The sequence below is a fragment of the Citrobacter sp. JUb117 genome (genome assembly GCF_024809055.1).
GTDB classification, from domain to species: Bacteria; Pseudomonadota; Gammaproteobacteria; order Enterobacterales; family Enterobacteriaceae; genus Citrobacter; species Citrobacter gillenii.
Genome location: NZ_JANUFB010000011.1, coordinates 57,672 through 115,342 on the forward strand (window position 1 = coordinate 57,672; position 57,671 = coordinate 115,342).

Sequence of the window (57,671 nt, forward strand, 5' to 3'; positions counted from 1 at the left end):
GCCGCAAAATCGCCTGCTCAACCTGTTCAGCCACTAAATGCGCCTGAACGAGCGGCAGATTATCTTCCATTTCCAAATGAATCTGAATAAAGCGGGTCGGCCCTGACTGCCGCGTGCGAAGATCGTGAGCGCCGCTGACTCCTGGCCATGACGTCACTATATCAATAATTTCCTGACGTTCTTCATCGGGCAAGGCGCGATCCAGCAAGGATTGCACCGCCTCGTAGCCCATACGCAATGCGCTATATAGAATATAGATGCCAATCCCGAGCGCAAACAAGGCATCCGCACGATGCCAACCGTACCAGGCCAGACCAAGCGCGACGAGAATAGCGCCGTTCATCATAACATCAGACTGATAATGAAGCATATCTGCCCGAACGGCCTGACTTTGCGTACGCTTAACGACCCAACGCTGAAACGTGACCAGTATGATAGTACAAATTAACGCAATGACGGTGACGATTACCCCAACGCCCGGATCTTTCATCGGCGTCGGTTGAACAAGATGCTGAATACCAGTCAAGAATAAAAATAGCGCCGAGCCAGAAATAAACATACTTTGCGCCAGCGCCGCCAGCGATTCTGCTTTCCCGTGCCCGAACGTGTGTTCATCATCGGCTGGCTGTAAGGAATAGCGCACCACCAGCAAATTGGTTAACGACGCGGCAATATCGACCAAAGAGTCCACCAGTGCAGCCAGAATACTCACCGACCCGGTGTACCACCACGCAAAAATTTTGATCAAAAGTAACAGCGAAGCCATCACGGTCGCCGCGATAGCCGCCCGGCTCACCAGCCGCCCATAAGTTTGATTCATAAGCACTCCCATCAGGATATGCCGCTAGTATAACGGATGAACTAAAACAGTCAGACAATAAGAAAGTGTCAAATTTCGGGCAAAAAAAACCATACGCAATGTGTGGAAAAGCGGGGATGGAATGTTGCAGCAAACATAGCACATTAAAATAAAAAATTACGCCCCCTCTTATAGCCGGACCAGTATGGCAATACGTCATCTGAATACGTTTTATTCTGAATTTTTAGGACCTCTCAACAACTTTTCCATTACTCCTTTACTTTAGGTGTAAGATAAATACTCAATCAACATATCTTGAGGGATTAAGATAGTGTATTACCCTAATTCTATTGACTGGAAACCGATCCAAGAAGGGGGACTGCGTAGGTTAAGGCTTGGCGAGATAAATCTTGCAAACTCGCTCTTTGACTTCAGCATTCTTTACCATCAAGTTTGGATTCATCTGGAAAGTTACCTTCCTTTTGATACTCAAAACCCAGGTCAGGCGATGACGCCTGACGGCGAAATGTGGTTTAGAACCATAAAATACGAAGATGATTTCTCGATGCCAACAAAACAGCCAACACCAAATGCCCAGCATCTTTTTTTGCATGAAATGATGCATGTTTGGCAGCACCAATATGGAATGTGGGTACGAACACGCGGGGCGTTCTCATGGGCTGCTGATTATACATACAGTCTAAATGAAAAAAATCTACTTGATTACGGACTGGAGCAGCAAGCATCCTTAGTCAGCGATTACTGGTTGTTAAAGCACTATGGGTTTGATGGGCATAGCGATCTCTATGTTTACCGCGATTATGACCCAGAAGAACCGGCGCTGGAATTAATGCAGAAATATGAAAAGGTACTCGGGAGCTTTCCGATATGAAGAAATCGCTCTTTTTTCTCCCTTTACTTTTATTTCTGGCCGGGTGCCCGGGGAAAGGCAGAGAGGGTGCAGAGTCCGGTGAACGACGGGCGATCTACGTAGATGGCAATCGTGTTTGCTTTACCATAGATAAAAACGATGTGTTAAACCGCTATATTCTGTCAACTAATGGTAGAGAAGGTAAAAAATTATTAGTCGGCGATTTTAAACATCTCACCTACCCAAGTACCTGCTTCACGGTTAATTTAGAAAAAGGGGTGGTGTATGGTGCAAGCTATACCTTAAATGGAAAAAATCACTACTACACATTTATCATTACCCATGATGGTACTGTGTTGGATTTAGGAAAAAGCTGAGCACTATTGTCAGATCACACGGCTCTACATAAAGGCTGTGAGTTACATTGAGGTCAGCCACACATAACAAAAGCTTTTATAAGCGCTAAATACCTTCTGCAAGTCGCTGTTTATCTTTGGCAGTTCACTGGAATTTTGGGCAAAAAAAACCCCCACATCATGTGGGGGAAGACAGGGATGGTGTCTATGGCAAGGAAAACAGGGTTACTACTGGGAACGTGAGTTGCTACTACTCAATAAATTCAACGATGAGCTTTTTTGCCATTGCGCGACATCGCGCAGCTGCTCCATTCGTTGTTCATGTTTCTCATTTAAAACCGCTTGCTGCTCGGGCGTTAACAGGCGATACATCTGGTTGCGGACCTTGGCGATTTCAACCTGGCGGGCAACCTGCTGTTGTGCCATCTTTTCTGCCTGAGCGCGCACAGCGCTTTCATCAAAATTGTCTGCGGTGACAAGACGATGCATTGTCTCCATTTCGCTAACATTAACAGGAGGCTGCTCATGTCTGGCCTGCTGCATTAAATCTCGCATCTGTTGACGTTGATGTTCGGTTAAACTGATACCGTCAAACATGTGGCTCTGCGCATTACGTTGCGAAGAGCTTTCACCCAGGTGCCAGTGATCGCCTGTGACGACTTCAGCTGCATGGCTAAACGTACTGAGTGCCAGCGTTGAGGCCATGACGGCAGCGGTAACTTTGCCCATCACTTGCTCCCAAAATCTTTTCTGTCGCGATTCAACGAGAGACAGTTTACGATTCGGGCTGCAAACATGCGTCAGGGGGTGTAAAACAACGTAAAGTCATAGATTAGCGCCGCCTGATGTCGTAATTTCTGCCTCGGAGGTACGTAAAAAATGAATAAAATACTGCTAGTTGATGATGACCGAGAGCTGACATCCCTGTTAAAGGAGCTGCTCGAAATGGAAGGTTTCGATGTGCTGGTTGCCCATGATGGGGAGCAGGCACTGGAGCTTCTGGATGACAGCATCGATTTACTTTTGCTCGACGTCATGATGCCGAAGAAAAACGGCATTGATACACTGAAAGCACTTCGCCAGACACACCAGACCCCCGTAATCATGCTGACCGCCCGCGGCAGCGAACTGGATCGCGTACTCGGCCTTGAGCTGGGCGCGGACGATTATTTACCCAAACCGTTTAACGACCGCGAACTGGTCGCGCGTATCCGCGCCATTCTGCGCCGCTCCCACTGGAGCGAACAGCAGCAGAACAGCGATAACGGCTCGCCGACGCTGGAGGTGGATGCGTTAAGCCTCAATCCAGGTCGCCAGGAAGCCAGCTTTGACGGGCAAACCCTGGAGTTAACCGGTACCGAATTCACCCTGCTGTATTTGCTGGCGCAGCATCTCGGCCAGGTGGTTTCTCGTGAGCATTTAAGCCAGGAAGTGCTGGGCAAACGCCTGACACCGTTCGATCGTGCTATCGACATGCATATCTCGAACCTGCGTCGTAAGCTGCCGGAGCGTAAAGACGGGCACCCGTGGTTTAAAACCCTGCGCGGTCGCGGCTATCTGATGGTCTCCGCTTCATGATAGGAAGTTTAACCGCACGCATCTTTGCCATCTTCTGGTTAACGCTGGCACTGGTGCTGATGCTGGTGCTGATGTTACCCAAGCTCGACTCACGCCAGATGACCGAGCTACTGGATAGCGAACAGCGCCAGGGGTTGATGATTGAGCAGCACGTTGAAGCTGAACTGGCGAACGATCCGCCCAACGATTTGATGTGGTGGCGTCGCTTGTTTCGTGCGATAGACAAGTGGGCGCCGCCGGGACAGCGGTTATTACTTGTTACGACGGAAGGACGCGTGATCGGCGCAGAACGCAACGAAATGCAGATCATTCGTAACTTTATTGGTCAGGCCGATAACGCCGATCATCCGCAAAAGAAAAAATACGGTCGTGTTGAAATGGTTGGGCCTTTCTCCGTCAGAGATGGCGAAGATAACTACCAGCTGTACCTCATTCGGCCTGCCAGCAGTTCACAATCTGACTTCATCAACCTGCTGTTTGACCGACCGCTGTTACTGCTGATCGTAACCATGTTAGTCAGCTCTCCGTTGCTGCTTTGGCTGGCCTGGAGTCTGGCAAAACCGGCACGTAAGCTGAAAAATGCGGCGGATGAAGTGGCACAGGGTAACCTGCGTCAGCATCCTGAACTGGAAGCCGGTCCGCAAGAATTCCTGGCGGCAGGTGCCAGCTTTAACCAGATGGTGACGGCGCTGGAACGCATGATGACCTCACAGCAACGCCTGCTGTCGGACATCTCTCACGAGTTGAGAACGCCGTTAACGCGTCTGCAACTGGGGACCGCGCTGCTGCGCCGTCGTAGCGGCGAGAGCAAAGAGCTGGAGCGTATTGAAATGGAAGCGCATCGACTGGACAGCATGATCAACGATCTGCTGGTCATGTCGCGCAATCAGCAGAAAAACGCGCTGGTCAGTGAAACCGTGAAGGCGAATCACCTGTGGGGTGACGTGCTGGATAACGCCGCCTTTGAAGCCGAGCAGATGGGCAAATCGTTCACAGTTAACTTCCCGCCAGGGCCGTGGCCGCTGTACGGTAACCCGAATACGCTGGAAAGTGCGCTGGAGAACATTGTTCGCAACGCCCTGCGCTACTCACACACCAGGATTGAAGTGGGCTTCGCGGTGGATAAAGATGGGATTACCATCACCGTGGACGATGATGGTCCGGGCGTGAGCCCCGAAGACAGAGAACAGATTTTCCGTCCGTTCTATCGTACCGATGAAGCGCGCGATCGCGAATCTGGCGGTACTGGTCTGGGTCTGGCAATTGTTGAAACCGCTATTCAGCAGCATCGTGGCTGGGTCAAGGCCGAAGACAGCCCATTGGGTGGTCTGCGCCTGGTGCTCTGGCTGCCGCTGTATAAACGTGCGTAATTGTGCATGTTGCGCCGGATGACGATGCTAACGCATCTTATCCGGCCTACAGGTTCAATAATCGCCTTATTTTCCCCACAATCTCCGCGAATTATCTTCGATCTTGCCGCTTAAGCGGCGTTTCTGCATGGTTCTGGTCCAGCTCTTTGACAGCCCCGCCGCCGACAGCAAACGGTGATACTGGTCGTCATCAAACGGCATATGCCAGGCAATGGCGATGGCCTCTTGCACGCTAACGTCACTCACACGAGACGCCAGTACCAGCGGCGCATCCGCCGATACCATGCCGGGTGCGATAACGCTGCACAACCAGCCGGTCTTGCCCGCATCCTGCATCTGGCTTGCCATGTCGCTAATAGCAAAATGAAAATTCAGCTTAAAACACGGCGAGCGTGGCTGTGTGACCTGAATCAGCGCCTCACCCCACTGGAAGATATCACCAATAAAAACATTCTCTTCCGTCATGCCCTGCGTTGACAGGTTCTCGCCAAAAGCGGGCGCAACGAACAACTCTGCCTGTTCAGGAAAAGCCTGTCGCCAGTGTAGGTAGTGTTCACGCGGATAGTGGCACAGCGCGCGGTCCGGCCCACCGTGAATTTTCGTTTCTGCCTGTTCATCCCCTGCCAACCCTAATTCGGTCAGCATCAGCTCGCCATCGACCTGAACTTTCGCAATCGCACTGGGGCGGCTTCCCGTGTAATCCCGAATCTTGCCTGCAAATACATCAACCGGATATCGCATCTGTTCCCTCTCCCGATAACTTTTCCCCATTACACCCTATTTATTCTACCCTATTCGCTCAAAATGAGAGCACGGTTGGTGTGAAACGTAGGGACACATGCTATCAATGTAAGTTGGTTTTGAAACAACATTTCAATTAAGGAGTCGACAACGTGACGGGTCAATCGCAATTTGCTGGCGTCTGGTGTCCTTCCATTACGCCAATGGACAATGACGGCAAGATCGATTTCAACGGTCTGAGCCAGCATCTCAAACGCCTTACCGAGGCACAGATCGACGTTATTTTGCTGATGGGAAGCATTGGGGAATTTGCCTCCTTTACGCTCGACGAAAGGCTGCAGTTGATCCGTGAAGCCCGAGCTATGAGCTCGCTGAAGATGGTCGCCAACGTCTCATCCACCTGCCAGAATGATGTGCTACTGATGGCGCAGGAAGCGTATCACGCGGGATACGATGCCGTCATGATCCTGCCACCTTACTATTACGGACAAACGGCAACGCAGCTGCTGAGCTACTTCCGCCAGTTAGGGCAACAACTCAGCGGTCAATGGTTTGCCTATAACTTCCCGGCCCGTACCGGTTGTGATTTAACACCTGAGCTGGTTGCTACCCTGGCCGGGGAATTCCCGAACTTCGCCGGTATCAAAGACACCGTGGACTGCCAGTCCCATACCCGCAGTATGATTCAGACCACCCGCGCTGTACGCAAAGATTTTGCCGTACTCTCCGGTTACGACGAATATTACATCCCCAACCTGCTGGCAGGCGGCGCAGGGATTATTTCTGGCCTAAATAACGTGATGCCTGAGCTGTTTGTCCACGCACGCGAGGCGTTTAAACAGGGCGACCTGGCAGCGTTGCGTGATATTCAGGATAAGATTGGCACGTACATGTCCATCTACGCTATTGGCGAGGATTTTGTCACCACCATTAAAACCGTGGTGTCGCGTAAGTTTGGCTATTGCACCAGCGTTTCGCGTAATGCAGGTGGGGAGTTAAACGAGGACCAATGCCGAATAATTGATGAGGTGTTTGGGCGTTAATATTACCCGGCCCGCATCATGATGTGGGCCGGGTAAGTGCATCAGGCAATACAGCGTTACCGCTCTACGCCATCAGGTTGTATGGGGCTTATTTTTTCGCCGCGAAACGCGCGGCAGCTTCGTCCCAGTTAACCACGTCCCAGAATGCTTTGATGTAGTCCGGGCGACGGTTCTGGAATTTCAGGTAGTAAGCGTGTTCCCAAACGTCCAGGCCCACGATCGGGAAGCCGGAAGCGCCAGAGATAGCCTCACCCATCAGCGGGGAATCCTGGTTGGCAGTAGAAACCACAGCCAGTTTGTCACCTTTCAGTACCAGCCATGCCCAGCCAGAACCGAAACGGGTTGCCGCTGCTTTTTCAAATTCAGCTTTGAAGTTATCAACAGAGCCAAAGTCGCGTTCGATAGCCGCTTTCAGGTCACCCTGCAGCGTAGTACCGGTTTTCAGACCTTTCCAGAACAGGCTGTGGTTAGCGTGGCCGCCTGCGTTGTTACGCAGTACGGTTTTCTTATCCGCTGGCAGCTGATCCAGTTTAGTGATCAGCTCTTCAACAGGCAGGCTAGCGAATTCAGGCAGGCTTTCCAGCGCAGCGTTCGCGTTGTTTACATAGGCCTGGTGGTGCTTGGTATGGTGGATTTCCATCGTCTGCTTATCAAAGTGCGGTTCAAGGGCATCATAAGCGTACGGCAGGGATGGCAGTGTATAACTCATAATCATCTCCAGTATTGTCGGGCGGCCAGTGTTAACGCCGCGTAAGCAGTTGAGTCATTATAGTTAATTAAATGATATTGAAAATGATTATCAATGCCGTACTTTTTACAGGGCTATTGCAAGATGAAAATGTGAGCGCCACCGGGAAAATCAGGCGAATTTTGCCAACCTGCGTAGGAAACAGGCAGCGACATAAAGGACATGGGAGACAAAGCACGAGATAGTCTGCGGATTATCTCACAAGGAAATATTGCTATGTCTGTCAACATCGCCCTTTTCGGAATCGGCCTCGACACATACTGGCCCCAGTTTGCTGGCCTGGAGTCACGCTTGCAGGGTTACCTGCAAACGATTGATGAGCGTCTGACGGCGCAACAGGCCACCGTCATTAATGGCGGCCTGATTGATAACGTCGATAAAGCCGATGATCTTATCAGGCGATTACAACAGCAGCCGGTCGATGCAGTCTGTCTTTACATTAGCACCTACGCACTCAGCGCAACGGTTCTGCCCCTTGTACAGAGTATCAATAAGCCAGTTATTATTATGGCCCTACAGCCGGAGCCTGGTCTGCCCTATTCGGCAATCCGCCAAATTCCCGATCGGGGCGGACGTACTGGAGAGTGGCTGGCGCACTGCCAGGCCTGCAGCGCGCCCGAACTGGCAAACGTATTTAATCGTGCGAATATCCGCTTTCAGTTGATTGTTGGTGCGTTACAGGGCGATGAGTACGTCTGGCAACAAATGGCACAGTGGTTACAGGCCCTTAATGCCCGCCAGATGCTGGCAAACTGTCAGGTCGGCGTACTCGGACACTATTATGACGGCATGGTGGACGTTTACAGCAATATGACGAACCTGTCCGCCAAATTAGGCGTACGCTTTAAGCCACTGGAAATGTGTGAGCTGGCGGAATACCGCGAGCAGGTCAGCGAGACAGATCTCAGCGTCAAACAACAGGAAATGTACCGTGTGCTTCAGCTGGATCCGACATGCGAACCGGCAGAGCTTGATCGCGCACTTACCACCGCCTGCGCCATGGATAAACTGATTGCCCAGAACACACTCGGTGCACTGGCCTACTACTACGAAGGTAGAAACGGCAATGCTTACGAGAACATCATCACCTCAATCATTCTTGGCAACACACTACTCACCCACCGTGGTATTCCCGTGGCAGGTGAATATGAAATCAAAAATGTACTGGCGATGAAAATTCAGCAGCTTCTGGGGGCGGGTGGTTCATTCTCTGAGCCATATGGAATTGAATTTATTGATGATGTTGTATTGTGGGGACATGATGGCCCGGCGCACCCGCTGATGGCCGATGGTCCGGTGCGTCTGGTTCCGCTGCCGGTTTATCATGGTAAACCGGGTAAAGGTGTGTCTATCCAGATGACCGTGAAACCGGGCCCGGTAACCTTTCTTTCGGTCATTGAAGATGCCGAAAACGGGGTGCGTTTGCAGTATGCCGAAGGGGAAGCAGTGGCAGGTGAAGTCCTGGATATCGGCAATACCAACAGCCGCTATCGCTTCCCGTTATCGGCTCGCGATTTCACCACACAATGGTGCATGGGCGGTCCAGCCCATCATTGCAGCATTGGCCTTGGTCATCATGGTGAGGTACTGGAAAAACTCGCCTGGCTACTGGGTATTCAGACGGTAAAAATCTGCTAACCCTTAATATTATCGCCCTTCTCAAAAAAGAGGGGCGGATCAGCATTTGTGATCAACATCCTTTTCATCCCCTGAATTTTGCCAGCATTGCCCATCCTACGGCAGCATGCTGAAGGTTAATTCATTGCTCACTCTTTAGACTTTTGAATATCAAAACGGGTGATTTTCATCCAGCCAGAACGACAATTTAAAAGGAACCAGAATGGGTAACGCAATTACGATGGGGATATTATGGCATCTTATCGGTGCCGCTAGTGCCGCTTGTTTTTATGCCCCTTTTAAAAAGGTACAACACTGGTCCTGGGAGACTATGTGGTCCATAGGCGGTTTTGTTTCATGGTTGATCCTGCCCTGGCTCGTCAGCGCAATCCTGCTGCCAGACTTCTGGGCCTATTACAGTTCATTCAGCGCATCCACACTACTGCCGGTATTTTTATTCGGCGCAATGTGGGGGATCGGTAATATCAACTATGGTCTGACCATGCGCTATCTCGGCATGTCGATGGGGATCGGCATCGCTATCGGCATTACGCTGATTGTTGGCACCTTAATGACACCAATCATTGCCGGTAAATTTGACGTGCTCATCGGCACGCCGGGTGGGCGTATGACCCTGCTTGGTGTGCTGGTCGCGCTGATCGGCGTGGCGATAGTCACTCGAGCAGGACAGTTAAAAGAACGCAAGATGGGTATCAAAGCCGAAGAGTTCAACCTGAAAAAAGGTCTAATACTGGCGGTGATGTGCGGCTTTTTCTCCGCAGGGATGTCCTTTGCCATGGATGCGGCTAAACCGATGCACGAAGCCGCCGCTGCGCTCGGTATCGATCCTTTGTATGTCGCTCTGCCAAGCTACGTAGTCATTATGGGCGGCGGTGCGGTGATCAACCTGGGATTCTGCTTCATTCGTCTGGCAAAAATGAAGAACCTGTCGGTAAAAGCCGACTTCTCGTTAGCAAAACCACTTATTATCAGCAACATCCTGTTCTCGGCCCTTGCCGGTCTGATGTGGTATCTCCAGTTCTTCTTTTACGCCTGGGGCCATGCCAAAATTCCAGCGCAGTATGACTACATGAGCTGGATGCTGCACATGAGTTTCTACGTCCTGTGCGGCGGTATCGTCGGCCTGATCATGAAAGAGTGGAGCAATGCGGGAAAACGCCCTGTCAGCGTGCTGAGCCTCGGCTGCGTGGTGATTATCCTTGCCGCAAACATTGTCGGTCTGGGAATGGCCAGCTAGTCCTGCGGATTACTGAGATGACGCCACTGGCTCGGCGTCATCCCGGTTTCTCGCGTAAACACCACCGAAAAGTAGTTACTGTCCTCAAAGCCACAACGCATAGAAATCTCACCAATCATCAACTTGCTATGTTGCAGCAAATACTGAGCGTGGCAGACCCGCACCTGTCGAAGATACTGGTTGATGGTCATTCCAGTCTGGCTGCGAAACTGCTGACGCAGCACGCGCTCGCTGCACTGCTCCCGTTGACAGAATTTATCCAGTTCAAAGGTATGCTCATGGCTGCCGGCCAGCGCAGTGATCAGCTTATCCAGCAGTGTCTCACTGGTGGTGGCCGGGAGCCTATCCGTGGCATAACGATGGCGCTTGAGAAGCGTCACCAACTGTCCGAACAACAGCTCCGCCATATCATTACATAACGGATCGCGCTGCTGGCTTTCGTGTTCCAGTTGGCTAATCACCTGTCGAGCCTGAGCCATACCGGCACTGCCCAGCCGCCAGTGGGGCTGGCACGGCGTGCCGTTGTTAAAACCAGGGATCACATCTTCCCATCCCAGATTCAGCGTCAACCGCTCAGGGCAGTAGATAATATTCTGCAGGACGAGGTCGTTAACAGAGGTGTACGAGTGTTTGTCTGCGGCGCGAATGTAAAACAGATCGCCACGGGTTATTCGATACGGCCGATCGTTGAGAACATGCAGACCATTGCCACGCCAGACCATCACCAGCTCACAAAACTCATGAGTATGTTCGGCAAACACATCCTGCGGATAGCGATCGGCGACGGCGACGGCCTGCTGTTCGCTCGCAAAAAAGTCTGATTTCAGAAGGACTAGCTGATTCGCCACCACATCACCTCAACCTTAACGCTTGCCGGATGCGCTGCGCTTATTCGGCCTACAGGGCATCCATGTAGGCCGGACAAGGCGCAGCCGCCATCCGGCATTAAAGGGTATGATTATCAGCAAACGGACGGTAAAAAACGTTGATAGCTTTCGCGTTACTGGAGGCTGCTTCCGGCCATGACGTCGCGGCCCTGGCGAATATCGCGCGGTGACCAGTTAAACTCCCGGCGAAATAGCGTCGAAAAGTGGTTACTGTCGCCAAAACCGCAGCGATAAGCGATGTCCGTAACGCTGTCATCGCTATGGCGCAATAAGTGCCGTGCTTTGATTAGCCGCAGGCGATTGAGATAGCGCTGCGGCGTCAGCCCGGTTTGCTGTTTGAGCTGACGGTGCAAAGTGCGTAAAGAGAGCGAAAACTGCTCAGCCACCGCATCCCAGCAGACTTCGTCGGCAAAATTATCTTCCAGCCACGCCATCAGCCGGTTTAGTCGCGCATCGTTATCCGCTGCCGCTTCCATCAGACTACTTTTGCGTAGCAGCACCAGCAGTTGCATAAACAGGATCTCGCGATTGGCCGCCGTCGGCGTATCCATCTCCTCACCAAGATGCTCTATTTGCCCCACCAAGTGACGGACCTGCTGCAGTACGCCCTGATTCACGCGCCAGTGGGACGGATACTGACCGTTCTGCTCCTGAGGTAACAACTGGTTTAACCCGGCCAGAAACTGAAACGCATCAGGGGAACGATACAGTACATTTGTCAGGCACAGGTTGTCAGTATGTTCATATAAGTGTCTGTCATGATCGCGGACAAAACAGACCGTCCCGCCGCTAATGGTGTAGGGCTGTCCATTGAAAACATGAATACCTGTTCCATGCTCAACTATCACAATCTCATGAAAATCATGATGATGCTCGGGAAAAGCAGTCTGGGGCAGTCGCGGTTCGATCGCCACAGGCGCTTTACCTGTCGGAAAAAAATCCACGCAATGCAGTACGGTCATGATGACTTCCTTCCAGATCAAATGAACATGGCTGCATAGTAATTAAGGGTTATGACCCTCACCTTAAATTTTTGACGCCAAAGTGCGTAAACACGGTTAATTCTTCAAGAAACGACAGGAAAGATCGGGAAATGCGGAAGGGGTCACATCAGACAAAATCCCGCCCATTACACGAAACTGTGAACAGCATCACGTTCACCTTTGCCATGCTGCCAGCGGCTTATTGTGACTGTCACTAACAAGAAGGTACGCCGTTCCAGGGGTTCTTAGACTGAGTGCAATAAAACTCAGAAGGACCTCGCTATGACTCTTCGCCATTGTGTCGCTGTCGATCTCGGCGCATCCAGCGGACGCGTAATGCTGGCACGTTACGACAGTGACCACCGCACCCTGACGCTGCGTGAAATCCACCGTTTCGCGAACTGTCTGCAAAAAACAGACGGTTTTGACACCTGGGATATCGACAGCCTGGAAAACGACATTCGCCTGGGGCTGAAGAAGGTCTGCGATCAAGGCATCCTGATTGACAGCGTCGGGATTGATACCTGGGGCGTGGATTACGTCCTGATCGGTAAAGACGGTCAGCGCGTCGGTCTGCCGGTCTCTTACCGCGACAGCCGCACTACCGGCGTGATGTCGCAAGCTTTAGCGCAACTGGGTAACAGCGAGATCTATCGTCGGAGCGGCATTCAGTTTCTGCCCTTTAACACCCTGTATCAGCTCCGCGCGCTGGTCGAACAGCAGCCAGAGCTGGTCCCGCAGGTGGCGCATGCCCTGATGATCCCCGACTACTTCGGCTACCGCCTGACCGGCGAAATGAACTGGGAATATACCAACGCCACCACTACGCAGTTGGTCAATATCAACACCGACGACTGGGATGACACCCTGCTGGCATGGACCGGCGCAGACAAAGCCTGGTTTGGTCGCCCAACGCATCCGGGGAACGTGATTGGTCACTGGATCTGCCCGCAGAAAAATCAGATCCCGGTGGTTGCCGTCGCCAGCCACGACACCGCCAGCGCGGTCATCGCTTCACCGCTGGCCGATAACAACAGCGCTTATCTCTCTTCCGGTACCTGGTCCCTGATGGGGTTTGAGAGCAAAACACCGTATGCCAACGAGGCCGCGCTGGCGGCAAATATCACCAACGAAGGCGGCGCGGAAGGACGTTACCGCGTGCTGAAAAATATTATGGGGCTGTGGCTGCTGCAACGCGTATTAAAAGAGCGGCAGATTACCGACCTGCCCGCGCTGATCGCGAAAACCGAAGCGCTACCGGCCTGCCAATTCCTGGTCAACCCGAATGACGATCGCTTTATCAACCCAGTTGATATGAGCGCAGAAATCCAGGCCGCATGCCGCGAATCCGGTCAACCCGTTCCGGTTCAGGATGCTGAGTTGGCGCGCTGTATTTTCGACAGTCTGGCGCTGCTGTATGCCGACGTCCTGCAGGAACTGGCACACCTTCGTGGTCACGCCTTCAACCAACTGCACATTGTTGGCGGCGGCTGCCAGAACGCCCTGCTCAACCAACTGTGCGCGGATGCATGCGGTATCCGCGTCATGTCCGGGCCTGTTGAGGCCTCTACGCTCGGCAATATTGGCGTTCAGCTGATGACGCTGGACGAACTTAACAACGTCGATGATTTCCGCCAGGTGGTGACCGCTAACTACGACCTGACAACCTTCATCCCAAATACTGACAGTGAAATTGCCCGCTACCAGGCGCAGTTTCAATCAACACGACAGACAAAGGAGCTTTGCGCATGACCACTCAACTTGAACAAGCCTGGGAACTGGCAAAACTGCGTTTCGCCGCGGTAGGTATCGATGTCGAGGAGGCATTACGCCAGCTCGATCGTCTGCCGGTCTCCATGCACTGCTGGCAGGGCGATGATGTCGCCGGATTCGAAAACCCGGAAGGTTCGCTCACCGGCGGTATTCAGGCCACCGGTAACTATCCAGGTAAAGCGCGTAACGCCGTTGAACTGCGCGCCGATCTGGAGCAGGCACTGAGCCTGATCCCGGGTCCTAAGCGTCTGAACCTGCACGCTATCTACCTGGAATCCGATACCCCGGTATCCCGTGACCAAATCAAACCTGAACACTTTAAAAACTGGGTGGAATGGGCGAAAGCGAACCAGTTAGGGCTGGATTTCAACCCGTCCTGCTTCTCGCATCCGTTGAGTGCCGACGGTTTCACACTGGCACACGCTGACGACAGCATCCGCCAGTTCTGGATTGACCACTGCAAAGCCAGCCGTCGCGTCTCCGCGTACTTTGGCGAACAGCTGGGTACGCCGTCGGTGATGAACATCTGGATCCCGGATGGCATGAAAGACATCACCATTGACCGCCTGGCACCACGCCAGCGCCTGCTGGAAGCCCTGGACGACGTCATCAGCGAGAAATTCGACCCGGCGCATCATATTGATGCCGTCGAGAGCAAACTGTTTGGTATCGGCGCAGAAAGCTACACCGTTGGCTCCAACGAGTTTTACATGGGCTACGCCACCAGCCGCCAGACCGCACTGTGCCTGGATGCAGGTCACTTCCATCCGACTGAAGTGATTTCCGACAAGATCTCTGCCGCCATGCTGTACGTGCCGCGCCTGCTGCTGCACGTCAGCCGTCCGGTGCGCTGGGACAGCGACCACGTGGTATTGCTGGATGATGAAACTCAGGCGATTGCCAGCGAGATCGTACGCCATAACCTGTTCGACCGCGTACACATTGGCCTCGACTTCTTCGACGCCTCCATCAACCGCATTGCCGCATGGGTGATCGGCACTCGCAATATGAAGAAAGCCCTGCTGCGTGCGCTGTTAGAACCCACTGAGCAACTGCGCCAACTCGAAGCTAGCGGCGACTACACCGCCCGCCTGGCCCTGCTGGAAGAACAGAAATCGCTGCCATGGCAGGCCGTCTGGGAGATGTATTGCCAGCGTCACGACACCCCAGCCGGCAGCCAGTGGCTGGACAATGTCCGCACGTATGAAAAAGACGTACTGAGCAAGCGTAGCTAAAGGCGCTGACTGCCTTGTAGGCCGGATAAGGTGCGTTAGCGCCGCCATCCGGCAACGTACAAAACACTACGCCGGATGGCGCTGCGCTTATCCGGCCTACGTAAGACCCGACACCCGTTCGGGCAATAAACAGGAACACCGACCATGCAAAACATTACTACCTCCTGGTTCGTCCAGGGGATGATCAAAGCCACTTCTGATGCCTGGCTGAAAGGTTGGGATGAGCGTAACGGCGGCAACCTGACGCTGCGCCTGGATGAGGCTGATATCGCCCCCTTTACCGCTGATTTCCACGAAGAACCGCGCTACATCGCGCTGAGCCAGCCGATGCCGCTGCTGGCTAACACGCCGTTTATCGTTACCGGTTCCGGCAAATTCTTCCGCAACGTCCAGCTCGATCCGGCAGCCAATTTAGGTGTGGTAAAAATCGACAGCGACGGCGCTGGCTACCACATTCTTTGGGGGCTGACCCACGAAGCCGTACCGACCTCCGAACTGCCCGCACACTTCCTTTCCCACTGCGAGCGCATTAAAGCCACCGATGGCAAAGACCGCGTGATCATGCACTGCCATGCCACCAATCTGATTGCTCTGACCTATGTGCTGGAAAACAGCACTGCACTGATCACCCGCAAACTGTGGGAAGGCAGCACCGAATGTCTGGTGGTGTTCCCAGACGGCGTCGGCATTCTGCCGTGGATGGTGCCGGGTACCGACGAAATCGGTGAAGCGACGGCAGTTTCAATGCAGCAGCATTCTCTGGTGTTGTGGCCGTTCCACGGCGTATTTGGCAGTGGCCCGACGCTCGACGAAGCGTTCGGTTTGATAGATACCGCAGAGAAATCGGCCGAAGTTTTAGTCAAAATCTATTCGATGGGCGGTATGAAGCAAACCATCACGCGTGAAGAGCTCATTGCTCTCGGCAAACGTTTTGGCGTGACCCCACTGGCCAGCGCATTAGAGCTGTACTGATACCTCCCTCATTCAACGCCGGATGCGGCTTTGCCTTATCCGGCCTACATGACGGTCCCTATTTAACCGTAGGCCCGATAAGCGAAGCGCCATCGGGCACCAGGGATTTATTATTCAGGAGAATACTTATGAGCTTTATGTTGGCACTGCCAAAAATCAGTCTGCACGGCGCTGGTGCGATTGGTGATATGGTCAACCTCGTGGCGAACAAGCAATGGGGTAAGGCGCTGATCGTAACCGACGGTCAACTGGTCAAACTGGGCCTGCTGGACAGCCTGTTTACCGCCCTTGATGCGCATAAAATGTCGTATCATCTGTTCGACGACGTATTCCCGAACCCAACGGAAGAACTGGTCCAGCAAGGTTTTGCCGCATACCAGGACGCTGAATGTGATTACATCATCGCTTTCGGCGGCGGCAGCCCGATCGATACCGCTAAAGCGGTGAAAATCCTGACCGCCAACCCTGGCCCGTCTACCGCCTATTCCGGCGTGGGCAAAGTTAAAAATGCCGGCGTACCGCTGGTTGCCATTAACACCACCGCGGGTACGGCCGCAGAAATGACCAGCAATGCGGTGATCATTGATTCCGCACGCAAGGTGAAAGAAGTCATCATCGATCCGAACATTATTCCGGATATCGCCGTCGATGACGCCAGCGTGATGCTGGAAATTCCTGCCTCAGTCACCGCCGCTACCGGTATGGACGCCCTGACCCACGCGGTGGAAGCCTATGTTTCTGTTGGCGCGCACCCGTTAACCGACGCCAATGCCCTGGAAGCTATTCGCCTGATCAACCAGTGGCTGCCTAAAGCCGTCGACGAGGGTCACAACCTCGAAGCCCGTGAGCAAATGGCATTTGGTCAGTATCTGGCGGGGATGGCGTTCAACAGTGCAGGTCTGGGTCTGGTGCATGCGCTGGCACACCAGCCGGGCGCGACGCACAATCTGCCGCACGGCGTCTGCAACGCTATCCTGCTGCCGATTATCGAAAACTTTAACCGTCCAAACGCCGTGGCACGCTTTGCCCGCATAGCACAGGCCATGGGGGTTGATACCCGTGGGATGAGCGATGAAGTAGCAAGCATGGAAGCCATCAACGCGATCCGTGCCCTGAGCAAGCGCGTGGGCATTCCGGCAGGCTTCAGCCAGCTAGGCGTGACCAAAGAGGACATTGAGGGGTGGCTGGACAAAGCACTCGCCGATCCGTGCGCACCATGCAATCCGCGCACCGCCAGCCGCGAAGACGTCCGCGCGCTGTATCTGGAGGCGTTATGATCCGCAAAGCCTTTGTGATGCAGGTGAATGCCGACGCGCACGTTGAGTATCAGCGTCGGCATAATCCCATCTGGCCGGAGCTGGAAGCCGTACTGAAAGCCCACGGCGCGCATCACTACGCGATTTATCTCGACCAGGAGCGCAGCCTGCTGTTTGCCACCGTTGAGATTGAATCCGAAGAGCGCTGGAATGCCGTCGCCAGCACCGACGTGTGTCAGCGTTGGTGGAAGCATATGCGTGACGTGATGCCCACCAACCCGGACAACAGCCCGGTGAGCGCGGAATTAAAAGAAGTGTTTTATCTGCAGTAGTATTGTTGGCCGGATAAGGCGCTAACGCGCCGCATCCGGCACAACGCAACATAACAGTTAGTTTTGCTCAGAAACCAGAATCGCTTGGGTATCCGGCTCCAGCGCTTTAAAGATATGTGCCTGGTCCGCGGGATAACAAATGTAATCCCCTTCGCCTAACTCTTCCGGCGCGTCGGTCAGTCCCACCAGCGCCTTCCCCTGCGTCACAATAATATGCTCAACAGACCCCGGCGGATGCGGGTGTGAGATGCGGTCAGCACCCGGTTGCGTCAACAACAGATAGATATCTCGCCGTGCGCCCGGTGGACAGGCCGCCAGTAAAATAGCCTGATAATGGGCCTGCTCCGCCACCACTTTGGTCCCTTCACCCCGGCGTATCACTTGGGTTTTTTGCTCCTGCGGCTCCAGCAATCGCGCAAAGGGAATATCCAGCGCCACACACAGCGACCACAGCGTTTCCAGGCTAGGATTGCCATTGCCCGCCTCCAACTGCGAGAGCGTCGATTTTGCAATACCCGCGCGGCGGGCGATTTCTGCCAGCGACAGACCGGTACGCTGACGTTCACGCACCAGGCTTTTCGCAATCATACTGATGGGTTGGGTCATACATGACTCCATGTTCTTTATATCGAACGAATCGTTCGACTTGTAAAGCAATCTTGTTGCGTTCATTATAATGGAAATTCGTTCGATATGGCTAAAGCAGGATGAAACATTATTTTTCCAGTCTCAAAGGCGACACGATAAAAGCAATATTTTTAGTCTGTCTGGCTGTCGGCGTAGTCGGCATGTCATACGGCTCGCTGGCGATGGCTTACGGCTTCCCGCTGTGGGTGCCGTTTGTGCTATCGATTACAGTGCTGGCGGGTGCGTCTGAGTTTATGTTTATCGGGATTGTTGCCAGCGGTGGTAATCCGCTTGCCGCTGCTGCTGCCGGTTTACTGGTCAACGCACGCCACGTGCCGTTTGGCGTGACGGTACGCGATCTGGTGGGAACGCGGGCCGCCAGTTTCCTCGGCTGCCATATCATGAACGATGAAAGCGTGGTGTTTGGCCTGTCGCAAAAAACGCCGGAGCAGCGCAAAGCCGCCTACTGGCTGTGCGGCCTGGGCGTTGCCATTGTCTGGCCGCTGGGCACGCTGCTTGGGGCGATGGTTGGCAAGCTACTGCCCGCCACAGAAACCATCGGCCTGGATGCCGTTTTCCCTGCCATTCTGCTGGCCTTAGTGGTCCCGGCATTTAAAAACCGTACCACGCTGGTTCGCGCCTGCAGCGGTGCTGCGCTGTCGCTCGCCGCCGTCCCGTTTGCGCCGGTGGGCCTGCCGGTACTGCTTTCACTGTTTGGCTTACTGACGAGGAAAAAATAATGGGCAACATGACGCTGTTTATCGTCGGTATCGCCGTACTCTCTCTGGGAACCTATTTAATGCGTTTAGGCGGAGCAAAGTTGGGGAGCCGTCTGGCATTTTCCACGCGCTCGCAGGCGCTGCTTTCCGATGCCGCGACGGTATTACTGTTCTCCGTCGCCCTGGCGACCACCTTTTACGAAGGTGAGCACTTTGCTGGTATGGCGCGCGTTCTCGGCGTGGGGTTTGCAGTGTTCCTCGCCTGGCGCAAAGTGCCGTTGATTATGGTGATTATCGCCGCTGCTGTGATGACGGCGTTGTTAAGGATGGCGGGAATAAACTAAAAAAGCGCCTCAAGGGCGCTCTTTCGACAGTACTGAGGTATTTTATTTCAGCAGTTCAGCGGTCATATGCACACGGTTACCGCTGTAGGCCTGAGTGATTTTATAATCGCTTGCGCCAGCACGTTCCGCCTGAGCGGCAATTTTTGCTTCAGTGCTTTCCAGAGTTGACCCGGTAGCGGTAACAGACTGAGCAGCGAAAGAACCGAAAGAGGTAGCAAGAGCGATAACTGCGACAAAAGTTTTGATGCTTTTCATGATGTAAACCCTTTAATTTAGTTGTTTGAGTAAGGCACCGTGCCTTGATGTGATAAATAATAGCCCTCACACCGCACAACTAAAAGCGGAAGGATTTGCCTGTCTTATTCAAATTATTTGAGAGATAACATGTCAGCCGAATACGATCAAAAATTGCTGTCAGGCTCGCGAAAAAAACCACTCTCTGCGGGCAGTTGGTTACTGCGTCAGGGTGAAAGGCAAAGCAAAATTTATTATTTACATCATGGCGTTGCCCGTGCGGTGTATCACTCACCCAACGGTTCAGAACGGGTGAAAGAGTTTTACTTCCCGGGTGAATATTGTTTTCTGTACCTGAACTGGCTAACCCACACCTCGGCAGATTACAGCCTGCAAATGATCACCCCGGGCGAAATCAGTGAAATCTCGCTGGCATTGCTGGATGCGCCGGAATATCAGGACATCAAGACACAGCTCCTGGTCCAGCAGTTGATCTACAAAGAGAAAAAAGAACAAATGCTGCTGCTTAATACGCCAGAACAACGCTACCAGTATGTTCAGACACACTTTCCCAGTTGGGAATTGCAGCTCACTCAGCGGGACCTCGCCCACTACATTGGCATTACGCCCGTTAGCCTGTCCCGCATTCGCCAGCGCCTTAACAAAGGTTAACGCATTCGCTTTTCGCATAGATTATTGTCCCGCCACTCTTCACAAGATGGCGCGCATAATGAACGCATTTTTTCTCTCTCAGCTGCTGGCCTGCATCAGCTTTGTGCTGGATATTTCAGCCTTTCATTTCCGGCGTCGGGCGATGACGTTAGTGCTGTTGACCAGCTCAACCAGCCTGCTGGCCATTCATTTTTATCTTTTGCATCAACCCGCCGCCGCAGGATTAATGCTCATCGCCGCCTGTCGTTATGCGATAGCCATCGTGACGCAACGCCGCTGGGCCATGTGGGGATTTATGATGGGGTCACTGCTGTGTAGTGCTTATCTCTGGCAGGGAATGTGGGGCCTGCTGCCGCTCGCAGGAAGCCTGCTGATGACCTATGCGTCGTTTCAGACACAGGGTGGAAAATTACGTGGATACACATTGTGTGGCAGCCTGTGCTGGCTACTGAACAATGCCATCGTCGGCTCGCCCGTTGCTGTCATGATGGAGCTGGCATTCTCAGGCAGCATTGTGGCAGCCTGGTGGCGTTACTCCGCCACCAGACGTTCCGGATGCGTATAAATCGTCGCCCTGCCCGGTTTACAAAAACCCACCAGCGTCAGGTTACAGCGTTCGGCTACTTCTACGGCCAGCGTCGTCGCGGCAGAGACAGCAAACAGAATCTCCACGCCGCACATCGCCGACTTTTGCACCATCTCATAGCTGGCGCGACTGGAGACTAAAACGGCTCCCTGCCGCCATGTTTCACCTTCAATTGCACGCCGCCCGAGCAGTTTATCCAGCGCCACGTGGCGGCCCACATCTTCATGCCCTCCCGCCAGATTCCCCGACGGCTGGACCCAGGCCGCTGCGTGCGTACAGCCCGTCAGTTGCCCCACGGGCTGGAAGTCGTGCAGATGCTTTAACGCGCGATCGAGGTCCGCCAGGTTAAACGTCTGGGTAAACGCCAAAGGCTGAACCGGCTTGCCAATGTCATTGAGCTGTTCCACGCCGCAAACGCCACAACCGGTACGACCGGCCAAAGCTCGACGGCGCTCTTTCAATCCCATAAAACGACGGCTGGACAGCTCAACCTGAACTTCTAATCCGTTACAAGAAGGCACCACTTCCATGCCGTAGATATCCTGCGGGGACTCAATAATGCCTTCAGAAAGTGAAAAGCCCATCGCAAAATGCTCAAGATCTTTCGGTGACGCCATCATCACCACGTGCGAAATCCCGTTGTACACCAACGCAACGGGCACTTCTTCAGCGACGACATCCGGCTGAGGATGTTGCAAATCCTCGCGTTTCCAGAGGGTCAACTGGCGCGATCCCGTCAAAGTTGTCACATTTTCGATGTTTTCTTGAATAATCTTATTCACTTTCTTTTAACCATATTGGAACACACATACCAACATTGTGGTATTCTTTACAAATCCCTCCTGGACGGAGGGAAATTCACCCAATTCTGGACCTTTGCGGTCCCGTCCGCAAAGAAAAATAACAACCACTTCCCTCGCGATCGCGATACACCTACGCGAAGGGAACGTGACAATGTCGAAACAAGGAGCGAACCATGCAGGTCAGCAGAAGGCAGTTCTTTAAGATCTGCGCTGGCGGTATGGCAGGCACCACGGCAGCGGCACTGGGTTTTGCACCCGGCGTAGCGCTAGCGGAAACACGGCAATATAAACTGCTGCGTACCCGCGAAACCCGTAACACCTGCACTTACTGTTCCGTTGGCTGTGGACTGTTAATGTACAGTCTCGGTGACGGTGCGAAAAACGCCAAAGCATCCATCTTCCATATCGAGGGCGATCCGGACCATCCGGTGAACCGTGGCGCACTGTGCCCGAAAGGGGCTGGTCTGGTGGATTTCATCCACTCCGAAAGCCGGCTGAAATTCCCGGAATACCGTGCACCAGGCTCCGATAAGTGGCAACAAATTAGCTGGGATGAGGCATTTGACCGCATCGCGAAGCTGATGAAAGAAGACCGCGACGCTAACTACGTTGCGCAGAACGCCGAAGGCGTCACCGTTAACCGCTGGCTTTCCACCGGGATGCTGTGTGCTTCCGCCTCCAGTAATGAAACCGGCTATTTAACGCAAAAATTCTCCCGCGCGCTGGGTATGCTCGCGGTCGACAACCAGGCGCGCGTCTGACACGGACCAACGGTAGCAAGTCTTGCTCCAACATTTGGTCGCGGTGCGATGACCAACCACTGGGTCGACATTAAAAATGCCAACCTCGTTGTGGTGATGGGCGGTAACGCCGCTGAAGCTCACCCGGTCGGATTCCGCTGGGCGATGGAAGCCAAAATTCACAACGGCGCGAAGCTGATTGTGGTCGATCCTCGCTTTACGCGAACCGCAGCGGTGGCAGATTTCTATGCACCCATTCGTTCCGGTACTGACATTGCCTTCTTGTCAGGCGTCTTGCTGTACCTGCTGAATAACGAAAAATTCAACCGCGAATATACCGAAGCCTACACCAACGCCAGTCTGATTGTGCGTGAAGATTATGGCTTCGAAGATGGCCTTTTCACCGGCTATGACGCGGACAAACGCAAGTACGATAAAACCAGCTGGAACTACGAGCTGGATGAAAAAGGCTTCGCCAAACGCGATGTTACGCTGCAACACCCGCGCTGCGTGTGGAATCTGCTGAAACAGCACGTTTCCCGCTACACGCCGGATGTTGTCGAAAACATTTGCGGTACGCCGAAGGCTGATTTCCTGAAAGTCTGCGAATACATCGCTGAAACCAGCGCCAAAGACAAAACCGCGTCGTTCCTGTACGCGCTGGGCTGGACGCAGCACTCCGTGGGCGCGCAGAACATTCGCACCATGGCGATGATCCAGCTTCTGCTCGGCAATATGGGGATGGCAGGCGGTGGCGTTAACGCCCTGCGCGGTCACTCCAATATTCAGGGTCTGACTGACTTAGGCCTGCTGTCGCAGAGCCTGCCTGGTTACATGACGCTGCCAAGCGAAAAGCAAACCGACCTGCAAACTTACCTTGCGGCCAACACGCCAAAACCGTTGCTGGAAGGTCAGGTAAACTACTGGGGCAACTACCCGAAATTCTTCGTCTCGATGATGAAGGCCTTCTTTGGTGATAAAGCGACAGCGGAAAATAGCTGGGGCTTCGACTGGCTGCCGAAGTGGGATAAAGGGTACGACGTGCTGCAGTACTTCGAGATGATGAACCAGGGCAAAGTGAATGGCTACATCTGCCAGGGCTTCAACCCGGTCGCCTCATTCCCGAACAAAAACAAGGTCGTGGCTTCACTGTCAAAACTGAAGTTCCTGGTGACTATCGACCCACTCAACACCGAAACGTCCACCTTCTGGCAAAACCACGGTGAGTCGAACGATGTGGATCCGTCAAAAATCCAGACCGAAGTGTTCCGTCTGCCGTCCACCTGCTTCGCCGAAGAAAACGGCTCAATCGTTAACTCCGGACGCTGGCTGCAGTGGCACTGGAAAGGCGCGGATGCCCCAGGGATTGCCGCCACCGACGGTGAAATCCTCGCAGGTATCTTCCTGCGCATGCGCAAGATGTACGCCGAACAGGGGGGAGCGAACCCGGAACAGGTGCTGAGCATGACCTGGAACTACTCCACGCCGCATGAACCTGCTTCAGAAGAAGTGGCGATGGAGAGCAACGGTAAAGCCCTGGCTGATATCACCGACCCAGCAACCGGTGCGGTGATCGTCAAGAAAGGCCAACAGCTTAGTTCATTTGCCCAACTGCGCGATGACGGCACTACCTCCAGCGGCTGCTGGATATTTGCCGGTAGCTGGACACCGGAAGGCAACCAGATGGCGCGTCGTGATAACGCCGACCCGTCGGGCCTGGGCAATACGCTGGGCTGGGCATGGGCATGGCCGCTCAACCGCCGTATTCTGTATAACCGCGCCTCCGCTGACCCGCAGGGGAATCCGTGGGATCCAAAACGTCAGATCCTGAAATGGGATGGGGCGAAATGGAGCGGGATGGATATTCCGGACTACAGCGCCGCCGCACCGGGCAGCAACGTCGGGCCGTTTATCATGCAGCCCGAAGGGATGGGACGCCTGTTTGCTATCGATAAGATGGCGGAAGGGCCGTTCCCGGAACACTACGAGCCGTTTGAAACACCGCTGGGCACCAACCCGCTGCACCCGAACGTTATCTCTAACCCGGCTGCCCGTATCTTTAAAGGCGATGAAGAAGCACTGGGCAAAGCGGATAAGTTCCCGTACGTCGGGACGACCTACCGTCTGACCGAGCACTTCCACTACTGGACCAAGCACGCGCTGCTAAACGCCATCGCTCAGCCGGAACAGTTTGTGGAAATTGGCGAGAGGCTGGCGAACAAGCTCGGCATCTCCCACGGCGATACCGTTAAGGTCTCTTCTAACCGCGGCTACATCAAAGCCAAAGCGGTGGTGACCAAACGTATTCGCACGCTGAAGGCCAACGGTCAGGATATCGACACCATCGGTATTCCGATCCACTGGGGCTACGAAGGTGTGGCGAAAAAAGGCTTTATCGCTAACACGTTAACGCCATTCGTCGGTGATGCGAACACGCAGACGCCGGAATTTAAGTCCTTCCTCGTGAACGTGGAAAAGGTGTAACGGAGACGACCTATGGCTTATCAATCGCAAGACATCATTCGTCGATCCGCCACTAACGGTTTCACCCCCGCGCCTCAGGCGCGGGATCACCAGGAGGAAGTGGCCAAGCTCATCGACGTCACCACCTGTATCGGTTGTAAAGCCTGTCAGGTGGCCTGCTCAGAGTGGAACGATATCCGCGATGAAATCGGCAGCAACGTTGGGGTGTACGACAACCCCGCCGATTTGACCGCCAAATCCTGGACGGTGATGCGCTTCTCGGAAGTGGAACAAGACGACAAACTGGAGTGGCTGATCCGCAAGGATGGCTGCATGCACTGTGCCGATCCGGGCTGCCTGAAGGCGTGTCCGGCGGAAGGGGCAATCATTCAGTATGCCAACGGCATTGTCGACTTCCAGTCCGAGCAGTGCATTGGCTGCGGCTACTGCATTGCAGGCTGTCCGTTCGACGTGCCGCGCCTCAACCCGGAAGACAATCGCGTCTATAAATGTACGCTGTGCGTTGACCGTGTTGTGGTAGGACAAGAACCGGCCTGCGTGAAAACCTGCCCAACCGGCGCGATTCATTTTGGCACCAAAGAGTCGATGAAAACGCTGGCAGGCGAGCGCGTGGCAGAGCTGAAGACCCGTGGCTACGATAACGCCGGACTGTACGATCCGATAGGCGTTGGCGGTACGCACGTTATGTACGTACTGCATCATGCCGACAAGCCGAATCTGTACCATGGCCTGCCGGAAAACCCGGAAATCAGCGCCACCGTGAAGTTCTGGAAAGGCATCTGGAAACCCCTCGCAGCGGTCGGCTTTGCAGCGACATTTGCGGCCAGCATCTTCCACTACGTCGGCGTAGGTCCGAACCGTGCGGAAGAGGAAGAAGACAATCTGCATGAAGAAAAAGACGAGGTGCGCAAATGAAACGACGTGACACCATCGTGCGCTATACAGCGCCGGAACGCATCAACCACTGGGTCACCGCCTTCTGCTTCATGTTGGCGGCGATAAGCGGGCTGGGCTTTTTCTTCCCATCCTTCAACTGGCTGATGCAAATCATGGGCACCCCGCAGCTGGCGCGAATTCTGCACCCGTTTGTCGGCGTGATTATGTTTGCCTCGTTTATCATCATGTTTTTCCGTTACTGGCACCATAATCTAATCAATCGGGATGATATCTTTTGGGCGAAGAATATTCGTAAGATCGTCGTCAACGAGGAAGTAGGTGACACGGGACGTTATAACTTCGGCCAGAAATGCGTATTCTGGGCGGCGATTATCTTCCTAGTCCTGTTGCTGGTGAGCGGAGTGATCATCTGGCGCCCGTATTTTGCGCCTGCTTTCTCAATCCCGGTGATCCGATTCGCGTTAATGCTGCATTCATTTGCCGCAGTAGCGTTAATTGTGGTTATCATGGTGCACATTTACGCCGCCCTTTGGGTGAAAGGCACCATTACCGCGATGGTGGAAGGATGGGTCACCAGCTCATGGGCAAAGAAACATCACCCACGCTGGTACCGTGAAGTCCGCCAGAAACAGGAAAAGTCATCTGAATGAGTATTCGCATAATCCCGCAAGATGAGCTGGGTTCGAGCGAGAAACGCACGGCGGATATGATTCCGCCGTTATTGTTCCCCAGACTCAAAAATTTGTATAACCGCCGTGCTGAGCGTCTGCGCGAGCTGGCCGAAAACAACCCGTTGGGTGATTATCTGCGCTTTGCTGCGCTGATCGCTCATGCGCAGGAAGTGGTGCTGTACGACCATCCGCTGCAGATGGACCTGACCGCGCGCATCAAAGAAGCGAACGATCAGGGTAAACCGCCGCTGGATATCCACGTTCTGCCACGCGATAAGCACTGGCAAAAACTGCTGCAATCGTTAATTGCTGAGCTGAAACCAGAAATGAGCGGCCCTGCGTTAGCGGTGATCGAGAATCTGGAAAAAGCCTCCGAGCAAGAGCTGGAACTGATGGCCAGCGCGCTGTTTGCTTCTGATTTTGCGTCGGTCAGCAGTGATAAAGCGCCGTTCATCTGGGCCGCGCTGTCGCTCTACTGGGCACAAATGGCCAGCCTGATCCCCGGCAAAGCCCGAGCGGAATACGGTGAACAGCGCCAGTTCTGCCCGGTGTGCGGTTCGATGCCAGTCTCCAGCATGGTGCAAATCGGTACCACTCAGGGGCTGCGCTATCTGCACTGCAACCTGTGTGAAACCGAGTGGCACGTGGTGCGCGTGAAGTGCAGCAACTGCGAGCAAAGCCGTGATTTGAACTACTGGTCACTGGATAACGAACAGTCTGCGATTAAAGCTGAAAGCTGCGGCGACTGCGGGACTTACCTGAAGATTCTGTATCAGGAAAAAGACCCCAATGTCGAAGCCGTTGCCGACGACCTCGCCTCGCTGATGCTGGACGCGCACATGGAGCAAGAGGGCTTTGCCCGCAGCTCCATCAACCCGTTCCTGTTCCCGGGTGAAGGGGAGTAAGTCTACTCACAACCCGGTGAGCATTTCACGCTGCCGGGTTGTCCTTTAGACGCTTAATGCCTGAATAACTCGTCTGGAATCGTTAGCAATAGCGAACGGGGTAGAATGAAAAACAGGGATTTACCCCTACTCCTCTTCGTTTCCACCTTCTTCGTAGGCACCAAATGGTTTTGCGGGTAGCACAATGTAGGTGCCTTCAAACACCACACCTGCCGCATCATCGCCAAAGACCTCTACCTGCATCTGGACACGCGCCTTACGGCCTCTCGCCAGACGGTCAAGATCGCCACTCAGCGAACCCAGATCGGCAATGGCCGTCGGCTTGCCGGTGATCGGTCTGCTGTAGCGGATATGTGCATCGGCGAGGATAATCGTTCCGCCCAAATGGCGCTCGCGCAGCATTAGCCAGATCAGCCCCCAACCGGTTAACGTAGCCAGAGAAAACAGGCTCCCGGCAAACAGGGTATGGTGCGGGTTTTGATTGCCAGTTTCGGGCATCGTGGTAATGAATTTTTGCCCGGTATACTGCTGAATACGCACGCCCATTTTCTCGCTCAGCGGAATATGTTCGTACCAGGCTTGCTGAAGCTGTCCACACCAGTCACCGCGATGAAGAATATCATCCAGTGTGGCAATGGGCTTGATCATCAAAAAGTGGCGTACCGGCGTGGTTTGCGGCGTGGTGATTTCACCCTGGCTCACAAAACCCAGCTTGGCAAAAAATTCGACCGCATCTTCACGGGCGCTACAGGTTACGCGCTTGACTCCTTCCTGACGCGCCACAGATTCCAGGGTCATCGCCATCAGCGTGCCTAAGCCCTTCTCCTGCACGGACGGGTCTACAGCCATAAAGCGTATAGAGGCTTCGTTATCCGCATTGATATACAAACGCCCTACCGCGACCAGATTGCCCTCTTCATCCACCACCATCTGGTGGTGCGCCATCGCATCCCAGGCATCCCGCTCGGAGCCTTTTGGCTGATGCAGCGGTTTACGCAACATCTCCCAGCGAAACTGGTAGTAACGCGCCAATTCTTCTTCTGTTTGCGGTACTCGAAGGTGATACATAGTTGTATTCTCTCTTGTTACCCGCGACCACGCCGGAAGCTGGTTCATACCTGTAACCAGAACGTCACGGGGCCATCATTAACCAGTGAAACCTGCATATCCGCAGCGAATCGTCCGGTTTGCGTATTCATCTCCTGTTGGCGACAGCGCTCAACAAAGTATTCATATAACGCTTCTGCACGATCGGGCGCAGCGCCCTTTGAGAAGCCCGGGCGCATGCCCCGTTCGGTATCTGCCGCCAGCGTAAACTGTGAGACCACCAGCACGCTGCCACCCGCCTGTTGTACATTCAGGTTCATCTTACCTTCGGCATCGCTAAAAATTCGATAGCCGAGCACGCGCTCGCAAAGGCGGTTCGCTTTCTGTTCGTCATCATCCCTTTCGACACCTAATAAAACTAAAAGTCCTGGGCCAATTTCACCCGTCACCTCATCCTCCACGGTGACGCTGGCACGGGTTACGCGCTGAATCAATGCAATCATATTTATTCTGCTTCTTCTTGTTCTGCGGCTTGTTTGAGTTTGCGGTATTCACCGAGAGTGACAGTTATTTCCGCGCCTAGCAAGACGATACACCACGTCCAGTATACCCAGACGAATAAAATGGGGATCACCGCCAGCACGCCGTAGATCAACTGATAAGACGGAAACATCGTGATATAGAGTGCAAATCCTTTCTTCCCAGCTTCGAACAGCACCGCGGCGACAAAAGCGCCGATCACCGCATCACGATTGGGTACGCGTGTGGTAGGTACAATGCTGTACAGCAGCCAGAATGAGAGCCAGGAGAGCACCAGCGGCAATACCCTCAGGACGTTATCAATAACGGTATTGAGATCGCTGGCCCAGCGCAGGGACAAAAGATAAGAGCTGATCGCCAGACTGGCACCCGCCAACAACGGGCCCAGCGTTAAAATCATCCAGTACACCGCAAACGAATACACTTTGGGCCGGGCGCGTTTGCTGCGCCAAATGGTATTCAGTGCGCTGTCGATGGCATACATCAGCAACAGCGCCGTCACAATCAGCCCACATGCGCCGACGGCGGTCATTTTGTTCGAGTTCGCGACAAACTGTTCGATATAGCGCTGAATAACATCGCCGGTGGCCGGAATAAAATTAGCGAATATAAAATGTCGCAGCTGAATGCTGACGTCGGAAAACATGGGAAATGCGGCGAAAAGCGCAAAAACAACGGCGATAAGCGGCACTAACGAAAGCAACGAGACGTAAGCCAGGTTGCCCGCCAGTGTCGTCATGTTGTCCTCATCAATGCGTTGCCATAATAACTTCAGCCAGGCCCGTACAGGACGCGTATGGTGACTGGCTTTTTGATGCACGTTTTTTAGCATAACACCGTCGCGAAATAGTCAGGTATGGTCGTTTTATCAACGACCAGGATGCTGGTGATCCCTAACTGGTTAGCCCCTTCAATATTATCGGCGTTATCATCAAAAAAGACCGTATCTGCGGCAGAAAAACCTTCGGACTGCAGAACATGCTGGTAAATCCGCGCTTCGGGTTTACGCATGCCGAGTTCCTGGGAAAGATAGATATGGTCCGCAGCCTGGCGAACTTCTGGGTACTCATCCGGCCAAAATGTCGTATGCAGGCGGTTGGTATTCGACAGCACCACGACACGATGCCCCTGCTCACGCAGTTTATGCATGATGTCGATGACGTCGGGGCGTAGCGCAACAAAAACGGCCTGCCAGCCATGGGAAAACTGTTCGTAACTCAACGGCAGCGCCATGTCGTGACACAGCGCCTCGGCAAACGCCTCATCGGTTATTTCACCCCGCTCATGTTGGCGAAAAGCCTCCCCCATGGTGAAACTTTGCTTTAGCGAAGCCAGCGGGACACGGCTCAGATCGCTCCATGTGCCTAACACGCGATTGAAGTCGATATCGACAATCACATTACCCAAATCAAAGATATAGAGCATGTCCTTCTCCTTACTCGCCATGGATGAATAACTGTAGCGGGAAAGGAGAAGTTTGACTATGCGTGCGTGATGGCTTTGACGTTTCCGAGTCACCACTAGAGGGGATTACATTGCCAGAGCGTCATCCTGGGAGGGACTCACCTGCACAATTTCCACCTGCTGCGACTGGAGCAAGTTGTGCAATGCCGGACCGGGATACTCATCGGTAAACAACGCCGTCACCTGAGACACGTTACCAATCTCTACCGCTGCGGAAGCCGTGTATTTCGTATGATCGGCAGCCAGCAGAATATGCCGCGAATGGGCCATCATCGTTTTCACCACGCTGGCTTCGTTGACATCAAATTCCAGCAGCGCGCCATCGTTTTCTATCGCCCCGACGCTGGTCACCAGATAATCTGCCCGAAAATCAGCCACAAACGCGGTGGCGGAAGGGCCGATAATCCCGCTGTTGTGCGGGCGCAGCGTCCCGCCGGGCACCATTACCTCGAAGCGCGGATTGTTATACAGAATATGCGCCACCCGCAGACTGTTGGTGATAATGCGCAAATGGTTATGGTTTAACAGCGCCCGCGCCACCTGTTCAACGGTGGTACCGATGGTAATAAACACCGTTGAACCATCTGGAATATAGTCAGCCACCGCTTCTGCGATGGCTTTTTTCTCTTCCGTCCAGGAGACTTCACGCTGCTCGAACGCCGTATTAACCACGCTCGACGCTCTGCCCGCCCCACCGTGGTGACGCGTAATCAATCCCTGTTCGCTTAGTTTACGAATATCGCGACGCACGGTCTGCGTGGAAACATCCAGCAGGCTGGCCAGTTCGTCAATATTCATATAACCGCGCTCGCTAATCAGCATCAGCAGCTGATCGTGCCGCGGGTTACCGGTCAGTTCGGTAAGACTCATGAAATTTCCTCGAAAAACCATTGCCCTGGCATTTTATACAAAAAGTGACAGAAAAGATCGGGTTTGATCACAGTCAGGAATACCCGCACGTCCACCTGGCCGCGTACATTTCAGTGCCGCAACCCCGCTGGCGAACCTGACCGCGTCGCCCTGCGCGCTGCCGGAAGCCAGACTGAAGGCTAGCGCACCGTGAAACACATCCCCAGCCCCCGTCGTATCGACCACCTCCACGGCGAAGCCAGGCTGATGCTGTAACTCATTATTTTTTATCCAGTCGCAGCCTTCCCCGCCTCGCGTCACATAGACATGTCCATTTGTGAGCGTTTGTGCTTTTTTCAGTCCAGCCTCAGGTTCTTCTATCCCGGTTAGACGCGTCAGACCCGGTTCTGAGAATGCCGCATGATCGCTTAACGCCACCAACTCGCTAATGTCCTGAGGCGTAACGTCACCATCCAGCACGGTGATGACGCCCGCCTGACGCGCAAGAGTAAATGCCTGCTTTGCGCCTTCGTGCCAGCGAACATCTGCCAGCACCACGTCCCACTGGGAAAAATCAATCGCATGCAACCAGTCGGCATTCGGCAGTAAGTCCGGGCTGGGGTAGTTGACGATAATCCGCTCCCCTTTCGCATCAACCATGATTGCCGATTGCGAAGAGTTTGCTTCTGTATAGCGCCGGGTGTAGCGGGTATTTACCCCCAGGGATTCAAGCTCCGCCAGCAAGCTATTTCCGGTGTCGTCATCGCCCACACGGCCAATAAAGTCCACCTGCGCGCCCAACTTCGCCGCAGCCACTGCCGCCGTTGCGGCAGGCCCTCCCCCCACTTCCGTATAGCGCTTCGCCACATATTTCCCCCCTTCAGTCGGTAAGCCTTCTACGTAATAGATGCGATCCATCACGGCAATACCTACACAAGCAATACGAATCATGGTCATTCCTCAAATGTTTTGGATGGGATCATTTTAATTTCACAAAATGTTTAAAAAGTGACGGCTGTCAATTTTTTGACCATAAATTACAAATACGATCAAAAACAGACAGAAAAGACCGATTTTAAATGACAAAAAATGACATCCACATCTCAGGAGAAGGTTATGGCAGTTATAGCATTTATCGGATTAGGTCAGATGGGTTCACCAATGGCGAGCAACTTGCTGAAGCAGGGCCATCAGCTCAGCGTCTTTGACGTTAACCCGGATGCTGTTCAGCGCCTGGTAACACAAGGCGCACAGCCTGCCAGCACGCCAGCTCAGGCCGCAAAAGACGCAGAGTTTGTCATCACCATGCTGCCAAACGGCGATCTGGTACGCGGCGTTTTATTCGGTGAACAAGGCGTTTGTGCAAGCCTTTCCCCGCAGGCGCTGGTGATTGATATGTCGACCATTCATCCACTGCAAACCGACAAGCTGATTACCGATATGCGTGCCAGGGGCTTGTGCATGATGGATTGTCCGGTCGGACGCACTTCCGATCACGCGGTCGCGGGGACATTGCTGCTGCTGGCGGGTGGTACGGCAGAACAAGTCGAACGCGCCACACCAGTGCTGATGGCGATGGGCAGCGAACTGATTAACGCAGGCGGGCCGGGCATGGGCATCCGCGTGAAGCTTATCAACAACTATATGAGCATTGCGCTGAATGCGCTGTCTGCCGAAGCCGCCGTGCTGTGCGAGGCACTCGGTCTCTCCTTCGATGTGGCCTTGAAAGTGATGAGCGGGACCCCCGCCGGAAAAGGCCACTTCACCACCTCCTGGCCTAACAAAGTGCTGAAAGGCGATCTTTCCCCGGCCTTCATGATCGATCTGGCCCACAAAGATCTTGGTATCGCGCTGGATGTTGCCAATCAGTTGCATGTGCCGATGCCGCTGGGTGCCGCCTCACGCGAGATTTATAACCAGGCGCGCGCCGCCGGTCGTGGTCGTGAAGACTGGACCGCCATTCTTGAGCAGGTGCGCAACAGCGCCGGACTAACTGCCAAAGTAAAAATGTAACGACTGTATAAAGGAAAATTGAATGAACAATTACACCATCAAAGATATCACGCGCGCATCCGGCGGTTTTGCCATGCTGGCCGTCGACCAGCGTGAAGCCATGCGCTTAATGTTTGCCGCTGCGGGTGCGAAATCCCCGGTCAGCGACAGCGTGCTGACCGATTTCAAAGTGAATGCGGCAAAAATCCTTTCTCCTTATGCCTCGGCCATTCTGGTCGATCAGCAATTCTGTTACCGCCAGGTGGTGGAGCAAAACGCGGTAGCCAAAAGCTGCGCCATGATTGTTGCCGCCGATGCGTTTATTCCGGGCAACGGCATTCCTGTTGATAGCGTAGTGATTGATAAAAGTATCGATCCGCAGGCCGTTAAGCAAGACGGCGCCAAGGCGTTAAAACTGCTGGTGCTGTGGCGTAGCGATGAAGATGCCCAGCAGCGTCTGGATATGGTGAAAGAATTTAATGAGATGTGCCACTCCAGTGGCTTGCTGAGCATTATCGAACCGGTGGTTCGCCCGCCGCGTCGCGGCGATAAGTTCGATCGCGAGCAGGCCATTATCGATGCCGCTAAAGAGCTGGGTGACAGCGGTGCCGATCTCTACAAAGTCGAAATGCCGCTCTACGGTAAAGGCTCTCAGCAAGAGCTTCTCACTGCATCACAGCGGCTGAATGAAAACATCAATATGCCGTGGGTCATTCTCTCCTCCGGTGTGGATGAAAAACTGTTCCCTCGCGCGGTCAGCGTGGCCATGACCGCAGGCGCATCCGGCTTCCTGGCCGGGCGCGCGGTCTGGTCATCGGTTGTGGGATTACCGGATACCGAACTGATGCTGCGCGATGTTTCTGCACCGAAGTTGCAGCGTCTGGGCGATATCGTCGATGAAATGATGGCCCGCCGCCGTTAATACGAGGATCGAAGAATGAAATGGTTTAACACCTTGAGCCACAACCGCTGGCTGGAGCAGGAAACCGACCGCATCTTTAGCTTTGGCAAGAACGCAGCGGTACCGACCGGATTTGGCTGGCTGGGAAACAGTGGCCAGGTCAGAGCAGATATGGGAACGCATTTGTGGATCACCGCCCGCATGCTGCACGTCTATTCCGTTGCCGCGTCCATGGGTCGCCCCGGCGCATATCAGTTGGTCAGTCACGGGATTAACGCCCTGAACGGCGCACTGCGCGACAAACGCTACGGCGGCTGGTACGCCTGCGTCAATGACGAAGGCGTAATGGATGCCTCCAAGCAGGGCTATCAACATTTCTTTGTGTTACTCGGGGCAGCAAGCGCCGTCACTACCGGTCATCCGCAGGCCCGACAGCTGCTTGATGACGCCATCGAAGTGATTGAAAAATACTTCTGGAGTGAAGATGAGCAGATGTGCCTGGAGTCCTGGGACGAAGCCTTCAGCCAGACGGAAGATTATCGCGGCGGCAACGCCAACATGCACGCAGTTGAAGCCTTCCTGATCGTTTACGACGTCACCCACGACCGTAAATGGCTGGATCGGGCGCTGCGCATCGCGTCGGTGATTATTCACGACGTGGCCCGCAGCGGCGAGTATCGGGTCAACGAACATTTCGATTCGCAGTGGAACCCGATTCGCGATTACAACAAAGACAACCCTGCTCACCGCTTTCGCGCCTACGGCGGTACACCGGGCCACTGGATTGAGTGGGGCCGCCTGATGCTGCATCTGCATGCCGCGCTGGAAGCGCGCTTCGAAACGCCACCCGCCTGGCTGCTGGAAGATGCTAAAGGTCTGTTCCACGCCACCATCCGCGATGCCTGGGCTCCCGATGGCGCTGACGGCTTTGTTTACTCAGTGGACTGGGACGGCACACCGATCGTCCGCGAAAGAGTCCGCTGGCCGATAGTCGAAGCCATGGGTACCGCCTACGCCCTGTATACCCTCACTGGCGAGAGCCAGTACGAAACCTGGTACCAGACGTGGTGGGATTACTGCATCACCTATCTGATGGATTACGAGACCGGCTCATGGTGGCAGGAACTGGACACCGATAACAAGGTGACCACCAAAGTCTGGGACGGCAAGCAGGATATTTATCACCTGCTGCATTGTCTGGTGATCCCACGCCTGCCACTGGCTCCGGGACTTGCTCCAGCGGTTGCTGCCGGTCTTCTGGATATCAACGCAAAATAGGTCATAAGGATAGCAGCCATGCATAGCGGCGGAAAAACCGTTCATCTTCGGGCGGGTCATTACCAGGCAAAAATCGTGACGGTTGGCGCTGGGCTGGCGGAACTGACGTACCACGGACGCCATATTGTCGTCCCACATAAGCCGGAAGAGATGCCGTTGGCACATCTGGGGAAAGTGCTTATCCCGTGGCCTAATCGCGTGGCAAACGGCTGCTATCAGCATAACGGCAAGAGATTGCAGCTTGCCGTCAACGACCTTGCTTCGCAGAGCGCGATTCATGGCCTTTTAGCCTGGCGGGATTGGCAGATTAACCAGCAGTCAGCATCGGAAGTGTCGCTGACAATTTTTCTGCCGCCCTCATATGGCTACCCGTTTGCACTGGTATCAGAGGTAATTTACCGGCTGGATACTACCAACGGGCTGCACGTTTCTATTTGTACGCAGAATGTGGGCGAGGACACGGCGCCTTATGGTGCAGGAGCGCACCCCTATTTGACCTGCAATCTACAACACATCGACAGCTGTGAATTAACACTGCCGGCGAGCGAAGAAAGGTGTGATGAACGGGATTTCACTACGCCGCATTTACTCGCGCAAACCGTAATTGATCATACGTTTAGGCCCCTGTCACCCGACGCGGGATGGGAAGTCAGAATGACCAGCCGCTCGCAAAATATGTCCACCTTTTTACGCAGCCACCAGCCCTGGCTGCAGGTGTATACCGGCGAGAAATTAGCAAGGTGTGGCCTGGCAGTAGAACCCATGACCTGCCCGCCCGACGCCTTTAATTCTGGGATTAGCCTGATTCATCTCGCGCCCGGAGAAAAACACCAACTGAATTTTTTAATCGGCAGTGAATAACAGATTTCCGACAAATTACCGAATTACCCTATGTTTACGGAGACGATAATGAATTCGCTACAACAACGGTCAACCGCATTAGAAATCACCACGTTACAGGATGGCTTTGCGCTTACGTACCATCAGCGCCTGATTCTGCGCCATACCTCGCAAACCCCTTGTCTGTGGATCGGCGCAGGCGTTGCCGACATTGAGATGTTCCGCGGCAACTTCAGCATTAAAGACAAACTCAATGAGAAGATTGCCCTCACGGAGGCGACGGTCAACGAATCACTTGATGGCTGGCGGGTACATTTCAGCCGCGGCGGCGCCATCGCGGCCAGCCTGCACATCTCCACCGATGAACAGGGCCGACTGAAGCTGGATCTGCAAAACGACGATCTCAGCCACAATCGCATCTGGTTACGTCTGGCCGCCAATCCGAAAGATCATATCTACGGCTGCGGCGAGCAATTTTCTTACTTTGATTTACGCGGTAAACCGTTCCCGCTGTGGACCAGTGAACAAGGCGTGGGCCGCAACAAGAACAGCTATGTGACCTGGCAGGCAGACTGCAAAGAGAACGCCGGCGGCGACTATTACTGGACTTTCTTCCCACAGCCGACCTTCGTCAGCACGCAAAAGTACTACTGCCACGTTGATAACAGCTGCTACATGAATTTCGACTTTAGCGCGCCGGAATATCACGAGCTGGCGCTGTGGGAAGACAAAACCACCCTGCGCTTTGAGTGCGCCGACACGTATATCGCCCTGCTGGAAAAACTGACCGCGCTGTTAGGCCGCCAGCCGGCGCTGCCGGACTGGATTTACGACGGCGTCACGCTGGGTATTCAGGGCGGCACCGAGGTTTGCCAGAACAAACTGGACACCATGCGTAATGCGGGCGTGAAGGTGAATGGCATCTGGGCGCAGGACTGGTCCGGGATCCGTATGACCTCGTTTGGCAAACGCGTGATGTGGAACTGGAAGTGGAACAGCGACAACTATCCACAGCTGGATAGCCGCATTAAACAGTGGAAAGAAGAAGGCGTACAGTTCCTCTCGTATATCAATCCGTACGTTGCCAGCGATAAAGACCTCTGCGCGGAAGCGGCGGCTCGCGGCTATCTGGCAAAAAACGCCGCTGGCGGTGACTATCTGGTTGAGTTCGGCGAGTTCTACGGCGGCGTGGTCGATCTGACAAACCCGGAAGCCTACGACTGGTTCAAAGACGTCATCAAAAAGAACATGATTGAGCTCGGCTGTGGCGGCTGGATGGCGGATTTTGGCGAATATCTGCCGACCGATACGTATCTGCACAACGGTGTCAGCGCCGAGATCATGCATAACGCCTGGCCTGCACTGTGGGCGAAGTGTAACTACGAAGCGTTACAGGAAACCGGCAAGCTCGGCGAGATCCTGTTCTTTATGCGTGCGGGTTACACCGGCAGCCAGAAGTACTCCACCATGATGTGGGCAGGCGACCAAAACGTTGACTGGAGTCTCGACGATGGTCTGGCTTCAGTCGTGCCTGCCGCACTTTCGCTGGCAATGACCGGTCACGGCCTGCACCACAGCGATATCGGCGGTTATACCACCCTGTTTGAGATGAAGCGCACGAAAGAGCTGCTGCTGCGCTGGTGCGACTTCAGCGCCTTCACACCAATGATGCGCACCCACGAAGGCAACCGTCCGGGCGATAACTGGCAGTTTGATGGTGATGCAGAAACCATCGCCCATTTTGCCCGCATGACTACCGTGTTCACCACCCTGAAACCGTATCTGAAGCAGGCCGTCGCGCAAAACAGCGCCACCGGACTGCCGGTGATGCGCCCGCTGTTCCTGCATTATGAAGACGATGCCACCACCTACACCCTGAAATACCAGTACCTACTGGGTCAGGATCTACTGGTTGCGCCGGTTCACGAACAGGGTAAGCGCGACTGGACGCTGTATCTGCCAGAGGACAGCTGGGTCAACGTCTGGACCGGGGAAACTTACCAAGGTGGCGAAATTACCGTTGATGCGCCTATTGGCAAACCTCCGGTCTTCTATCGCGCGAAGAGTGAGTGGGCATCACTGTTTGCAACTTTACGCAGTATCTAATCAGGCTCGCCCGCGCGGAAACACGCGGGCAAATGAGGGATAATCATGAGTCAGAATACAGCCAATCCGGCAACCCTACGCTTACCTTTTAAAGAAAAACTCGCCTATGGGATGGGTGATTTAGGTTCCAATATCCTGCTGGATATTGGCACGCTCTATTTACTCAAGTTTTATACCGATGTTCTTGGTTTACCAGGAACTTACGGCGGTATCATTTTCCTTATCGCCAAGTTTTTTACCGCGTTTACCGATATGGGTACCGGGATTATGCTCGATTCGCGACGTAAAATCGGTCCGAAGGGCAAATTCCGTCCGTTCGTGCTTTACGCAGCTTTCCCGGTTACGCTCCTGGCTATCGCCAACTTCGTCGGTACGCCATTTGAAATCACCGGAAAAACGGTGATGGCAACGGTGCTGTTTATGCTGTACGGACTGTTCTTCAGTATGATGAACTGCTCTTACGGCGCGATGGTGCCCGCAATAACGAAAAACCCGGATGAACGAGCTTCCCTTGCCGCCTGGCGCCAGGGCGGTGCCACACTCGGCCTGCTGCTGTGCACCGTCGGCTTTGTGCCGGTGATGAACCTGATCGAAGGTAACTCGCAGCTGGGTTATATCTTCGCCGCCACGCTATTCTCCCTGTTCGGCCTGCTGTTTATGTGGCTGTGCTATGCGGGTGTGAAAGAGCGCTACGTCGAAGTAAAGCCGGTAGATGCAACGCAAAAGCCGGGATTACTGCAATCCTTTCGCGCCATCGCCGGCAACCGCCCGCTGTTTATTCTGTGCATTGCCAACCTGTGCACGCTCGGCGCGTTTAACGTCAAGCTGGCGATCCAGGTCTATTACACCCAGTACGTATTGAACGACCCGATCCTGCTCTCCTGGATGGGCTTCTTCAGCATGGGCTGTATCTTCATCGGCGTATTTTTGATGCCGGGAATGGTCAGACGCTTTGGTAAGAAGAAGGTCTATATCGGCGGCCTGCTGATTTGGGTGGCGGGCGATCTGCTCAACTACTTCTTTGGCGGCGGGTCGGTGAGCTTTGTCGCCTTCTCCTGTCTGGCCTTCTTTGGTTCGGCGTTTGTTAACAGCCTGAACTGGGCGCTGGTCTCTGACACGGTGGAATATGGTGAATGGCGCACCGGCGTGCGCTCTGAAGGGACGGTATACACCGGATTCACCTTCTTCCGTAAAGTCTCGCAGGCGCTGGCGGGGTTCTTCCCCGGTTGGATGCTGACGCAGATTGGCTACGTGCCTAACGTGGTGCAATCGGCGGGTACCGTCGAAGGTTTACGCCAGCTGATTTTTATTTATCCGTGCGCCCTGGCAGTCATCACCATCGTGGCAATGGGCTGCTTCTACAACCTTAACGAGAAGATGTATGTCCGTATCGTTGAAGAGATAGAAGCGCGTAAACAACCCGTTTGATAATAATAATGAATAGCGCCCTACGGGGCGTTATTAAGGAGCGATTATGTCTGACCATGATCCGCTAACGTTAAAACTGAGCCTGCGTGAAAAACTCGCCTACGGAGTGGGTGACTTCGGCTCAAATTTGATGCTGTGTATCGGCACGCTGTATCTGCTTAAATTTTATACCGATGAGCTTGGGATGCCTGCATATTACGGTGGGATAATCTTTCTGGTGGCGAAGTTCTTCACCGCCTTCACCGATATGCTGACCGGCGTATTACTGGACTCACGGCGTAATATTGGCGTAAAAGGGAAATTCAGACCCTTTATTTTATATGCGTCGTTTCCTGTCGCCCTGGTTGCCAGCGCGCAGTTTTTAGCCACCGATTTTACGCTAACGGTAAAAACGGGACTGGCAACGGTGCTGTTTATGCTGTTTGGCCTGTTCTATAGCCTGATGAACTGCTCTTACGGGGCGATGGTTCCCGCCATCACCAAAAACCCGCATGAGCGCGCCCAGCTTGCAGCCTGGCGTCAGGGTGGCGCCACGGTCGGACTGCTGCTGTGTACCGTGGGCTTTATGCCGATTCAGGCGCTGTTTACCAGCACACCTTCGCTTGGCTATCTGATTGCTGCGCTGATCTTCTCGGTTTGCGGTTTGTTCTGTATGTGGTGGTGCTTTAGCGGGGTGAAAGAGCGCTATATCGAAATCATGCCGGACCATCATAAGCCCAGTATTCTCAAATCGTTCCGCGCGATTTTCCGTAACCCTCCCCTACTGGTGCTGTGTATCGCCAACTTGTGTACGCTGGCGGCATTCAACATCAAGCTGGCGATTCAAGTTTATTACACCCAGTACGTGCTCAACGATATCCATCTGTTGTCATGGATGGGTTTTTTCAGTATGGGATGCATTCTGATTGGCGTACTGCTGGTGCCTACAACCGTGAAACGCTTCGGTAAAAAACAGGTTTATCTCGGCGGCCTGGCATTGTGGGCCCTCGGCGATGTGCTGAACTTTTTCTGGGGCGGGACGTCGTTCTTGTTTGTGACTTTCTCATGCATGGCCTTCTTCGGTACCGCTTTTGTTAACAGCCTGAACTGGGCGCTGGTCCCAGATACCGTTGACTACGGTGAATGGAAAACCGGGATTCGTGCCGAGGGGTCGGTCTATACCGGTTATACCTTTTCACGAAAAATTTCTGCTGCGCTGGCGGGTTTCTTGCCGGGTATTATGCTGACGCAAATCGGCTATGTCCCCAACATAGTCCAGAGCGAGGCCACCTTGCTCGGTTTGCGCCAGCTTATTTTTCTCTGGCCATGCGGGCTTGCCATCATCGCAGCCTTCACCATGGGTTTATTTTATAAACTCAATGAAACTCGCTTTGCTTTTATTATCGAGGAAATCAGTCAACGGAAGAAAAGCAATTTCAAACCTGATACTGAGAGTCATAAAAAGAATACCTCTGTTGTAAACGTATAAAAATAATTGCCGCTTTCTCCATCTCTATGGATGGCGGCTTCCCTACGCTTATAAAATGGATTTATTATGAAAAAATTGAATACAATAATTCTTTTATCCTCTGTCGTCTCCACCTCTGTTTTTGCCGGTGCCTATGTGGAAAACCGCGAGGCATATAATCTGGCATCCGATCAGATGGAAGTCATGCTGCGCGTTGGCTATAATTCCGATATGGGTGCGGGTATCATGCTCACGAATACCTACACCATGCAACGCAAAGATGAGTTAAAACATGGCTATAACGAAATAGAAGGCTGGTATCCATTATTCAAGCCGACAGATAAACTAACTATTCAACCCGGTGGACTGATTAACGATAAGAGTATTGGTTCTGGCGGCGCAGTATATCTGGATGTGAATTATAAGTTTACGCCCTGGTTTAACCTTACGGTACGTAATCGATATAATCATAACAACTACAGCTCAACCGATTTAAACGGCGATCTGGATAACAACGATACCTATGAGATCGGTAACTATTGGAACTTTAGCATTACGGATAAGTTTTCCTATACGTTTGAGCCGCACTACTTTATGCGAGTAAATGATTTTAATAGTAGTAATGGTAAAGACCATCATTGGGAAATTACCAATACCTTTAAATATCGCATCAACGAGCACTGGCTGCCCTATCTTGAATTACGCTGGTTAGATCGTAATGTGGAACCCTACCACAGGGAACAAAATCAGATTCGTGTCGGGGCAAAGTATTTCTTCTAAATAGCTGCGCGGAATAGTAGATCACTTTAAGGGAACTCAGCCCGGATTGTGCGATCTGATCAATCGCCAACCGGACTGAGCGATGCCGATCATAGCACCAATTTCCCGTGACGAACGACGCCTGATGCAGAAAGCAATCCATAAAACGCACGATAAAAATTATGCCCGCAGGCTGACGGCCATACTGATGCTGCATCGGGGCGACCGCGTCAGCGACGTTGCCAGAACGCTCTGCTGTGCCCGTTCCTCCGTCGGACGCTGGATTAACTGGTTCACGCTGTCGGGTGTTGCAGGACTGAAATCATTACCTGCCGGACGAACCCGTCGCTGGCCTTTTGAGCATATCTGCACGTTATTACGTGAGCTGGTAAAACATGCTCCCGGCGATTTTGGCTACCAGCGCTCACGCTGGAGTACAGAACTTCTGGCAATAAAAATCAATGAGATAACCGGCTGCCAGTTACATGCCGGAACCGTTCGCCGCTGGTTGCCGTCTGCGGGGCTTGTGTGGCGAAGGGCCGCGCCAACTCTGCGTATCCGTGCCCCGCATAAAGATGAAAAGATGGCGGCAATCCACAAAGCACTGGACGAATGCAGCGCAGAGCATCCGGTCTTTTATGAAGATGAGGTGGATATCCATCTTAATCCCAAAATCGGTGCGGACTGGCAGCTGCGCGGACAACAAAAACGGGTAGTGACGCCGGGGCAGAATGAAAAATATTATCTGGCCGGAGCGCTGCACAGCGGGACAGGTAAAGTCAGCTACGTGGGCGGCAACAGCAAAAGTTCGGCGCTGTTCATCAGCCTGCTGAAGCGGCTTAAAGCGACGTACCGTCGGGCGAAAACTATCACGCTGATCGTGGACAACTACATTATCCACAAAAGCCGGGAAACACAGCGCTGGCTGAAGGAGAACCCGAAGTTCAGGGTCATTTATCAGCCGGTTTACTCGCCATGGGTGAATCATGTGGAACGGCTATAGCAGGCGCTTCACGACACAATAACGCGCAATCATCAGTGCCGCTCAATGTGGCAACTGTTGAAAAAAGTTCGCCATTTTATGGAAACCGTCAGCCCATTCCCTGGAGGCAAACATGGGCTGGCAAAAGTGTAGCGGTATTAGGCGCAGCTATTTAGCTCCCTCTATTGATAAAAAAGCCGCTGACAATCAGCGGCTTTTTCATACTACCTGACGTAAACGCGCATCACGCCTGTTCCGCTTGCAGCATTTTCTTTCTTTCACTGATTCGCTTAACCAGCAGAACAGATGCAATCGCCCCACAGAAAGCGAAGCAGGCCATAATACCAAACACAATTTTGTAGCCGATGAGCCCTGGGTTCAAATCCAGAATATATCCGTACATACTGAAGCAGAACATCGCCGGGGCATAACCGATAAAGCTGCCCAGCGCCATTGCCGCACCCGTTTGATTCTCTGCGATTTTGGCCTCACCAATCGGGGCAAAGAATACAGCGCGCTGAGTAAATACGATGGCGCCGAAGCCCAGCGTACACACCATGCCTAAATAAACGGGCATACTTTCATGCGGCAGAACGATCAGCAGCAACAGTGCCACTGTGCTGAGCATAAATGTGTAGCATAAATATTTACTCGGTGATTTCAGGATTTTATCTGAGATCAGTCCACCAATCGGGCCACCAACCATTTTCAGGCAATATTGGTTAATAATCCCATAAGCCCCCACCAGCGCGACGGGCAGCATATAAATGTTTTTCAGGAATGGGATAAAGAACGTCAATCCACAATACACGGCATAAACAAAGAAGACGTTAAACGCGATTAACCAAATAGTCTTATCTTTCAGAACTGACGACATGCTTGGATTTTTCGGCGCATCTTCAGCATCATGGATTTTTGCGGCGGGGATTTCCTCTTTATCGTTCAGAACAAAGAAGATGATGATCCCGACCATAATGACAATTGCAGAGTAGAACCAGATACCGGCCTTGAACCCCAACAGACCACTGCCAAACCAGGCAAAGACGGCCAGTGCAGAAAATGCGACAACCGTATCCACAATACCGCGGCCCGTTTCAAAAAAGCCGAACAGACGCCCTTGTTGTTCGCTGTTGCCGAGTCGGCTAACGGATTTTAATAACACCGGCCAGTTCATCATGTCGCAGGTAACACCAAATAACGCCCAGACAAAGAGGATCCCCCAATAGCCAGGCATGGTGGTCAAATAAACCCCCAGCAGCCCCGTGGCAATAAGGGAAAGAGACATAGTGTATTTACGTGGAAGTTTGTCTGCAAAATAAATAGATAAGAAAAAACCTATGGTAGTTACAAATGAGTTCACTGACATCGCGTTACCAATCTGACCGTTAGTCAAATGGAAGTATTCCTGCATCGGAATATAGAACGCATCTTTCAGTGAGGGTAATTTGTAAATTGTACCGCCACACAGCGTTAACAGGCTAAAAAGCGCCCATTTCTTTTTTGTGAGCATAGCATCCCCTAAATGATTTATTTAATCATTTGTTTTAAATATAAAAATACGCCCATTCATCAGGAATGGACTATGAATTCTAAATAAAGGCGTTAGATATTAATAATGAGTTAGAATGTGATGCGCCTCATTTTTAATTTGTTGTAGCACGCTACGCACAAATTGTATTTGTTGGATGGCATCATTTTTTTCTTTAATCAAACGTTCTTCGAGAAGTTCTGGCTCCGGTAGCGGTGTTTCGCTCATCTGGCGCCATGGGATCCAGGGGTTATCTCCTTCATTGTCGAAACGAAATGCCGGGGCGTAATAATCCACTTCTTCTTCCAGTCCGTAAGCCGTTACCTGCGGCTTCTCATCACCTAAGCAAATAAGTTTGGTCAGCAGATCTTTAAACGGCATATCCCCTTGACCCGAAGTACAGGCTTTATGGCCCAGTCCCGCATTCTCATTTACAATTAATGCATCTTTAATATGCACCTGGGTAATATGCGGAGACATTGTGTCTAACGCCGTCAACGGATGCTCATTGGCATTGATCATATTAGCAAAATCAAACAGTAAAGAGAGCGACTCCATATCACTGTTCTGAACTAACGATACCAATTCATGACTCTTTAAATCCTCATGCTGCTCTAAGGTAAAGGTCAGTCCGCTATCCTGATAGCAATCGCGCAAATATTTGATATCCTGCGTAATGATTGCAAGCACCTCTTGAAGATTACCTTCGTAGCGCGGGTAAAACCTCACCGAAGAGGCGCCTGTTTTTAATGCGATAGCGACAGCCTGGTCAATAGCTTTTTTATCAGAAGAACTGGTCTCGATATGCAGATCAAGCTGTAGCTGACGCGCTTTGTCGCCAAATGCTGACAGTGCTTCATCATTCATATTTTCAAGAGAATAGCGTTCACCATCAAGGACGTGGATTTTCACCCCACGCAGATTATTTTCACTGGCAATATCTAATAAATCATTCGGTAATATGCGTTCAACGCGCATATTCAAATGATAAGCATAAGCGTGAAGATAAAGAGGAAGATTATCTACCCGCGCCAGAATTTTATGTGCATTGTCTTTAGTGACCATAAACGTACCTACAAGTTAATGAAGAGATCAACTGCTTCAAATCGCCAATACTCAATATCTATTTGTACGATATTTCCATCACTGTCAGCCCGGTGTTTTTCAATAAGAATGGCGGGCATTCCAGTCGAACCGCCAATAAACTTGCTAATGTCGCCGGCCATTCTGACAGGTTTAAAAGCCAGTTTTTTGATTACCGTTTCTTTTTTATATTCATTTTCCCATACCGAAGAAAATGACTGGCTTTCAAGCTGCTCAATAAATCCCGGTGCGACCTTCGGGTTGATAAACGTTTCATGATAGAAAACTTTATGCCCTTCCAGCGCTCCCCAGCCCGTTATCCGATACAGTTCATCAGACGGTGTTGCTGACACCAACGGCGCGGCAACGTCCGGGTACTGAGAAACCCGGCTTTTCTCGATAAATCCCCAGGAAGGCTCTCTACCCTGCTCGAGCGCGGCGCGCTGAAAGCTTGCTGACAATTCCGGGCTGTAGTTAAAGCGTGCCTGGGTAACGAACCACCCTTTGCGATCCTTACGAAAGATTTTGGATTCAGACTCCAGGTTTAATAGCGCCTGACGTAACGTCATGCGCTTGATCCCCAGCAACTCTCCCAACTCCCTTTCCGAGGGCAGTTTTCCGCCCGGAGTGGTGATCCCATCTTTTAACCAACGATCTAACTTCTCTTTCGCATTCTCAACGGTCGACTGATTACTCGTCATTGTTTAATTCACTTGGTTTAAACCAGATGGTTTAATCATACGCTGACGATGAAAAAGAAAGCAAACACCCGCGTTGAGCTTTAGAAAAATTTGTGACCAAGCTCTCTTAAGCCAGACATCTTGAGGGGAGAGTATTTCTTGAGGCAGGGAATCAACGTAATCCCGCCGGGAACCAGGGATTGCGGGCAAAAAAAAACCCCACCTCTTAAGGCAGGGTCTTGTCATTAAAGTGCGTTAATTAGTCTTCTTTCGGACCACGCATCGCACGTTTACGATCGTTTTCAGTCAGGTGACGTTTACGAATACGGATAGACGTTGGTGTTACTTCTACCAGTTCGTCGTCATCGATGAATTCCAGAGCCTGTTCCAGAGTCATTTTCTGAGCTGGAACCAGGGTGGTGGCTTCATCAGTACCAGAAGCACGCATGTTGGTCAGTTTCTTACCGGTCAGGCAGTTTACAGTCAGGTCGTTAGAACGACTGTGAATACCGATGATCTGGCCTTCATAAACTTCTGCGCCGTGACCCAGGAACAGCTTACCGCGGTCCTGCAGGCTGTACAGTGCAAACGCAACAGCTTTACCCTGACCATTAGAGATCAGCACGCCGTTCTGACGCTGACCCACTTCGCCCGGACGAACATCGTCGTAATGGCTGAAGGTGGAGTACAGCAGACCGGTACCGGAGGTCATGGTCATGAATTCTGAACGGAAGCCGATCAGACCACGGCTTGGGATCACGTAGTCGAGACGTACGCGGCCTTTACCATCTGGATTCATGTTTTTCAGGTCGCCTTTACGCTCGCCCAGTGCCTGCATAACAGAACCCTGGTGCTGCTCTTCGACGTCCAGCGTTACGTTTTCGAATGGCTCTTGTTTACGGCCATCGATTTCGCGGAAGATAACTTTCGGACGGGAAACCGCCATCTCGAAACCTTCACGACGCATGTTTTCAATCAGAACGGACAGGTGCAGTTCACCACGACCAGACACGCGGAATGCGTCTGCATCCGGAGTCTCTTCAACACGCAGTGCAACGTTGTGTACCAGTTCTTTTTTCAGGCGGTCAAGGATCTGACGAGAAGTAACGTACTTACCTTCTTTACCGCAGAACGGAGAGGTGTTTACGTTGAAGAACATGGTCACGGTCGGCTCATCAACAGACAGCGCCGGCAGCGCTTCAACATTCTGCGGATCGCAGATGGTGTCGGAGATGTTCAGTTCGCCCAGACCAGTGATCGCGATGATGTCGCCCGCTTCTGCAACGTCGCTCTCGATACGCTCAAGACCCAGATGGGTCAGAACTTTACCGACTTTACCGTTGCGAGTTTTGCCTTCGCTATCAATGATAGTGATCTGCTGGTTCGGTTTAACTTTACCGCGCTTGATGCGACCGATGCCGATAACACCCACGTAGTTGTTGTAGTCCAGCTGAGAGATTTGCATCTGCAGCGGGCCATCAAGGTCAACGTTCGGAGCCGGTACACGGTCAACGATGGTCTGATACAGCGGGGTCATGTCTTCCGCCATATCTTCGTGATCCAGACCTGCGATACCGTTCAGCGCTGAAGCGTAAACGATCGGGAAGTCCAGCTGTTCGTCGGTCGCGTCGAGGTTAACGAACAGGTCGAATACCTGGTCAACAACCCAGTCAGGACGCGCGCCAGGACGGTCAACTTTGTTGATAACAACAATTGGCTTCAGGCCATGAGCAAAGGCTTTTTTGGTCACGAAGCGCGTCTGCGGCATCGGACCGTCCATTGCATCAACCACCAGCAGCACGGAGTCTACCATGGACATTACACGTTCAACTTCACCACCGAAGTCGGCGTGTCCCGGGGTATCAACGATGTTGATACGGTAGTCATTCCACTTGATAGCGGTGTTTTTAGCGAGGATGGTAATCCCACGCTCTTTCTCCAAATCGTTGGAGTCCATCACGCGCTCTTGGGTTTCGGCACGAGAGTCGAATGTACCGGATTGTTGGAGCAGCTTGTCTACCAGGGTGGTTTTACCATGGTCTACGTGCGCGATGATGGCGATGTTACGCAAATTTTCGATCACAACTTTGCCTCAGGCATTTTAGAAATAGCGCGTTATTGTACACGGATTAATCGCAGTACAAAACAGGATCACAAACATCCTCCGCAAACAAGTATTGCAGAGTTTCTTTGTGATCACATTCACGGAGCGTTAAAAGGGGTAATCTCATGTCAATTGCACCATTATAGTGCTTAATGTTCACAAAGAGGCACTATAATGGTGCAATACAACCTTCATGGTGCAACCCCTTTGCACGATGATGCGCATGATAACGCCTTTTGGGGGCAATTTAAAAGTTGGCACAGATTTCGCTTTATATTTTTTACGGCGACACGGCCAATTTTTGCAGAATTGAAGACCTCGTTACCACGACGACAATGACCAATCCGGGAGAGTAAGTATGTCCGCTGAACACGTTTTGACGATGCTGAACGAACACGAAGTGAAGTTTGTTGATTTGCGCTTCACTGACACTAAAGGTAAAGAACAGCACGTCACGATTCCTGCTCATCAGGTAAATGCCGAATTCTTTGAAGAAGGCAAAATGTTTGACGGCTCCTCAATCGGTGGCTGGAAAGGCATTAACGAATCAGACATGGTTCTGATGCCAGATGCTTCTACTGCACTCATTGACCCGTTCTTTGAAGAGTCTACTCTGATCATCCGTTGCGATATCCTGGAACCAGGCACACTGCAGGGTTACGACCGCGACCCGCGCTCCATCGCAAAACGCGCTGAAGAATATCTGCGTGCTACCGGCATCGCAGACACCGTGCTGTTCGGGCCAGAGCCAGAATTCTTCCTGTTCGACGACATCCGTTTCGGCAGCTCTATTTCCGGTTCCCACGTCGCTATCGATGATATCGAAGGCGCATGGAACTCCTCCACCAAATATGAAGGTGGTAACAAAGGTCATCGCCCTGGCGTGAAAGGCGGTTACTTCCCGGTTCCTCCGGTCGATTCTTCCCAGGACATCCGTTCTACCATGTGTCTGGTCATGGAAGAGATGGGCCTTGTCGTTGAAGCGCATCACCACGAAGTGGCGACTGCGGGCCAGAACGAAATCGCTACCCGCTTTAACACTATGACCAAAAAAGCGGACGAAATTCAGATCTACAAATACGTCGTTCACAACGTCGCGCACCGCTTCGGTAAAACGGCGACCTTTATGCCAAAACCGATGTTCGGCGATAACGGTTCCGGTATGCACTGCCACATGTCTCTGTCCAAGAACGGCGTAAACCTGTTCTCCGGTGACAAGTATGCAGGTCTGTCCGAGCAGGCGCTGTTCTACATCGGTGGTGTAATCAAACACGCTAAAGCGATCAACGCCCTGGCGAACCCGACCACCAACTCCTACAAGCGTCTGGTCCCGGGTTACGAAGCACCGGTTATGCTGGCGTACTCTGCCCGTAACCGTTCTGCCTCTATCCGTATCCCAGTCGTTGCCTCTCCGAAAGCACGCCGTATTGAAGTACGCTTCCCGGACCCGGCGGCTAACCCGTACCTGTGCTTTGCAGCACTGCTGATGGCTGGTCTTGATGGTATCAAGAACAAGATCCACCCGGGCGAAGCAATGGACAAAAACCTGTACGACCTGCCACCGGAAGAAGCAAAAGAGATCCCACAGGTTGCTGGCTCTCTGGAAGAAGCACTGAACGAACTGGATCTGGACCGCGAGTTCCTGACTGCAGGCGGCGTGTTCACCAATGAAGCGATCGATGCGTACATTACGCTGCGTCGCGAAGAAGATGACCGCGTGCGCATGACCCCGCACCCGGTAGAGTTTGAGTTGTACTACAGCGTTTAATCGTTTGAGTTGTACTTTCCAGATAAGGCCGCGTCACGCGCTGGCGCGATAACCTGGAATTGAGTTGCCGTGGAAACTTTCAGCCCATCACACGATGGGCTTTTTTCTCCGCCAACGAACTGATCCTTCGCGCTTTTTCTACGTGAAAGCTATAATGCACTAAATTGGTGCAACCTTTTTCAGGAGACTGCTGAATGGCAACCGGCACGCTGCCCGATGCTGGGCAGATCCTCAATTCGTTAATTAACAGCATTTTACTTGTCGACGATGAGCTGGCGGTGCATTACGCCAACCCCGCGGCACAGCAGCTGCTTGCCCAAAGTTCCCGCAAACTGTTTGGCACGCCGCTTTCTGAACTGCTGAGTTATTTCTCATTAAACATCGGGCTGATGCGAGAGAGCCTGGAAGCGGGTCAGGGCTTTACGGACAATGAAGTGACGCTGGTGATAGATAGCCACTCGCATATCCTCTCTGTGACCGCTCAGAGGCTGCCTGATGGCCTTATTCTGCTGGAGATGGCGCCCATGGATAACCAGCGCCGTCTGAGTCAGGAGCAGCTCCAGCATGCCCAGCAAATAGCCGCCCGCGATCTGGTACGTGGTCTGGCGCATGAAATTAAAAACCCGTTGGGTGGATTACGCGGTGCAGCACAACTGCTCAGTAAAGCGCTACCGGATCCAGCCCTCAAGGAATATACCCAAGTCATTATTGAGCAGGCAGACCGCCTGCGTAACCTGGTCGACCGCCTGCTGGGGCCGCAGCAACCCGGTATGCACATCACGGAAAGTATTCACAAGGTGGCAGAGCGCGTTGTGGCACTGGTGTCGATGGAACTCCCGGAGAACGTCACGTTGATCCGCGATTACGACCCGAGCCTGCCAGAAATACTGCACGATCCTGACCAGATAGAACAGGTTCTGCTGAATATTGTGCGTAATGCGTTACAAGCGCTGGGACCGGAAGGTGGCGAGATTATTCTGCGTACCCGCACCGCGTTTCAGCTCACATTGCACGGCATGCGTTACCGCCTGGCGGCGCGTATTGACGTTGAGGACAACGGTCCGGGTATTCCTCCACATTTACAGGATACGCTGTTCTACCCAATGGTCAGCGGTCGCGAGGGGGGAACCGGGCTGGGATTATCTATCGCCCGTAATTTGATTGATCAACATTCCGGCAAAATTGAATTTACCAGTTGGCCGGGTCATACCGAGTTCTCGGTTTACCTGCCTATCAGGAAATAGAGGTGACGTTTATGCAACGAGGAATAGTCTGGGTCGTTGATGACGATAGTTCCATCCGTTGGGTGCTTGAACGTGCGCTCGCAGGGGCAGGACTCAACTGCACCACATTTGAAAGCGGTAAAGAGGTACTGGACGCGCTCGCCAGTAAAACGCCGGACGTGCTGTTGTCGGATATCCGCATGCCGGGGATGGACGGCCTGACGCTGTTAAAACAAATTAAACAGCGTCATCCGATGCTTCCGGTCATCATCATGACCGCGCACTCCGATCTGGACGCCGCCGTCAGCGCCTACCAGCAAGGGGCGTTCGATTACCTGCCCAAGCCGTTTGATATTGACGAAGCTGTGGCGCTGGTTGAACGCGCCATAAGCCATTATCAGGAACAGCAGCAGCCGCGTAATGTTCAGATCAACGGCCCCACCACCGATATCATTGGTGAAGCCCCAGCAATGCAGGATGTCTTTCGCATAATTGGCCGGCTTTCCCGCTCTTCAATTAGCGTCTTGATCAACGGTGAGTCCGGGACCGGTAAAGAGTTGGTCGCTCATGCTCTCCACCGTCACAGCCCGCGTGCCAAATCGCCATTTATCGCCCTTAACATGGCGGCAATTCCGAAGGATTTAATCGAATCTGAACTGTTTGGCCACGAAAAAGGCGCCTTTACCGGCGCCAATACCATTCGTCAGGGACGCTTCGAGCAGGCGGATGGCGGCACGCTGTTTCTCGATGAGATTGGCGATATGCCGCTGGACGTGCAAACGCGATTGCTGCGTGTATTGGCCGACGGACAGTTTTACCGCGTCGGCGGCTATGCGCCGGTGAAGGTGGACGTGCGCATTATCGCGGCTACGCACCAGAATCTGGAACTGCGGGTACAGGAAGGCAAGTTCCGCGAGGACTTGTTCCACCGACTGAACGTCATTCGCGTTCATTTACCACCGCTGCGCGAGCGACGGGAAGACATCCCTCGCCTGGCGCGTCATTTCCTGCAGGAAGCCGCTCACGAGCTGGGTGTGGAAGCCAAGCAGTTACACCCTGAAACCGAGGCCGCACTGACGCGTCTGGCCTGGCCGGGTAACGTTCGTCAACTAGAGAACACTTGCCGCTGGTTAACCGTGATGGCCGCCGGGCAGGAAGTGCTGATTCAGGACCTGCCGGCTGAGCTATTTGAAGCAAGCGTTCCAGACGCGCCCTCACATATGCAGCCTGACAGCTGGGCAACACTGCTGGCACAATGGGCTGACCGGGCACTACGCTCCGGTCATCAAAACTTACTCTCTGAAGCGCAGCCTGAAATGGAACGCACGCTGTTAACCACCGCGCTGCGCCATACTCAGGGCCATAAACAGGAAGCGGCGCGCTTACTCGGATGGGGGCGTAATACCCTGACACGTAAGTTAAAAGAGCTTGGCATGGAGTAAGGGATTTTCGCTGTGTAAAGATTGATAATTGAGCGCAAAGCGCTGCTATTTTGCGCTTTACTGTTCCGATGAGTTAAGTATGATCGTGCCCGGAAAACGGGGGAAGTCATCATGCTGGAATCAATTATTAATCTGCTGTCGAGCGGCTCGGTTGAAAGCCATACGCCGCAAACTGCGGTTGCCGCGGTGCTGTGTGCGGCGCTGGTTGGGCTGTTTAGCTAGCGGGTTTGTCGGGTGGCGCTTCGCTTACCCGACCTACATATTGAGATGTCGTAGGCCCGGTAAGCGAAGTGCCACCGGGCAACGTCATTAGATGACCCGCGAGAACTGCTGCATCCGTGCTTTCTGGCGCAGGTATGCATCAAAGCACATGCAAATATTGCGGATCAGCAGACGACCTTTTGGCGTCACCTGAATCCCATTCTCATTCACATCCACCAGCCCATCTTTCGCCAGCGGAGCCAACAGCTTCAAGTCTTCAGCAAAATAGTCAGCAAAGTTCAGATCCCATTGCTGTTCTACGACGGCGTAGTCGAGGCGGAAGTTGCAGATCAGTAGTTTAATCACATCCCGGCGAATACAGTCATCTTGGGTCAGTGCAATACCGCGCCACAGCGCATTCCCCTGCTCATCCACCTGCTGATAATAGTGCTTCAGCTCTTTTTGGTTCTGCGCGTAGTTGTCGCCAATCATACTGATGGCGGAAACGCCCATGCCCAGCAGGTCGGTATCGCCCTGGGTGGTATAACCCTGGAAATTACGGTGCAGAACACCCTCGCGCTGGGCAATCGCCAGCTCGTCATCCGGACGGGCAAAGTGATCCATCCCAATGAACTGATAACCTGTTTCGGTCAGCGAGGAGATGGTCTCCTGCAAAATATCCAGCTTCTGTTGTGGGCTAGGCAGGTCAGCATCTTTGATTTTACGCTGCGCGGCAAACAACGTTGGCAGGTGCGCATAGTTAAAGACACTCAGGCGGTCGGGATTGAGCTCAGCCACCCGCTTCAGGGTAAAGGCAAAGCTTTCCGGCGTCTGTTTTGGCAGACCATAGATGAGGTCAATGTTGGTCGAGGTAAAGCCAATCTCACGCGCACGATTAATCAGTGCAAAGATAAACTCCTCGTCCTGCTCACGGTTTACCAGGCGCTGAACTTCTTTATTGAAGTCCTGCACCCCCATGCTCAGGCGGTTAAAGCCTTCAGCACGTAAATGATCGAGCACATCGAGTTCGATTTCACGCGGATCAACTTCGATCGAGATTTCTGCATCCGCGTTAAAATCGAAGTTATCACGCAGCAGCGTCATTAAGCGGCTAATCTGCGCTTTATTCAGATAGGTTGGCGTGCCGCCGCCCCAATGCAACTGGCTAACATGACGGCCAGCAAACAGCGGCGCGCGATGAATAATCTCTTGTTCTAAAACGTCCAGATATTGATCGGCCTTATGCTGCTGGCGGGTCACAATTTTGTTGCAGCCGCAGAAATAGCACAATTTATGGCAGAACGGGATATGGACGTACAAAGAGAGTGGACGTTCAGGGTAACGCGCTACGGCTTGCAGAAATGCTTCAGCACCGTAGTCTGCAGAAAACTCCAGCGCGGTCGGATACGAGGTGTATCGTGGCCCGGAATAGTTATATTTCTGGATCAGGGCCAGGTCCCAGTCGATTAGCTGCTCAGACATGCTCACTCCTTCCGATGGCGTTTCTGGCGGGTACGGCGTACCGGCTTACCCCCACTGCGAGTGATAAGCCGGTTGCGCAGCCACTTTTGGCGCCGCGACAATCGCTGTAGTTTAACGAATAACCACACCAGATAACATATAACCGGAAGGGTTATAAGCAGGACGGGAAGACCCACGGTACAAAACCGTTAGTTACCGCCCTTCAGCAGGCGCATCATGTCTTCCTGCTTTTCTTCTTCTTCGTCAATTTCTTCGTCATCATCGTAAGAGAGCCCCAGTTTCTGCATCAGCTCATCGATGCGATCCAGCTTGGCATCCACCCAGGACTGATCTTCAGCACTCAGGATCTCTCCCGCTTCAAGACGTTCCAGCAGCGCATCCAGGCGCTCATCCGTTTCCAGTAAATCCAACTCAGCCTGTGGTGAAAGCATAGGTTTCTCACTCTTCGGTTTGTGCTGTTTGGTGACTTTTTCAGTCACACCCAATGCAATGGGAGTTTTACTGCCAATACGAGGATCTTTGTGTTTGTTTTGGTTTCCGCCACCTGATGCACCGTCGCTGCCGGTCGCACGGCTGCCCGCAGCAAGACCACGGTGTTTTTTCTGACGCTTACGGTCGCGAGCTTCCAGGTTAATTTCTTCGCGTGTCTTACGACGCGCCTTTGCAGGACCTTTCCCGCGAGGTGTAGAAGTTGTTTTCATCATGATTCGTCTTTGGCTGTTTTTATTCAGTATATAATTGCGCCGGAATCTAGCAGAAATAAAGAAAAAAGGCGACAGAGTAATCTGTCGCCTTTTTTCCTGACTCTCAACCCTTAACGGGCCCTACAATCCCTGTCGGCTATCAACACACCCTGTTTTTCCCTTAGCCAGAAACATTCCGTGTTGTTTCCATTTCCTTTTACTAACGTCTCCGGACGTTTGTCTTCCTGACAATCCTGCGTCTTCGCCTCCTGGCGCTCCTGACCCTCATCCTGAGTCGTTTATCCTGTTAGCTCCCTTGCTATGGACGCTACTTTACTCTTTTGGGTAACACGCACAAGTAACCGACTTAACAGTTTCAGTTTTTCAGAATATTTCTTAATGGTAATTATATGATTTATTTAATTTATATTGTTATGCACTCTCTCATCTCGCATAAATACTATCGGCAATGTCTCACAAAGCCCGCGCTTTTAACTTACATAACCCGTGCGTCGAAAAATCCGCCTTTTGCTGGTGTTCAGGTATAATCGCTGCAAAGCCTTGATTGATGGAGACGACCACGTTGACTAACTTGAATTATCAACAGACGCATTTTGTGATGAGTGCGCCTGATATTCGCCATTTACCTTCCGATACAGGAATTGAAGTGGCTTTTGCTGGCCGTTCCAACGCAGGCAAATCCAGCGCACTAAATACCCTGACAAATCAAAAGGGTCTGGCACGTACATCTAAAACGCCGGGCCGTACTCAGCTCATCAACTTGTTTGAAGTGGTTGACGGTAAACGTCTGGTTGACTTGCCGGGGTACGGGTATGCAGAAGTTCCGGAAGAGATGAAGCGCAAATGGCAGCGCGCGCTGGCAGAATATCTGGAGAAACGTCAAAGCCTGCAAGGTTTAGTCGTACTGATGGATATTCGCCATCCACTGAAAGATCTCGATCAGCAGATGATTTTGTGGGCCGTAGAGAGCAACGTCCAGGTGCTGGTATTACTGACCAAAGCGGACAAACTGGCCAGCGGCGCACGCAAAGCACAGTTGAATATGGTGCGTGAAGCAGTGCTGGCGTTTAATGGCGATGTACAGGTAGAAGCATTCTCATCGCTGAAAAAGCTGGGTGTGGATAAACTGCGTCAGAAACTGGATACCTGGTTTAGCGAACTGGCGCCTATTGAAGAGATGCAGGACGGGGAATAACCTACCGATATGCCGGATGGCGCCGCTGCGCGTCTTATCCGGCCTACAGCATGTGCGAAACCTTTCTTTCGCACAATAAAAAACGCCCCAGTCATTACTGACTGGGGCGGCTAAAATATTCAGCCAAATCCGATTACGTGAAGTAAAAGGTCTGAAAGATAGAACATCTTACCTCTGTACCCTACGAGAATAACTTTACTCTTTTTTGAGCAGCGCAGAAAGCACTTTTTGTAATTTTTTTTCACTCCCGGCATAGGAAATTTTAATGGTCATCACAAAAAGCGCTAACTTATGTTGCTTAGTTACGAAAAGAGCGTGTTATTCAGCAAACCCTTAGTGCGCTTGATCCCAGTTTTCACCGCTTCCGACTTCCACCAGCAACGGCACATCAATTCGCGTTCCGTTCTCCATCAGCTGATGGATTTTTTTCGAGACGCTATCGAGATCATCTTTGTGCACTTCAAACACCAGTTCATCATGTACCTGCATGATCATACGTACGCGAGGCTGTTCGGTTTGCAGCCAGTCGTCTACGGCAATCATAGCGCGCTTAATAATGTCCGCAGCGGTGCCTTGCATCGGGGCGTTAATCGCCGCACGTTCCGCACCTGCACGACGCGCACCATTACTGGATTTGATATCCGGTAAATAGAGGCGACGTCCTTCCAGCGTTTCAACGTACCCTTGCTCTTTTGCCTGCGCACGCGTGCGTTCCATATATTCCAGTACGCCCGGATAGCGTTCGAAATAGAGATCCATATACTTCTGCGCTTCTTTGCGTGGAATATTGAGCTGGCGTGCAAGACCGAAGGCACTCATGCCGTAGATCAGACCAAAGTTGATGGCCTTCGCGCTGCGGCGCTGTTCACTGGTCACGGAATCAAGAGGTAAGCCAAAGACCTCTGCAGCCGTGGCGCGGTGAATGTCCTTTCCTTCGGCAAAGGCGGTAAGCAGCCCCTTATCACGCGAGAGGTGCGCCATAATGCGTAGCTCAATCTGCGAGTAGTCCGCCGAGACAATGACATAATCTTCTGGTGCAATAAATGCCTGGCGAATACGGCGTCCTTCCTCATTACGCACCGGAATATTTTGCAGGTTAGGATCGGTAGAAGACAAACGCCCGGTCG

General features: G+C 52.8%; 55 protein-coding genes and 2 pseudogenes (2 of these 57 cut by a window edge). 34 read left to right on the forward strand and 23 right to left on the reverse strand.

Translation table 11 applies throughout. The annotated features are described in order from the left end of the window. A protein-coding gene (gene fieF, locus M2374_RS20365) for a CDF family cation-efflux transporter FieF (protein WP_096758832.1) crosses the window boundary here: on the reverse strand, nucleotides 1–820 show its 5' portion. Its footprint begins 83 nt before the window's first position; only the first 820 of its 903 coding nucleotides appear in the window; the start codon lies at nucleotides 818–820; its stop codon lies off the left edge, out of view. Nucleotides 821–1,127: 307 nt separating this feature from the next. Here fieF and M2374_RS20370 point away from each other — a divergent pair, with 307 nt between their 5' ends. Together M2374_RS20370 and M2374_RS20375 are read left to right on the forward strand one after the other, a co-directional pair. Then, nucleotides 1,128–1,691 (forward strand): type IV secretion protein Rhs, encoded by a 564-nt coding sequence (locus M2374_RS20370; protein ID WP_181540958.1) that lies wholly within the window; start codon nucleotides 1,128–1,130, stop codon nucleotides 1,689–1,691. Then, nucleotides 1,688–2,047 carry a putative T6SS immunity periplasmic lipoprotein gene (locus tag M2374_RS20375; protein ID WP_117343653.1) on the forward strand — a complete coding sequence of 120 codons (360 nt, stop codon included), beginning with the start codon at nucleotides 1,688–1,690 and terminating at the stop codon, nucleotides 2,045–2,047. Before M2374_RS20370 ends, M2374_RS20375 begins: the two co-directional genes overlap by 4 nt. Before the next feature lie 207 nt (nucleotides 2,048–2,254). Here the strand turns inward: M2374_RS20375 and cpxP are convergent, their stop codons facing one another. After that, a complete protein-coding gene (gene cpxP, locus M2374_RS20380; RefSeq protein ID WP_181688585.1) occupies nucleotides 2,255–2,755 on the reverse strand; it encodes a cell-envelope stress modulator CpxP in 501 nt (166 codons plus the stop codon). Nucleotides 2,756–2,905: 150 nt separating this feature from the next. On the opposite strand from cpxP, the gene cpxR reads away from it, so the two are divergent. Then, the gene (gene cpxR / locus M2374_RS20385) at nucleotides 2,906–3,604 is read left to right on the forward strand and encodes an envelope stress response regulator transcription factor CpxR (RefSeq protein WP_005121756.1); all 699 of its coding nucleotides are present in this window, start codon (nucleotides 2,906–2,908) and stop codon (nucleotides 3,602–3,604) included. After that, the gene (cpxA, locus tag M2374_RS20390) at nucleotides 3,601–4,974 is read left to right on the forward strand and encodes an envelope stress sensor histidine kinase CpxA (protein WP_096758834.1); all 1,374 of its coding nucleotides are present in this window, start codon (nucleotides 3,601–3,603) and stop codon (nucleotides 4,972–4,974) included. The genes cpxR and cpxA overlap by 4 nt, the downstream gene beginning before the upstream one ends. Before the next feature lie 66 nt (nucleotides 4,975–5,040). Here the strand turns inward: cpxA and yiiM are convergent, their stop codons facing one another. After that, nucleotides 5,041–5,715, reverse strand: a complete 675-nt coding sequence (gene yiiM / locus M2374_RS20395) for a 6-hydroxyaminopurine reductase (RefSeq protein ID WP_096758835.1) — start codon at nucleotides 5,713–5,715, stop codon at nucleotides 5,041–5,043. 152 nt (nucleotides 5,716–5,867) lie between these two features. Between yiiM and M2374_RS20400 the strand changes: the two genes are divergently transcribed. After that, nucleotides 5,868–6,758: a dihydrodipicolinate synthase family protein gene (locus tag M2374_RS20400; protein WP_181688586.1), complete on the forward strand. Its 891-nt coding sequence runs from the start codon at nucleotides 5,868–5,870 to the stop codon at nucleotides 6,756–6,758. 88 nt (nucleotides 6,759–6,846) lie between these two features. Here M2374_RS20400 and sodA read toward each other — a convergent pair whose 3' ends face one another. Then, nucleotides 6,847–7,467 (reverse strand): superoxide dismutase [Mn], encoded by a 621-nt coding sequence (gene sodA / locus M2374_RS20405; RefSeq protein ID WP_096758838.1) that lies wholly within the window; start codon nucleotides 7,465–7,467, stop codon nucleotides 6,847–6,849. Between the two features lie 255 nt (nucleotides 7,468–7,722). Between sodA and M2374_RS20410 the strand changes: the two genes are divergently transcribed. Together M2374_RS20410 and rhaT are read left to right on the forward strand one after the other, a co-directional pair. After that, a complete protein-coding gene (locus M2374_RS20410) occupies nucleotides 7,723–9,144 on the forward strand; it encodes an L-fucose/L-arabinose isomerase family protein (RefSeq protein ID WP_115259795.1) in 1,422 nt (473 codons plus the stop codon). A 202-nt stretch (nucleotides 9,145–9,346) separates the two neighbouring features. Continuing rightward, complete coding sequence (gene rhaT, locus M2374_RS20415; RefSeq protein WP_117343650.1) at nucleotides 9,347–10,381, forward strand: L-rhamnose/proton symporter RhaT; 1,035 nt, start codon at nucleotides 9,347–9,349, stop codon at nucleotides 10,379–10,381. Here the strand turns inward: rhaT and rhaR are convergent. Both rhaR and rhaS read right to left on the reverse strand, forming a co-directional pair. Beyond that, nucleotides 10,378–11,229, reverse strand: coding sequence for an HTH-type transcriptional activator RhaR (gene rhaR, locus M2374_RS20420; protein ID WP_117343676.1), 852 nt, complete (start codon nucleotides 11,227–11,229; stop codon nucleotides 10,378–10,380). The two genes, rhaT and rhaR, sit on opposite strands and share 4 nt — an antisense overlap. A gap of 152 nt (nucleotides 11,230–11,381) precedes the next feature. Then, nucleotides 11,382–12,230 (reverse strand): HTH-type transcriptional activator RhaS, encoded by an 849-nt coding sequence (gene rhaS, locus M2374_RS20425; protein ID WP_096758841.1) that lies wholly within the window; start codon nucleotides 12,228–12,230, stop codon nucleotides 11,382–11,384. A gap of 303 nt (nucleotides 12,231–12,533) precedes the next feature. On the opposite strand from rhaS, the gene rhaB reads away from it, so the two are divergent. The 5 genes from rhaB (at nucleotide 12,534) to rhaM (ending at nucleotide 17,819) form a co-directional block, all read left to right on the forward strand. Beyond that, nucleotides 12,534–14,003 (forward strand): rhamnulokinase, encoded by a 1,470-nt coding sequence (gene rhaB / locus M2374_RS20430; protein WP_181688587.1) that lies wholly within the window; start codon nucleotides 12,534–12,536, stop codon nucleotides 14,001–14,003. Continuing rightward, entirely contained in the window at nucleotides 14,000–15,259 is a 1,260-nt protein-coding gene (gene rhaA / locus M2374_RS20435) for an L-rhamnose isomerase (protein ID WP_137362844.1), read from the forward strand. Before rhaB ends, rhaA begins: the two co-directional genes overlap by 4 nt. 144 nt (nucleotides 15,260–15,403) lie before the next feature. Then, complete coding sequence (rhaD, locus tag M2374_RS20440; protein ID WP_115259799.1) at nucleotides 15,404–16,231, forward strand: rhamnulose-1-phosphate aldolase; 828 nt, start codon at nucleotides 15,404–15,406, stop codon at nucleotides 16,229–16,231. A gap of 128 nt (nucleotides 16,232–16,359) precedes the next feature. Further along, nucleotides 16,360–17,508, forward strand: a complete 1,149-nt coding sequence (fucO, locus tag M2374_RS20445; protein WP_146717404.1) for a lactaldehyde reductase — start codon at nucleotides 16,360–16,362, stop codon at nucleotides 17,506–17,508. Beyond that, nucleotides 17,505–17,819 (forward strand): L-rhamnose mutarotase, encoded by a 315-nt coding sequence (rhaM, locus tag M2374_RS20450; RefSeq protein WP_096758846.1) that lies wholly within the window; start codon nucleotides 17,505–17,507, stop codon nucleotides 17,817–17,819. The genes fucO and rhaM overlap by 4 nt, the downstream gene beginning before the upstream one ends. Before the next feature lie 57 nt (nucleotides 17,820–17,876). Here the strand turns inward: rhaM and M2374_RS20455 are convergent, their stop codons facing one another. Continuing rightward, complete coding sequence (locus M2374_RS20455) at nucleotides 17,877–18,425, reverse strand: helix-turn-helix domain-containing protein (RefSeq protein ID WP_181506369.1); 549 nt, start codon at nucleotides 18,423–18,425, stop codon at nucleotides 17,877–17,879. Nucleotides 18,426–18,526: 101 nt separating this feature from the next. On the opposite strand from M2374_RS20455, the gene M2374_RS20460 reads away from it, so the two are divergent. Continuing rightward, a complete protein-coding gene (locus M2374_RS20460) occupies nucleotides 18,527–19,186 on the forward strand; it encodes an AzlC family ABC transporter permease (RefSeq protein ID WP_174361467.1) in 660 nt (219 codons plus the stop codon). Next, nucleotides 19,186–19,509 (forward strand): AzlD domain-containing protein, encoded by a 324-nt coding sequence (locus M2374_RS20465; protein ID WP_137362841.1) that lies wholly within the window; start codon nucleotides 19,186–19,188, stop codon nucleotides 19,507–19,509. Before M2374_RS20460 ends, M2374_RS20465 begins: the two co-directional genes overlap by 1 nt. Before the next feature lie 42 nt (nucleotides 19,510–19,551). On the opposite strand, the gene M2374_RS20470 is transcribed toward M2374_RS20465, so the two are convergent. Beyond that, nucleotides 19,552–19,764 carry a YdgH/BhsA/McbA-like domain containing protein gene (locus M2374_RS20470; protein WP_135912774.1) on the reverse strand — a complete coding sequence of 71 codons (213 nt, stop codon included), beginning with the start codon at nucleotides 19,762–19,764 and terminating at the stop codon, nucleotides 19,552–19,554. A 129-nt stretch (nucleotides 19,765–19,893) separates the two neighbouring features. Between M2374_RS20470 and M2374_RS20475 the strand changes: the two genes are divergently transcribed. After that, entirely contained in the window at nucleotides 19,894–20,415 is a 522-nt protein-coding gene (locus M2374_RS20475) for a Crp/Fnr family transcriptional regulator (protein ID WP_146717406.1), read from the forward strand. 58 nt (nucleotides 20,416–20,473) lie between these two features. Then, nucleotides 20,474–20,980, forward strand: coding sequence for a YgjV family protein (locus tag M2374_RS20480; RefSeq protein ID WP_135912907.1), 507 nt, complete (start codon nucleotides 20,474–20,476; stop codon nucleotides 20,978–20,980). On the opposite strand, the gene fdhD is transcribed toward M2374_RS20480, so the two are convergent. Then, nucleotides 20,947–21,783 (reverse strand): formate dehydrogenase accessory sulfurtransferase FdhD, encoded by an 837-nt coding sequence (gene fdhD, locus M2374_RS20485; protein ID WP_117343644.1) that lies wholly within the window; start codon nucleotides 21,781–21,783, stop codon nucleotides 20,947–20,949. The genes M2374_RS20480 and fdhD overlap by 34 nt on opposite strands. Before the next feature lie 194 nt (nucleotides 21,784–21,977). Here fdhD and fdnG point away from each other — a divergent pair, with 194 nt between their 5' ends. From fdnG to fdhE, 4 genes are read left to right on the forward strand one after another with little or no spacing between them, the layout of a single operon-like run. After that, nucleotides 21,978–25,028 carry a formate dehydrogenase-N subunit alpha gene (gene fdnG / locus M2374_RS20490; protein ID WP_181631694.1) on the forward strand — a complete coding sequence of 1,017 codons (3,051 nt, stop codon included), beginning with the start codon at nucleotides 21,978–21,980 and terminating at the stop codon, nucleotides 25,026–25,028. A gap of 12 nt (nucleotides 25,029–25,040) precedes the next feature. Next, nucleotides 25,041–25,943 carry a formate dehydrogenase O subunit beta gene (gene fdoH / locus M2374_RS20495; protein WP_115259809.1) on the forward strand — a complete coding sequence of 301 codons (903 nt, stop codon included), beginning with the start codon at nucleotides 25,041–25,043 and terminating at the stop codon, nucleotides 25,941–25,943. Then, nucleotides 25,940–26,575 (forward strand): formate dehydrogenase cytochrome b556 subunit, encoded by a 636-nt coding sequence (gene fdoI, locus M2374_RS20500; RefSeq protein ID WP_096758858.1) that lies wholly within the window; start codon nucleotides 25,940–25,942, stop codon nucleotides 26,573–26,575. Before fdoH ends, fdoI begins: the two co-directional genes overlap by 4 nt. After that, nucleotides 26,572–27,501 (forward strand): formate dehydrogenase accessory protein FdhE, encoded by a 930-nt coding sequence (fdhE, locus tag M2374_RS20505; protein ID WP_096758859.1) that lies wholly within the window; start codon nucleotides 26,572–26,574, stop codon nucleotides 27,499–27,501. The genes fdoI and fdhE overlap by 4 nt, the downstream gene beginning before the upstream one ends. Nucleotides 27,502–27,627: 126 nt before the next feature. On the opposite strand, the gene fabY is transcribed toward fdhE, so the two are convergent. The 6 genes from fabY to M2374_RS20535 all read right to left on the reverse strand — a co-directional run bounded on the left by fabY (nucleotide 27,628) and on the right by M2374_RS20535 (nucleotide 32,352). Beyond that, on the reverse strand, nucleotides 27,628–28,569 hold the full coding sequence (gene fabY, locus M2374_RS20510) for a fatty acid biosynthesis protein FabY (protein WP_153064726.1): 942 nt from the start codon (nucleotides 28,567–28,569) through the stop codon (nucleotides 27,628–27,630). A 44-nt stretch (nucleotides 28,570–28,613) separates the two neighbouring features. Further along, nucleotides 28,614–29,051, reverse strand: coding sequence for a D-aminoacyl-tRNA deacylase (gene dtd / locus M2374_RS20515; protein ID WP_096758864.1), 438 nt, complete (start codon nucleotides 29,049–29,051; stop codon nucleotides 28,614–28,616). A 2-nt stretch (nucleotides 29,052–29,053) separates the two neighbouring features. Next, the gene (locus tag M2374_RS20520) at nucleotides 29,054–29,920 is read right to left on the reverse strand and encodes a virulence factor BrkB family protein (protein WP_181688588.1); all 867 of its coding nucleotides are present in this window, start codon (nucleotides 29,918–29,920) and stop codon (nucleotides 29,054–29,056) included. Next, nucleotides 29,914–30,513: a glucose-1-phosphatase gene (gene yihX / locus M2374_RS20525; protein WP_096758866.1), complete on the reverse strand. Its 600-nt coding sequence runs from the start codon at nucleotides 30,511–30,513 to the stop codon at nucleotides 29,914–29,916. The genes M2374_RS20520 and yihX overlap by 7 nt, the downstream gene beginning before the upstream one ends. A gap of 105 nt (nucleotides 30,514–30,618) precedes the next feature. Then, nucleotides 30,619–31,422 (reverse strand): DeoR/GlpR family DNA-binding transcription regulator, encoded by an 804-nt coding sequence (locus M2374_RS20530; protein ID WP_096758867.1) that lies wholly within the window; start codon nucleotides 31,420–31,422, stop codon nucleotides 30,619–30,621. A gap of 33 nt (nucleotides 31,423–31,455) precedes the next feature. Next, nucleotides 31,456–32,352, reverse strand: coding sequence for a sugar kinase (locus M2374_RS20535; protein ID WP_181688589.1), 897 nt, complete (start codon nucleotides 32,350–32,352; stop codon nucleotides 31,456–31,458). A 165-nt stretch (nucleotides 32,353–32,517) separates the two neighbouring features. Here M2374_RS20535 and yihU point away from each other — a divergent pair, with 165 nt between their 5' ends. The 9 genes and pseudogenes from yihU (at nucleotide 32,518) to M2374_RS20580 (ending at nucleotide 43,287) form a co-directional block, all read left to right on the forward strand. Further along, complete coding sequence (gene yihU / locus M2374_RS20540; RefSeq protein WP_181688590.1) at nucleotides 32,518–33,414, forward strand: sulfolactaldehyde 3-reductase; 897 nt, start codon at nucleotides 32,518–32,520, stop codon at nucleotides 33,412–33,414. A 22-nt stretch (nucleotides 33,415–33,436) separates the two neighbouring features. Then, nucleotides 33,437–34,315, forward strand: coding sequence for a sulfofructosephosphate aldolase (gene yihT, locus M2374_RS20545; RefSeq protein ID WP_117343640.1), 879 nt, complete (start codon nucleotides 33,437–33,439; stop codon nucleotides 34,313–34,315). A gap of 15 nt (nucleotides 34,316–34,330) precedes the next feature. Further along, nucleotides 34,331–35,572, forward strand: a complete 1,242-nt coding sequence (gene yihS, locus M2374_RS20550) for a sulfoquinovose isomerase (protein ID WP_181688591.1) — start codon at nucleotides 34,331–34,333, stop codon at nucleotides 35,570–35,572. Between the two features lie 3 nt (nucleotides 35,573–35,575). Next, a complete protein-coding gene (locus M2374_RS20555; protein ID WP_117343638.1) occupies nucleotides 35,576–36,433 on the forward strand; it encodes an aldose-1-epimerase in 858 nt (285 codons plus the stop codon). 48 nt (nucleotides 36,434–36,481) lie between these two features. After that, nucleotides 36,482–38,518, forward strand: coding sequence for an alpha-glucosidase (locus tag M2374_RS20560; RefSeq protein ID WP_181688592.1), 2,037 nt, complete (start codon nucleotides 36,482–36,484; stop codon nucleotides 38,516–38,518). A 45-nt stretch (nucleotides 38,519–38,563) separates the two neighbouring features. Further along, nucleotides 38,564–39,946, forward strand: coding sequence for an MFS transporter (locus M2374_RS20565; protein ID WP_117343636.1), 1,383 nt, complete (start codon nucleotides 38,564–38,566; stop codon nucleotides 39,944–39,946). Nucleotides 39,947–39,992: 46 nt separating this feature from the next. Beyond that, nucleotides 39,993–41,414 (forward strand): MFS transporter, encoded by a 1,422-nt coding sequence (locus tag M2374_RS20570; RefSeq protein ID WP_181688593.1) that lies wholly within the window; start codon nucleotides 39,993–39,995, stop codon nucleotides 41,412–41,414. 66 nt (nucleotides 41,415–41,480) lie between these two features. Next, a complete protein-coding gene (gene ompL / locus M2374_RS20575) occupies nucleotides 41,481–42,173 on the forward strand; it encodes a porin OmpL (protein WP_174361459.1) in 693 nt (230 codons plus the stop codon). A gap of 82 nt (nucleotides 42,174–42,255) precedes the next feature. Next, nucleotides 42,256–43,287: pseudogene (locus M2374_RS20580) on the forward strand (IS630 family transposase). 91 nt (nucleotides 43,288–43,378) lie between these two features. Here M2374_RS20580 and M2374_RS20585 read toward each other — a convergent pair. The 4 genes from M2374_RS20585 to typA form a co-directional block, all read right to left on the reverse strand. After that, nucleotides 43,379–44,644 carry an MFS transporter gene (locus M2374_RS20585; RefSeq protein ID WP_096758879.1) on the reverse strand — a complete coding sequence of 422 codons (1,266 nt, stop codon included), beginning with the start codon at nucleotides 44,642–44,644 and terminating at the stop codon, nucleotides 43,379–43,381. 99 nt (nucleotides 44,645–44,743) lie between these two features. After that, nucleotides 44,744–45,727 (reverse strand): sugar phosphate isomerase/epimerase, encoded by a 984-nt coding sequence (locus M2374_RS20590; protein WP_096758880.1) that lies wholly within the window; start codon nucleotides 45,725–45,727, stop codon nucleotides 44,744–44,746. An 8-nt stretch (nucleotides 45,728–45,735) separates the two neighbouring features. Further along, the gene (locus M2374_RS20595) at nucleotides 45,736–46,446 is read right to left on the reverse strand and encodes a GntR family transcriptional regulator (protein ID WP_096758881.1); all 711 of its coding nucleotides are present in this window, start codon (nucleotides 46,444–46,446) and stop codon (nucleotides 45,736–45,738) included. Between the two features lie 238 nt (nucleotides 46,447–46,684). Next, entirely contained in the window at nucleotides 46,685–48,508 is a 1,824-nt protein-coding gene (gene typA / locus M2374_RS20600) for a ribosome-dependent GTPase TypA (protein ID WP_115259820.1), read from the reverse strand. Nucleotides 48,509–48,887: 379 nt separating this feature from the next. Between typA and glnA the strand changes: the two genes are divergently transcribed. The 4 genes from glnA (at nucleotide 48,888) to M2374_RS20620 (ending at nucleotide 53,184) form a co-directional block, all read left to right on the forward strand. Further along, the gene (glnA, locus tag M2374_RS20605; RefSeq protein ID WP_096758883.1) at nucleotides 48,888–50,297 is read left to right on the forward strand and encodes a glutamate--ammonia ligase; all 1,410 of its coding nucleotides are present in this window, start codon (nucleotides 48,888–48,890) and stop codon (nucleotides 50,295–50,297) included. Between the two features lie 194 nt (nucleotides 50,298–50,491). Further along, nucleotides 50,492–51,541: a nitrogen regulation protein NR(II) gene (glnL, locus tag M2374_RS20610; protein ID WP_115259821.1), complete on the forward strand. Its 1,050-nt coding sequence runs from the start codon at nucleotides 50,492–50,494 to the stop codon at nucleotides 51,539–51,541. Nucleotides 51,542–51,552: 11 nt separating this feature from the next. Continuing rightward, the gene (gene glnG / locus M2374_RS20615) at nucleotides 51,553–52,962 is read left to right on the forward strand and encodes a nitrogen regulation protein NR(I) (RefSeq protein WP_115260010.1); all 1,410 of its coding nucleotides are present in this window, start codon (nucleotides 51,553–51,555) and stop codon (nucleotides 52,960–52,962) included. Nucleotides 52,963–53,073: 111 nt separating this feature from the next. Next, nucleotides 53,074–53,184: a YshB family small membrane protein gene (locus M2374_RS20620; RefSeq protein WP_096758886.1), complete on the forward strand. Its 111-nt coding sequence runs from the start codon at nucleotides 53,074–53,076 to the stop codon at nucleotides 53,182–53,184. 87 nt (nucleotides 53,185–53,271) lie between these two features. Here the strand turns inward: M2374_RS20620 and hemN are convergent, their stop codons facing one another. The 3 genes and pseudogenes from hemN to M2374_RS20635 all read right to left on the reverse strand — a co-directional run bounded on the left by hemN (nucleotide 53,272) and on the right by M2374_RS20635 (nucleotide 55,684). Continuing rightward, a complete protein-coding gene (gene hemN, locus M2374_RS20625; RefSeq protein ID WP_181688594.1) occupies nucleotides 53,272–54,645 on the reverse strand; it encodes an oxygen-independent coproporphyrinogen III oxidase in 1,374 nt (457 codons plus the stop codon). Nucleotides 54,646–54,833: 188 nt separating this feature from the next. After that, the gene (gene yihI, locus M2374_RS20630) at nucleotides 54,834–55,349 is read right to left on the reverse strand and encodes a Der GTPase-activating protein YihI (protein WP_096758888.1); all 516 of its coding nucleotides are present in this window, start codon (nucleotides 55,347–55,349) and stop codon (nucleotides 54,834–54,836) included. A 110-nt stretch (nucleotides 55,350–55,459) separates the two neighbouring features. Continuing rightward, nucleotides 55,460–55,684, reverse strand: a pseudogene (locus tag M2374_RS20635) (hypothetical protein). A 227-nt stretch (nucleotides 55,685–55,911) separates the two neighbouring features. Here M2374_RS20635 and yihA point away from each other — a divergent pair. Further along, a complete protein-coding gene (yihA, locus tag M2374_RS20640; protein ID WP_096759489.1) occupies nucleotides 55,912–56,544 on the forward strand; it encodes a ribosome biogenesis GTP-binding protein YihA/YsxC in 633 nt (210 codons plus the stop codon). Nucleotides 56,545–56,877: 333 nt separating this feature from the next. Here the strand turns inward: yihA and polA are convergent, their stop codons facing one another. Further along, nucleotides 56,878–57,671, reverse strand: partial view of a DNA polymerase I gene (gene polA / locus M2374_RS20645; protein WP_181517688.1) — the 3' end only. 1,993 nt of this gene lie beyond the right edge of the window; 794 of the gene's 2,787 nt are visible here — the last part of the coding sequence; its start codon lies beyond the right edge, outside the window; the stop codon is at nucleotides 56,878–56,880.

Coding starts and splice junctions, on each gene's coding strand:
- M2374_RS20375 (WP_117343653.1), top strand. CDS start 1,688: ATGAAGAAATCGCTCTTTTTTCTCCCTTTACTTTTATTTCTGGCCGGG.
- cpxP (WP_181688585.1), bottom strand. CDS start 2,755: ATGGGCAAAGTTACCGCTGCCGTCATGGCCTCAACGCTGGCACTCAGT.
- cpxR (WP_005121756.1), top strand. CDS start 2,906: ATGAATAAAATACTGCTAGTTGATGATGACCGAGAGCTGACATCCCTG.
- cpxA (WP_096758834.1), top strand. CDS start 3,601: ATGATAGGAAGTTTAACCGCACGCATCTTTGCCATCTTCTGGTTAACG.
- yiiM (WP_096758835.1), bottom strand. CDS start 5,715: ATGCGATATCCGGTTGATGTATTTGCAGGCAAGATTCGGGATTACACG.
- sodA (WP_096758838.1), bottom strand. CDS start 7,467: ATGAGTTATACACTGCCATCCCTGCCGTACGCTTATGATGCCCTTGAA.
- M2374_RS20410 (WP_115259795.1), top strand. CDS start 7,723: ATGTCTGTCAACATCGCCCTTTTCGGAATCGGCCTCGACACATACTGG.
- rhaT (WP_117343650.1), top strand. CDS start 9,347: ATGGGTAACGCAATTACGATGGGGATATTATGGCATCTTATCGGTGCC.
- rhaS (WP_096758841.1), bottom strand. CDS start 12,230: ATGACCGTACTGCATTGCGTGGATTTTTTTCCGACAGGTAAAGCGCCT.
- rhaB (WP_181688587.1), top strand. CDS start 12,534: ATGACTCTTCGCCATTGTGTCGCTGTCGATCTCGGCGCATCCAGCGGA.
- rhaA (WP_137362844.1), top strand. CDS start 14,000: ATGACCACTCAACTTGAACAAGCCTGGGAACTGGCAAAACTGCGTTTC.
- rhaD (WP_115259799.1), top strand. CDS start 15,404: ATGCAAAACATTACTACCTCCTGGTTCGTCCAGGGGATGATCAAAGCC.
- fucO (WP_146717404.1), top strand. CDS start 16,360: ATGAGCTTTATGTTGGCACTGCCAAAAATCAGTCTGCACGGCGCTGGT.
- rhaM (WP_096758846.1), top strand. CDS start 17,505: ATGATCCGCAAAGCCTTTGTGATGCAGGTGAATGCCGACGCGCACGTT.
- M2374_RS20455 (WP_181506369.1), bottom strand. CDS start 18,425: ATGACCCAACCCATCAGTATGATTGCGAAAAGCCTGGTGCGTGAACGT.
- M2374_RS20460 (WP_174361467.1), top strand. CDS start 18,527: ATGAAACATTATTTTTCCAGTCTCAAAGGCGACACGATAAAAGCAATA.
- M2374_RS20465 (WP_137362841.1), top strand. CDS start 19,186: ATGGGCAACATGACGCTGTTTATCGTCGGTATCGCCGTACTCTCTCTG.
- M2374_RS20470 (WP_135912774.1), bottom strand. CDS start 19,764: ATGAAAAGCATCAAAACTTTTGTCGCAGTTATCGCTCTTGCTACCTCT.
- M2374_RS20475 (WP_146717406.1), top strand. CDS start 19,894: ATGTCAGCCGAATACGATCAAAAATTGCTGTCAGGCTCGCGAAAAAAA.
- M2374_RS20480 (WP_135912907.1), top strand. CDS start 20,474: ATGAACGCATTTTTTCTCTCTCAGCTGCTGGCCTGCATCAGCTTTGTG.
- fdoH (WP_115259809.1), top strand. CDS start 25,041: ATGGCTTATCAATCGCAAGACATCATTCGTCGATCCGCCACTAACGGT.
- fdoI (WP_096758858.1), top strand. CDS start 25,940: ATGAAACGACGTGACACCATCGTGCGCTATACAGCGCCGGAACGCATC.
- fdhE (WP_096758859.1), top strand. CDS start 26,572: ATGAGTATTCGCATAATCCCGCAAGATGAGCTGGGTTCGAGCGAGAAA.
- fabY (WP_153064726.1), bottom strand. CDS start 28,569: ATGTATCACCTTCGAGTACCGCAAACAGAAGAAGAATTGGCGCGTTAC.
- dtd (WP_096758864.1), bottom strand. CDS start 29,051: ATGATTGCATTGATTCAGCGCGTAACCCGTGCCAGCGTCACCGTGGAG.
- M2374_RS20520 (WP_181688588.1), bottom strand. CDS start 29,920: ATGCTAAAAAACGTGCATCAAAAAGCCAGTCACCATACGCGTCCTGTA.
- yihX (WP_096758866.1), bottom strand. CDS start 30,513: ATGCTCTATATCTTTGATTTGGGTAATGTGATTGTCGATATCGACTTC.
- M2374_RS20530 (WP_096758867.1), bottom strand. CDS start 31,422: ATGAGTCTTACCGAACTGACCGGTAACCCGCGGCACGATCAGCTGCTG.
- M2374_RS20535 (WP_181688589.1), bottom strand. CDS start 32,352: ATGATTCGTATTGCTTGTGTAGGTATTGCCGTGATGGATCGCATCTAT.
- yihU (WP_181688590.1), top strand. CDS start 32,518: ATGGCAGTTATAGCATTTATCGGATTAGGTCAGATGGGTTCACCAATG.
- yihT (WP_117343640.1), top strand. CDS start 33,437: ATGAACAATTACACCATCAAAGATATCACGCGCGCATCCGGCGGTTTT.
- yihS (WP_181688591.1), top strand. CDS start 34,331: ATGAAATGGTTTAACACCTTGAGCCACAACCGCTGGCTGGAGCAGGAA.
- M2374_RS20560 (WP_181688592.1), top strand. CDS start 36,482: ATGAATTCGCTACAACAACGGTCAACCGCATTAGAAATCACCACGTTA.
- M2374_RS20565 (WP_117343636.1), top strand. CDS start 38,564: ATGAGTCAGAATACAGCCAATCCGGCAACCCTACGCTTACCTTTTAAA.
- M2374_RS20570 (WP_181688593.1), top strand. CDS start 39,993: ATGTCTGACCATGATCCGCTAACGTTAAAACTGAGCCTGCGTGAAAAA.
- ompL (WP_174361459.1), top strand. CDS start 41,481: ATGAAAAAATTGAATACAATAATTCTTTTATCCTCTGTCGTCTCCACC.
- M2374_RS20585 (WP_096758879.1), bottom strand. CDS start 44,644: ATGCTCACAAAAAAGAAATGGGCGCTTTTTAGCCTGTTAACGCTGTGT.
- M2374_RS20590 (WP_096758880.1), bottom strand. CDS start 45,727: ATGGTCACTAAAGACAATGCACATAAAATTCTGGCGCGGGTAGATAAT.
- M2374_RS20595 (WP_096758881.1), bottom strand. CDS start 46,446: ATGACGAGTAATCAGTCGACCGTTGAGAATGCGAAAGAGAAGTTAGAT.
- glnA (WP_096758883.1), top strand. CDS start 48,888: ATGTCCGCTGAACACGTTTTGACGATGCTGAACGAACACGAAGTGAAG.
- glnL (WP_115259821.1), top strand. CDS start 50,492: ATGGCAACCGGCACGCTGCCCGATGCTGGGCAGATCCTCAATTCGTTA.
- glnG (WP_115260010.1), top strand. CDS start 51,553: ATGCAACGAGGAATAGTCTGGGTCGTTGATGACGATAGTTCCATCCGT.
- M2374_RS20620 (WP_096758886.1), top strand. CDS start 53,074: ATGCTGGAATCAATTATTAATCTGCTGTCGAGCGGCTCGGTTGAAAGC.
- hemN (WP_181688594.1), bottom strand. CDS start 54,645: ATGTCTGAGCAGCTAATCGACTGGGACCTGGCCCTGATCCAGAAATAT.
- yihI (WP_096758888.1), bottom strand. CDS start 55,349: ATGATGAAAACAACTTCTACACCTCGCGGGAAAGGTCCTGCAAAGGCG.